General features: G+C 59.6%; 50 protein-coding genes and 1 pseudogene. 33 read left to right on the top strand and 18 right to left on the bottom strand.

What is annotated here, in order from left to right:
• Positions 1–160: 160 nt before the first annotated feature.
• The 5 genes from DW661_RS00250 to yihA all read left to right on the top strand — a co-directional run bounded on the left by DW661_RS00250 (position 161) and on the right by yihA (position 3708).
• The gene (locus DW661_RS00250; protein ID WP_117736115.1) at positions 161–1015 is read left to right on the top strand and encodes a DegV family protein; all 855 of its coding nucleotides are present in this window, start codon (positions 161–163) and stop codon (positions 1013–1015) included.
• A gap of 175 nt (positions 1016–1190) precedes the next feature.
• On the top strand, positions 1191–2009 hold the full coding sequence (pflA, locus tag DW661_RS00245) for a pyruvate formate-lyase-activating protein (RefSeq protein WP_118934080.1): 819 nt from the start codon (positions 1191–1193) through the stop codon (positions 2007–2009).
• 29 nt (positions 2010–2038) lie between these two features.
• A complete protein-coding gene (locus DW661_RS00240) occupies positions 2039–2260 on the top strand; it encodes a hypothetical protein (RefSeq protein WP_118934078.1) in 222 nt (73 codons plus the stop codon).
• 78 nt (positions 2261–2338) lie between these two features.
• Positions 2339–3079, top strand: coding sequence for a 5'-methylthioadenosine/S-adenosylhomocysteine nucleosidase (mtnN, locus tag DW661_RS00235; RefSeq protein ID WP_118387268.1), 741 nt, complete (start codon positions 2339–2341; stop codon positions 3077–3079).
• Between the two features lie 38 nt (positions 3080–3117).
• Positions 3118–3708: a ribosome biogenesis GTP-binding protein YihA/YsxC gene (yihA, locus tag DW661_RS00230; RefSeq protein ID WP_118206629.1), complete on the top strand. Its 591-nt coding sequence runs from the start codon at positions 3118–3120 to the stop codon at positions 3706–3708.
• A gap of 257 nt (positions 3709–3965) precedes the next feature.
• On the opposite strand, the gene thrB is transcribed toward yihA, so the two are convergent.
• The gene (gene thrB / locus DW661_RS00225) at positions 3966–4847 is read right to left on the bottom strand and encodes a homoserine kinase (protein ID WP_118934076.1); all 882 of its coding nucleotides are present in this window, start codon (positions 4845–4847) and stop codon (positions 3966–3968) included.
• 205 nt (positions 4848–5052) lie between these two features.
• Complete coding sequence (thrC, locus tag DW661_RS00220; RefSeq protein WP_118934074.1) at positions 5053–6570, bottom strand: threonine synthase; 1518 nt, start codon at positions 6568–6570, stop codon at positions 5053–5055.
• 103 nt (positions 6571–6673) lie between these two features.
• Between thrC and DW661_RS00215 the strand changes: the two genes are divergently transcribed.
• The 5 genes from DW661_RS00215 to DW661_RS00195 all read left to right on the top strand — a co-directional run bounded on the left by DW661_RS00215 (position 6674) and on the right by DW661_RS00195 (position 12003).
• A complete protein-coding gene (locus tag DW661_RS00215; protein ID WP_118405160.1) occupies positions 6674–8062 on the top strand; it encodes an aspartate kinase in 1389 nt (462 codons plus the stop codon).
• Between the two features lie 173 nt (positions 8063–8235).
• Positions 8236–9261 carry an aspartate-semialdehyde dehydrogenase gene (locus DW661_RS00210; protein ID WP_089572346.1) on the top strand — a complete coding sequence of 342 codons (1026 nt, stop codon included), beginning with the start codon at positions 8236–8238 and terminating at the stop codon, positions 9259–9261.
• A 646-nt stretch (positions 9262–9907) separates the two neighbouring features.
• On the top strand, positions 9908–10483 hold the full coding sequence (locus DW661_RS00205) for a methylated-DNA--[protein]-cysteine S-methyltransferase (RefSeq protein ID WP_233505710.1): 576 nt from the start codon (positions 9908–9910) through the stop codon (positions 10481–10483).
• Between the two features lie 196 nt (positions 10484–10679).
• The gene (locus DW661_RS00200) at positions 10680–11180 is read left to right on the top strand and encodes a cell wall metabolism sensor histidine kinase WalK (protein ID WP_117637629.1); all 501 of its coding nucleotides are present in this window, start codon (positions 10680–10682) and stop codon (positions 11178–11180) included.
• A 148-nt stretch (positions 11181–11328) separates the two neighbouring features.
• Positions 11329–12003, top strand: coding sequence for a TIGR00266 family protein (locus tag DW661_RS00195; protein ID WP_117629922.1), 675 nt, complete (start codon positions 11329–11331; stop codon positions 12001–12003).
• Between the two features lie 162 nt (positions 12004–12165).
• Here DW661_RS00195 and DW661_RS10465 read toward each other — a convergent pair.
• Positions 12166–12306, bottom strand: a pseudogene (locus DW661_RS10465) (hypothetical protein); the annotation flags it as partial.
• A gap of 109 nt (positions 12307–12415) precedes the next feature.
• On the opposite strand from DW661_RS10465, the gene DW661_RS00185 reads away from it, so the two are divergent.
• Entirely contained in the window at positions 12416–13117 is a 702-nt protein-coding gene (locus DW661_RS00185) for an ABC transporter ATP-binding protein (RefSeq protein WP_117774146.1), read from the top strand.
• A gap of 5 nt (positions 13118–13122) precedes the next feature.
• Positions 13123–15888, top strand: a complete 2766-nt coding sequence (locus tag DW661_RS00180) for an FtsX-like permease family protein (RefSeq protein ID WP_233508859.1) — start codon at positions 13123–13125, stop codon at positions 15886–15888.
• Between the two features lie 116 nt (positions 15889–16004).
• Here the strand turns inward: DW661_RS00180 and DW661_RS00175 are convergent, their stop codons facing one another.
• From DW661_RS00175 to DW661_RS00160, 4 genes are all read right to left on the bottom strand, one after another.
• Positions 16005–16325: a multidrug transporter gene (locus DW661_RS00175; protein WP_117635687.1), complete on the bottom strand. Its 321-nt coding sequence runs from the start codon at positions 16323–16325 to the stop codon at positions 16005–16007.
• A gap of 444 nt (positions 16326–16769) precedes the next feature.
• Entirely contained in the window at positions 16770–17708 is a 939-nt protein-coding gene (locus DW661_RS00170) for a helix-turn-helix domain-containing protein (protein WP_117637632.1), read from the bottom strand.
• A 393-nt stretch (positions 17709–18101) separates the two neighbouring features.
• Positions 18102–19181, bottom strand: a complete 1080-nt coding sequence (locus DW661_RS00165; RefSeq protein ID WP_117716958.1) for a 6-phosphofructokinase — start codon at positions 19179–19181, stop codon at positions 18102–18104.
• 140 nt (positions 19182–19321) lie between these two features.
• Complete coding sequence (locus tag DW661_RS00160; protein WP_117716959.1) at positions 19322–20407, bottom strand: linear amide C-N hydrolase; 1086 nt, start codon at positions 20405–20407, stop codon at positions 19322–19324.
• Positions 20408–20568: 161 nt separating this feature from the next.
• Here DW661_RS00160 and DW661_RS00155 point away from each other — a divergent pair, with 161 nt between their 5' ends.
• Positions 20569–21954, top strand: a complete 1386-nt coding sequence (locus DW661_RS00155) for a M18 family aminopeptidase (protein ID WP_187364998.1) — start codon at positions 20569–20571, stop codon at positions 21952–21954.
• Between the two features lie 448 nt (positions 21955–22402).
• Here the strand turns inward: DW661_RS00155 and DW661_RS00150 are convergent, their stop codons facing one another.
• The 3 genes from DW661_RS00150 to DW661_RS00140 form a co-directional block, all read right to left on the bottom strand.
• Positions 22403–23338, bottom strand: a complete 936-nt coding sequence (locus DW661_RS00150; protein ID WP_118934072.1) for a D-2-hydroxyacid dehydrogenase — start codon at positions 23336–23338, stop codon at positions 22403–22405.
• A 133-nt stretch (positions 23339–23471) separates the two neighbouring features.
• On the bottom strand, positions 23472–24359 hold the full coding sequence (gene map / locus DW661_RS00145; protein ID WP_117584149.1) for a type I methionyl aminopeptidase: 888 nt from the start codon (positions 24357–24359) through the stop codon (positions 23472–23474).
• Between the two features lie 160 nt (positions 24360–24519).
• The gene (locus DW661_RS00140) at positions 24520–25296 is read right to left on the bottom strand and encodes a radical SAM protein (RefSeq protein ID WP_118934070.1); all 777 of its coding nucleotides are present in this window, start codon (positions 25294–25296) and stop codon (positions 24520–24522) included.
• A 225-nt stretch (positions 25297–25521) separates the two neighbouring features.
• Here DW661_RS00140 and DW661_RS00135 point away from each other — a divergent pair, with 225 nt between their 5' ends.
• The 8 genes from DW661_RS00135 to DW661_RS00100 all read left to right on the top strand — a co-directional run bounded on the left by DW661_RS00135 (position 25522) and on the right by DW661_RS00100 (position 32449).
• The gene (locus DW661_RS00135; protein ID WP_118934068.1) at positions 25522–26319 is read left to right on the top strand and encodes an alpha/beta fold hydrolase; all 798 of its coding nucleotides are present in this window, start codon (positions 25522–25524) and stop codon (positions 26317–26319) included.
• Positions 26320–26530: 211 nt separating this feature from the next.
• Complete coding sequence (locus DW661_RS00130; protein ID WP_118934066.1) at positions 26531–28411, top strand: diguanylate cyclase; 1881 nt, start codon at positions 26531–26533, stop codon at positions 28409–28411.
• 23 nt (positions 28412–28434) lie between these two features.
• Positions 28435–28791, top strand: coding sequence for an Hpt domain-containing protein (locus DW661_RS00125; protein ID WP_199579107.1), 357 nt, complete (start codon positions 28435–28437; stop codon positions 28789–28791).
• A 230-nt stretch (positions 28792–29021) separates the two neighbouring features.
• On the top strand, positions 29022–29582 hold the full coding sequence (locus DW661_RS00120) for a hypothetical protein (RefSeq protein ID WP_118934064.1): 561 nt from the start codon (positions 29022–29024) through the stop codon (positions 29580–29582).
• An 8-nt stretch (positions 29583–29590) separates the two neighbouring features.
• A complete protein-coding gene (locus DW661_RS00115; RefSeq protein WP_089572320.1) occupies positions 29591–29920 on the top strand; it encodes a helix-turn-helix transcriptional regulator in 330 nt (109 codons plus the stop codon).
• 144 nt (positions 29921–30064) lie between these two features.
• The gene (locus DW661_RS00110; RefSeq protein WP_117584143.1) at positions 30065–30826 is read left to right on the top strand and encodes an ABC transporter ATP-binding protein; all 762 of its coding nucleotides are present in this window, start codon (positions 30065–30067) and stop codon (positions 30824–30826) included.
• A complete protein-coding gene (locus DW661_RS00105; protein WP_117584142.1) occupies positions 30823–31647 on the top strand; it encodes a hypothetical protein in 825 nt (274 codons plus the stop codon). The genes DW661_RS00110 and DW661_RS00105 overlap by 4 nt, the downstream gene beginning before the upstream one ends.
• A complete protein-coding gene (locus DW661_RS00100; RefSeq protein WP_118934062.1) occupies positions 31631–32449 on the top strand; it encodes a hypothetical protein in 819 nt (272 codons plus the stop codon). Before DW661_RS00105 ends, DW661_RS00100 begins: the two co-directional genes overlap by 17 nt.
• A 112-nt stretch (positions 32450–32561) precedes the next feature.
• On the opposite strand, the gene DW661_RS00095 is transcribed toward DW661_RS00100, so the two are convergent.
• The 6 genes from DW661_RS00095 to DW661_RS00070 all read right to left on the bottom strand — a co-directional run bounded on the left by DW661_RS00095 (position 32562) and on the right by DW661_RS00070 (position 39085).
• Positions 32562–33371, bottom strand: a complete 810-nt coding sequence (locus DW661_RS00095) for a gamma-glutamyl-gamma-aminobutyrate hydrolase family protein (protein ID WP_117637640.1) — start codon at positions 33369–33371, stop codon at positions 32562–32564.
• Positions 33372–33423: 52 nt separating this feature from the next.
• Positions 33424–34188, bottom strand: coding sequence for an amino acid ABC transporter ATP-binding protein (locus DW661_RS00090; RefSeq protein WP_117736130.1), 765 nt, complete (start codon positions 34186–34188; stop codon positions 33424–33426).
• 36 nt (positions 34189–34224) lie between these two features.
• Positions 34225–35058 carry an amino acid ABC transporter permease gene (locus tag DW661_RS00085; protein ID WP_117637641.1) on the bottom strand — a complete coding sequence of 278 codons (834 nt, stop codon included), beginning with the start codon at positions 35056–35058 and terminating at the stop codon, positions 34225–34227.
• A complete protein-coding gene (locus tag DW661_RS00080; protein ID WP_022094657.1) occupies positions 35055–35714 on the bottom strand; it encodes an amino acid ABC transporter permease in 660 nt (219 codons plus the stop codon). The genes DW661_RS00085 and DW661_RS00080 overlap by 4 nt, the downstream gene beginning before the upstream one ends.
• 138 nt (positions 35715–35852) lie before the next feature.
• Entirely contained in the window at positions 35853–36848 is a 996-nt protein-coding gene (locus tag DW661_RS00075) for a glutamate ABC transporter substrate-binding protein (protein ID WP_117637642.1), read from the bottom strand.
• 455 nt (positions 36849–37303) lie between these two features.
• A complete protein-coding gene (locus DW661_RS00070) occupies positions 37304–39085 on the bottom strand; it encodes a 1-deoxy-D-xylulose-5-phosphate synthase (RefSeq protein WP_117584136.1) in 1782 nt (593 codons plus the stop codon).
• Between the two features lie 228 nt (positions 39086–39313).
• Here DW661_RS00070 and DW661_RS00065 point away from each other — a divergent pair, with 228 nt between their 5' ends.
• The 12 genes from DW661_RS00065 (at position 39314) to DW661_RS00015 (ending at position 54150) form a co-directional block, all read left to right on the top strand.
• Complete coding sequence (locus DW661_RS00065; protein ID WP_117584135.1) at positions 39314–39871, top strand: HD domain-containing protein; 558 nt, start codon at positions 39314–39316, stop codon at positions 39869–39871.
• 3 nt (positions 39872–39874) lie between these two features.
• Positions 39875–40894, top strand: coding sequence for a putative ABC transporter permease (locus tag DW661_RS00060; protein WP_233547422.1), 1020 nt, complete (start codon positions 39875–39877; stop codon positions 40892–40894).
• A 198-nt stretch (positions 40895–41092) separates the two neighbouring features.
• Entirely contained in the window at positions 41093–42370 is a 1278-nt protein-coding gene (locus DW661_RS00055; RefSeq protein WP_117765207.1) for an ammonium transporter, read from the top strand.
• 213 nt (positions 42371–42583) lie between these two features.
• Positions 42584–42922: a P-II family nitrogen regulator gene (locus DW661_RS00050; RefSeq protein ID WP_117629936.1), complete on the top strand. Its 339-nt coding sequence runs from the start codon at positions 42584–42586 to the stop codon at positions 42920–42922.
• A 74-nt stretch (positions 42923–42996) separates the two neighbouring features.
• Entirely contained in the window at positions 42997–43659 is a 663-nt protein-coding gene (locus DW661_RS00045) for a TetR/AcrR family transcriptional regulator (RefSeq protein WP_158549320.1), read from the top strand.
• Between the two features lie 100 nt (positions 43660–43759).
• Positions 43760–45022, top strand: coding sequence for an MFS transporter (locus DW661_RS00040; protein ID WP_117584132.1), 1263 nt, complete (start codon positions 43760–43762; stop codon positions 45020–45022).
• 115 nt (positions 45023–45137) lie between these two features.
• Positions 45138–45995 (top strand): HAD-IIB family hydrolase, encoded by an 858-nt coding sequence (locus DW661_RS00035; RefSeq protein ID WP_118934164.1) that lies wholly within the window; start codon positions 45138–45140, stop codon positions 45993–45995.
• Between the two features lie 154 nt (positions 45996–46149).
• Positions 46150–46275 carry a hypothetical protein gene (locus DW661_RS10415; protein WP_255413571.1) on the top strand — a complete coding sequence of 42 codons (126 nt, stop codon included), beginning with the start codon at positions 46150–46152 and terminating at the stop codon, positions 46273–46275.
• A gap of 275 nt (positions 46276–46550) precedes the next feature.
• Positions 46551–47261: a TetR/AcrR family transcriptional regulator gene (locus tag DW661_RS00030; RefSeq protein ID WP_040358972.1), complete on the top strand. Its 711-nt coding sequence runs from the start codon at positions 46551–46553 to the stop codon at positions 47259–47261.
• Positions 47262–47273: 12 nt separating this feature from the next.
• Positions 47274–52055: a 2-hydroxyacyl-CoA dehydratase gene (locus DW661_RS00025; RefSeq protein ID WP_233503058.1), complete on the top strand. Its 4782-nt coding sequence runs from the start codon at positions 47274–47276 to the stop codon at positions 52053–52055.
• A gap of 415 nt (positions 52056–52470) precedes the next feature.
• Positions 52471–53430, top strand: a complete 960-nt coding sequence (locus tag DW661_RS00020; RefSeq protein WP_118934060.1) for a 3-hydroxyacyl-CoA dehydrogenase — start codon at positions 52471–52473, stop codon at positions 53428–53430.
• Positions 53431–53700: 270 nt separating this feature from the next.
• Positions 53701–54150 carry a hypothetical protein gene (locus DW661_RS00015; RefSeq protein WP_147326482.1) on the top strand — a complete coding sequence of 150 codons (450 nt, stop codon included), beginning with the start codon at positions 53701–53703 and terminating at the stop codon, positions 54148–54150.
• Between the two features lie 125 nt (positions 54151–54275).
• Here the strand turns inward: DW661_RS00015 and DW661_RS00010 are convergent, their stop codons facing one another.
• The gene (locus DW661_RS00010; protein ID WP_117635701.1) at positions 54276–55415 is read right to left on the bottom strand and encodes a DUF389 domain-containing protein; all 1140 of its coding nucleotides are present in this window, start codon (positions 55413–55415) and stop codon (positions 54276–54278) included.
• A gap of 215 nt (positions 55416–55630) precedes the next feature.
• Complete coding sequence (locus tag DW661_RS00005; protein WP_118934058.1) at positions 55631–57334, bottom strand: OPT/YSL family transporter; 1704 nt, start codon at positions 57332–57334, stop codon at positions 55631–55633.
• Positions 57335–57546: the final 212 nt, after the last annotated feature.

Raw genomic sequence — 57546 nt, 5'->3', positions numbered from 1 at the left:
CCGTGTAGAATCTCATGCAAGCACGGAGTATTTCAGGGAGACGCTGTCCTTTGTTGTGGCGAAGGGCGGCGTCTCTCTGGTGCTTGGGAGTCGTTGTTCAATTGGGCGACGGGCGTGCGCGCGTAATAAATAACCAACGTCGAGATGGGTCGTGATGATAATGGGCAAGTACGTAATCGTGGTTGAGTCTGGTTCGGATGTGACACCGGAGCTCTGCGAACGCTATGGCATCGTGCGTGTGCCCATGCATGTCACGATTGGTGACGAGACCGTCGAGGACGGCTCGATCGATCCGCTTGAGATTTATTCGCGCTGCAACGAGTTTGGCGTGATGCCCAAGACCAGTGGCTGCGCGCCTGCGGATTTTGCTCACGTGTACGACCGCATCCATGCCGAGCAGCCCGACGCGACCATTTTGCATCTCGCATATTCCGAGGCCACGACCTGCTCGCATCAGTCCTCCAAGATTGCAGCTAAGGGCCGCGACTACGTCTTCTCTATGGACACGCGTTTTGTTTCGGTTGGCCAGTCGCTCGTTGCCGTCGAGACCGCCAAATACATCGAGGCTCACCCCGATGCCACCGTCGATGAGATTTTTGCTTTTACGAACTCCGTCATGGACCGCGTGCTGCTGGGCTTTGTTCCTACCGACCTTGCCTTCCTTAAGGCGGGCGGTCGCTTGTCTAACGCCGCGTTCCTGGGCGCTCATCTGCTCAAGATTAAGCCCTGCATTGAGGTGACGGGTGGCAAGTTCGTGGCGACCAAGAAGCTCCGCGGCTCCATGCTCAAATGCGCCCGTGCCTTTATTGACCACATGGTTGCCAAGGGCGATATTGATTACTCGCACATTGGCTTGGCGTATTCGGTGGGCCTTTCCCAGGAGCTGCGCGACGACATGGAAGTCTATGCGCACGACCTGGGCTTTGAGGACGTTACCTGGACGCAGGTTGGCGGCGTCATCTCGAGCCATTGCGGCCCGACCGCCTTCGGCGCGGTGCTCACGCTTAAGGCGTAAAGGCCGCAGGCGAGCGTTCTCCAGCCTGACATCTCGACGTAGCCCCCCAGCCATGGTGATGGGGGATAGATTAAAACGTGCCGTTCTAGTCCGAGACGTTTAAACGCAAACGCATGGGCTAGAATGGCTCTGGCATTTTAATTGGTTGCATCCAAGGAGAGGCAAGGTAGCGCGAATGGCAGAAATGACGCTTGAGGGTGTGGACGCTCGTCCCGAGGACTCTGCGTATGCCCTGGGTCGCGTGCATTCGATCGAGACGATGGGAACGGTCGACGGACCCGGCATCCGCTTTGTGGTGTTTGTTCAGGGCTGTCCCATGCGCTGCGCGTATTGCCACAATCCCGATACCTGGTCTGTTAACGGCGGCACGATGGTGACCGTCGAGCATCTCATGGACGAGTTCCAGAGCAACCATGAGTTCTACCGTAGCGGCGGCATTACCGTTTCGGGTGGCGAACCGCTCCTGCAGCCCGAGTTTTTGGCCGACCTGTTCCGTGCAATGCACAACAATCCCGATGGCCGTGTGCATACCTGCCTAGATAGCTGTGGCTATGCATTTGATCCCAAGCATCCGGAGAAGTTCGATGCTGTTCTCAACGAGACCGATATGGTGCTGCTCGACATCAAGCATGCCGATCCGGTTGAGCATAAAAAGCTGACCGGTTGCGATCCTGCGCGCATCCTGGCGTTTGGCGATGAGCTTGCCCATCGCAAGATTAAGGTTGTTATTCGCCATGTGGTGGTGCCGGGTATCACCGACACGGCGGAGGAATGCGAGAAGCTCGGTCGCCTGATCGCTCCATGGCACAACGTGGTGGGCCTGGAAATGCTGCCGTATCACACGATGGGTGTCGTCAAGTACGAGCAACTGGGGATTCCCTATAAGCTCGAGGGCGTGCCCCAGATGGATACCGCGCGCATGCCCGAGCTGCGCAACGCCGTCATGGCCGGCATGAAAAAGCGCCGCGCCGAACTCAAAAACGCCATCGGCTAGCGGCACTCATTGGGGACAGACTTAAATGAGTGCGCGATGGCATTGCGGACGAGCAGGTTTTGGTGCGCAACAAGGCAGGCTGGATTAGCGAGGATGGTTACTATTCGACATGCGATGCGGGCCTTATCGACATCGATGGCCGTACCTATGTCATGAGCATCATGACATCGATGCCATGGAGCGACCATTCGAGTGAGGTTGTGACTGCCATCGCCAAGGCGCTCTATGATACCCGCGCTACGCTGGCTTAGCGTGTTCGTTTGGCGAGGTCAAACAAAATGCTGGTACCATACCGTGGTTGAGAATTTCGTATAGGTTTGGGGAATGGTATGGCTACCATCGCGATTATCGGTGCGCTCGAAAAAGAGATCATGCAGATTAAGGAAGAGCTGAGCGACGTTTGCGAGGCACGGGAGGCAGGCTTGACCGTTGTGAGCGGCGAGCTCGATGGCCTGACAGTTGTCGCCACAACGGCGGGCATGGGCACGGTGAACGCCGCCGCTGCAACACAGCACCTCATTAGCAAGTATGCTCCGCAGGCTGTTGTGTTTTCGGGCATTGCGGGCGGTTTGAACCCCAAGCTCCATATCGACGACGTGGTCATTGGCAAACGCCTGCGCTATCTGGATACCGATACCGCGCTTATCGCCGAGTCCGCACCGGGGCTTGAGGAGTTTGGTTCGACGCCCGCGCTGGTCGATATTGCCGTCGACGTGCTTGCTGAGCGTGGGTTCGTTGACGCTTCGACAAATGCAGTCGCTTCGAACGAGGGCACCAAACAGTTCTTGGTCGGCACGATTGCCACGGGTAACCGCTTTGTGACGGGCGCCGCCATGCGTAGCGACGCTATCGAAGCGACACATGCCGATTGTGTCGGCATGGAGGGCGCGGCGATTGCTCATGTCGCAACCAAAAATGGTGTCGATTGCCTGGTGTTGCGCGCTATCAGCGATAATTGTGACGAGGCGTACGATGCAATTTGCGACCGAGAGTTCGATCTGTTCGAGTACGCGCGTGTCGCAAGTAACATCACGCTCGATATCGTCCGCCGCATTGCCGCCGCGCAATAGCGCGCTCTTTTGTAAGAACCTACGACCAAGGAGTGTCCATGGCCGATTCCATTAACTACCAGCTTGCCAAGTTCGTCGCCAGCTACGGCAAGGTTTCGCAGATTCCCGAGTCCACCTGCCCCGAAGTGAGCTTTGTCGGCCGCTCCAATGTGGGCAAGTCGTCGATTATGAACAAGCTCTTTGGCCGCAAGAACCTGGTCAAGGTTTCGAGCACACCGGGCAAGACAAGCAACATCAATTTCTTCGAGGCCGATGACGTGCACTTCGTCGACCTGCCGGGCTATGGTTTCGCCCGTCGTTCTAAGGCCGAGCGTGACCGCTGGGCCGAGCTTATCGGCGACTTCTTCGACTCCGAGCGCAGCTTTAACTTGGTCGTCTCGCTGGTGGACATTCGTCACGACCCCAGCAAGCTCGACCACGACATGATCGACTACCTACAGGGCAACGAGTTCAACTTTATCGTCTGCCTCACCAAAGCCGACAAGCTCAGCCGCACCCAGCAGGCCCGCCAGGCAGCAGTCATCAAAAAGCAGCTCAACGTCCCTGCCGAAAACGTAATCATCACAAGCTCCCAAACCGGTGTGGGCATCGACGAACTCAAAAAGCGCATCGCCGAAGCCTGCCTCTAGTAAGGGTCCCATCCCAGTAAGGGCCCCACCAATAAAAAGCCAAACCATCAGCCCGGCGCCCCTTCAAAGCGTGGGTTCCTATAGACATCGTCGACCACGTTGCTGTAGGGCCGCCCAAGGGTATCCCCTTAAAAACATTCCGCAGCACGAGGCCCGCTTATCCGTAGCTCCGAAGGAGCAGGAGAAGCGGGCCTCAAGTGCGAGGACGTTTTTAAGGGGATACCCTTGGGCGGCCCGAAAGGATTAACCAGCGATGTCTACAGGTACTCGATTTGAGCGCCCTCGGTGTCGCACGTCAGAATATGCGTATCACACTTAGGGAACTGCTCGCGCAGCTTGACCTGCAAGAACTTTGCCACGATGGTGTCGTCGGTCACAGCCATGAGGGTCGAGCCCGAACCACTGATCCAGATGGTCTTGGCGCCGCCGTTAAGGCAGGTGTCGCGCACGGCGTTGTAGTCGGGAATCAGGCGACGGCGATACGGCTCTTGGATGCGGTCGTCATTGGCGGCGGCAATCAGATCCAGGTCGCCGGTCTCCAGGCCGCGCGTCATGCCGGCGATGCGGCCCATTTGCCATACGACGGTGGGGAGCGGAATCTCCTGCGGCACGACCTTGCGCGCCTCGCTCGTATGCACCTCGTAGGGCGGAATCACGGTAATAAAACGCAAGCGATCGCTCACCTCGTAGCGCAGGCACTGGGGGAGCGAACCGGTCGGCGTAAAAGAGCAGACTGCGCCGCCCAGGATGGCGGGGGCGACGTTGTCGGGATGTCCCTCGACCTCGGTGGCGGTGCGGACGAGCTCGGCGCGGTCGACGGTGTGGCCCGTCAGCGCGGCGGCTGCCATGATGCCAGCGACGACGCAGGTGGAGCTGGAGCCCAGGCCGCGAGCGACGGGTACATCGGTCTGAATGTCGATGGCAACGGGAAAAGCCGGCTCGCCCCATGCGGCCAGCGCATCCACAAAGCTCACGTAGACTAGGTTGTTCTCGTTTTGGAACTCCTCGGGGCAACCCGTGATGGTGAGCTTGTCGGCGCGCTCAAAGGTGAAGTGTGAGTAGAGGCTGACGGCCATGCCGAGGGTGTCGTAGCCAATGCCCAAGTTGGCGCTGGTTGCTGGGACGGTGATCTTGATCATGTGAGTCCTCCTGGCGTGCCTGGCTGTTTAGTTCGCTGCTCGGGCAGTCCTGCGCAAGACGGAAAGCACATTAAGTGCTTTCCTTTGCGTGCGGAACTCGCGACGAACTAAACAGCCAGGCACGCTGTGCGCGTTCGTCATCATCCCGGGGGTTATCTGATAAAAGAAGGTGCGCCGGCTTTCGCCGGCGCCTTATAAGGGGTTTTTAGTTGGTAGTCATCTTTTTTGCTGCAGACTCGACGTAACTGTCCATCTCATCGACGTCGCAGACGTCTTCGAAGCGGACGGGTTTGGATTCGAGTTCGGCGAGCTGGGTCGGGGCGACCGTGTTGGTTGCCTGCTCGAGCACGCGCATGGCCTCAAAGTCGTCCTCGGGAACGTTGAGCCCCAGGGCGTCGCAGCAGGCGCGCGGGAACTTGTAGGGGCTGGCGGTCGAAAGCAGCACGCGGGCCTTGGCGCCCTCGGCGGGAGCGACCTGCTCAAAGACGTGATAGCCGCAAGCGGTGTGCGGGTCAATCACGTAGCCGTTCGCGTCCCAGCAGCTCTTGATGGCAGCGCGGACCTCGTCCTCGCTGGCCCAACTGCAGCCAAAGACGCTCTGGATCTTGGCCAGCAGCTCGGCGGGAACTTCATAGCGACCAGTCTGTGCCAGCTGCTCCATAAGGCCGGCAACAAGCTCGCAGTCGCCATCGGACAGGAAGTACAGCATGCGCTCCAGGTTGGAGCTGATGAGGATGTCCATCGACGGCGAGATGGTCGTGTAGAACGGGCGGTTACGGTCGTAAACGCCGGTGGTCAGGAAGTCGGCCAGCACGTTGTTCTTGTCGCTCGCCACGACGAGCTTGGCGACGGGCAGACCCATGCGCTTGGCGTAGTAGCCGGCCAAGATATCGCCAAAGTTGCCGGTGGGCACGCAGAACTCTACGGCGTCGCCAGCCTCGATAGCGCCGGCGCGCAGCAGCTGCGCATAGGCGGCAAAGTAGTAGACGACCTGCGGCACCAGGCGGCCGACATTGATGGAGTTGGCACTCGAAAGCACGGTGCCAGCGGCCTCCAGGCGCTCGGCAAGCTCCTTATCGGCAAAGATGCGCTTGACGGCGCTCTGGGCGTCGTCAAAGTTGCCGCGGATGCCGCAGACGGCGACGTTGTCGCCCTCCTGCGTGGACATCTGCAGGTTCTGGACGCGGCTGACCTTGCCCTCGGGATAAAAGACGGTGATGCCCGTGCCCGGGGCGTCGGCAAAGCCGGCGAGTGCGGCCTTGCCGGTGTCGCCCGACGTGGCGGTGACGATCATGATGCGCTCGGCGCCGCCGTCCTTGGCGGAGGTGCGGGCCATGAGGCGGGGGAGCATCTGCAGGGCGACGTCCTTAAAGGCGCTTGTGGGGCCGCCAAAGAGTTCCATCACATAGGTCTGAGGGGCATCGGCGCCCGGTGCGGCGTCGAGTTTGACGAGCGGCGTGACCTCTTCGCTCGCAAACGTGCTGCGGTAAGCCTCGTCGACACACGCCGAAATTTCTTCGGCCGTGTAATCATTCAGTAACATTCCCAACACATCTTGAGCGATTTCAAAGTACGATTTATCTGCAAGCGAGCTGATATCGACCTGCTGGGTGCCGAGCTCGTCCGAGACAAACAAACCCCCGTCGGGAGCGATGCCGGTACGGATTGCCACCTTACTTGAGCACGATAAAGTGCGTCCTCGTGTACTATGATAAGTTCCCATATAACACTGCTCCTCGGATGCCTTGGTCCCAATCGGTGAACCCATGGTATCAGAGCGCGCAAAACAGGTTTGCAGAGGCTTTTAGAAAGGTAACCTCCACGCCATGATAAAAATTGCCAAGTTTGGCGGCTCGTCGGTCGCCGACGCCGAACACTTTAAGAAGATCAAGGCCATCGTCGATGCCGACCCGGCCCGCCGTTTTGTGGTGGTTTCTGCCTGCGGTCGCCGCTTTAAGGGCGACACCAAGGTGACCGACCTGCTCTACCTGGTTAACGCGCACGTTAAGTACCACGTGTCGTGCGAGGAGCTGCTCGAGGACATTGGGCAGCGCTATTTTGATATCGCTGACGAGCTGGAGCTCACCTATCCCATCCGCGAGGAGTTCGCGGCCTTTGCCGAGCGTGCCCGCTCGGGTGGCTACTCCACCGAGGAGCTCGTGAGCCGTGGCGAGTACTTCACCGCTCGCCTGATGGCCGAGTACCTGGGCCTGCCGTTCCTGGACGCCGCGACGGTCGTTGCGTTCCATCACGACGGTACGCTCAGCATGAACCGCACCTCCGAGCTGGTGCAGGAGTACGGTCAGCAGGGTGGCTTTGTCATGCCCGGTTTCTACGGCGCGACGCGTGAGGGCCAGATCAAGCTGCTCGACCGTGGTGGCGGCGATATTTCCGGCTCGATTCTGGCCAAGTGCCTGGGCGCCGACCTTTACGAGAACTGGACCGACGTCTCGGGCTTCTACTCTGCCGACCCGCGCATCGTACCCGAGGCTCAGCCCATTGCGCGCGTTACCTACGAGGAGCTGCGCGAGCTTTCGTACATGGGTGCAAGCGTCCTGCACGAGGAGGCCGTGTTCCCCGTGCGCGAGGCCGGTATTCCGCTAGTCATCAAGAACACCAATGCGCCGCAGGACCCCGGCACCATCATTAGCGAGACGGCCGACGAGGGCGAGGCGGAGCCCATCATTACCGGCGTGACCGGCAAGCGCGGCTTTGTCGCCATCAACGTGGCCCGCGACCGCACCAAGCCCCGTGTCGGCTTTATGCGCCGCGCGCTTTCGGTCTTCGAGCGCTATGACGTCTCCGTCGAGCACATGCCCACCGGTGTCGACCGCTTTGGCGCCGTGGTGCAGGAGCAGGACGTGCACGATTCGCTGTACTCGCTCGTGGGCGACATTCAGCAGGAGGTCGAGCCGCTCGAGATCGAGGTTGTCGAGGGCCTGGCGCTTATCGCTACCGTTGGCCGCAACCTGCGCGGTCGCGCCGGCATCTCTGGCCACCTGTTTGGCATGCTTGGCCAGGCGGGCGTGAGCGTGCGTATGATTTCGCAGAGCTGCGACGAGATCAACATCATCATCGGCGTGGAGGAGAAGGACTTCGATCTGGCGATCCAGACCATTTACCGTGCCTTCTCCGATGAAAACGGCATTGTGAAGGTCTCCGACCTGGAGGCTCCCGCGCCGGCCGATCCCGCCCCGGCCGCGCTCCACAAGTAGCTGCTATCCCAGTAGATTTTTGGGACTTGCCTCAAAAACTACGGCGGGGCGTTTCGTTTCGGTTTCGTTTCGACGGGGCGGGTTTCGTGCCCGCCCTGTTCTTGTATACACTGGCAACAATAATCGGCCTGCTCGGCGTGCGGGCAAAAGCCACAGCCTTTAAAGGGGGAAGCATGAAACAGTACACGGTTGCTATTTTGGGCGCGACGGGAGCCGTGGGCACCCAGATGCTCGAGTGCCTCAACGAGCAGGAGTTTCCGGTCGGCAAGCTCAAGCTGCTAGCGAGCGCGCGCTCTGCGGGCAAGACCGTCGAGTTCCGCGGCGAGCAGGTTGTGATTGAGGAGGCTTGCCCCGAGGCCTTTGAGGGCTGCGACATCGTGCTCGGCGCCGCCGGCGACGATATTGCGAAGGAGCTACTGCCCGAGGCCGTCAAGCGCGGCGCCGTCGTGGTCGACAACAGCCACGCCTTCCGCATGGATCCCGAGGTGCCGCTGGTCGTGCCCGAGATCAATGCTGACGACATCAAGTGGCATCACGGCCTTATCGCCAATCCCAACTGCGCGACCATCATCGGCCTGGTTCCCACGTGGCCGCTGCACCAGCTTGCTGGCGTGAAGCGTATGATCGTGTCCACGTATCAGGCAGCTTCGGGCGCTGGCGCTCCCGGTATGGCCGAGCTCGAGGCTCAGCTTGCCGCCCTGGGCCGTGGCGAGGAGATTCCCGAGCCGCGCGCGTTTGCCGCCCAGCTGGCGAGCAACCTGATTCCGCAGATCGGCGGTGTCAAGGAGGAAGGCTTTACCTCCGAGGAGATGAAGCTGCAAAACGAGGGCCGCAAGATCATGCATCTGCCCGAGCTGCGCGTGAACTGCACCTGCGTGCGCGTGCCCGTGCTGCGTTCGCACTCCGAGAGCATTACGCTCGAGTTTGAGCGCGACATTACGGTTGAGGAGGCCCGTGCTGCGCTGGCTGCCGCTCCGGGCGTGAAGCTGGTTGACGACATGAGCGCCGAGGATGCGCATGATCGCTTCCCCATGCCGATGGATACGTCCGACCAGGACCTGATCTGGGTCGGTCGTGTGCGTCGCGACATCTCGAACCCCGAGGCCGCGCGTGGCATCACCTTCTGGTGCTGCGGCGACCAAATCCGTAAGGGCGCGGCAACCAACGCCGTCCAGATCGCTAAGCTGCTCTGCGAGTAGCGGTGGACCTGTCCGGCGGGGGCCGGGCTTAGTTTTCAGAACGTCCTCGACCATGTGTGGCGCCTTGTCCTGCTCCTTCGGAGCCGCGGACAAGGCGCCACACTGGTCTGCGGAGTGTTCTGAAAACTAAGCCCGGCCCCCGCCTGCGGTGACGCTGCTGCGAGTGGCCTGCGATGGGGTCGTTGTTGGTTGGGGCCGCTGGGCTGATGTGGGGGCACGTGGTTGTTGCGGGCCCTGGTCCCGGCGGCGGCCTCGGCGCTTCGCGCCTGCTGCCTGGGGTGACTTTGGGCTTGGTGCGAATTGAGGTCTAATACTTTTCCCGTGAAGTGAACGACCTTATTTGGACCCCCGAAGCATTGGCATTTTTTGATTGCTATGTCCTGCGGTTTTGCAGCGCGAATCCTGCGGTTTTGCGGTCTAAAGGTGTGGATGCTCCGGGACTTCGTTTTTACTCGTTCACTTCTCGGGAAAAGTATTAGAGCTCAGCTGGCGGGGGTACCGCCCTGGCGTCGAAGCCCCGCGTCTTCTTCGCTTGATTGGGAAAAACAGCCTCGCTGAAGTAATTGCGAGCCCGCCCGGACGTATCTGCGGGGGTTGTCTGCACAGTTCGCGGTATTATGTTGCGGAGTTTTGAAAGGAGCCGCTGGTGGTCACGACGACGTTTGCTTCGCCTTTGGGCGAAATCCTGCTTGCCGCTGATGGCCGCGGTCTGACGGGGCTTTGGTTTGAGGGGCAGGAGCACTTTGGCTCCACGCTTCTCCGTGAAGACTCCGAACATGTTGAAGGCGTCGATGCGGTTTCCGGTACTGGTGGCATGTCGTCGGTGAGTCCGGCAAATGGTGCGGCCTCTTCGGTGCTTGAGCGTTCCTGGGCTTGGCTGAATGCTTATTTTGCAGGGCAGGAACCTCGGTTTACGCCGCCGTTGCATATGATCGGCACGGCGTTTCAGCGTGAGGTTTGGTTTGAGCTGCTTTCGATCCCGCGTGGCGAGGTCGCTACGTATGGCGAGATCGCCCAGCGTGTTGCCGCTCGACATCGTGTACCGGGAAATGAAGCGCCCGTTGTATCTCCTCGCGCGGTGGGGGCTGCGGTCGCTCGCAACCCTATTTCGATTATCGTGCCGTGCCATCGCGTGGTCGCGGCCGACGGATCGCTCAACGGATACGCCGGTGGACTGGATCGCAAGGAGTGGCTGCTGCGCCTCGAGGGTGCCTATCTATAAGCTGCAGGCGGCCGCAACGCCCATGCGGCAAGCGCGCTCGCTGTACGGGCGTTGTTTGCAGGGCGAGATGTGAAGCCGCCCGTTCCTTAAGTCCGACTAAGCTATAACCTTGCTTTTTTAAATATGCTCATCGACCTGCTAAGGCAGCACTAAGGCGAGTGCGGGTGCGCTATTATCGGCGCTCACGGAGCGCTTGGTGTTCTTGGCACGCATGGACGAGGGCTCGGCGGGCTTTACCATGGCGTCGATCGATCTTTCGGAGGCGGTGAACAAGGCGGCGGCGCCGTTTAAGTCGGTGGCGGTCTCAGGCGGTAAACGCCTGTCGACGTCGATTGCGACCGGCGTGCGGACCCATGCCGATGCCGCGGCGGTGGCGCAGGTGGTTGAGTTGCTACTGGACAACGCCACGCGCTATGCGAGCGAGGGCAGCGTGATTGAGCTGAGCCTGTGCGCCGTTTCGCACGGCAAAGGCAAGGGCGCCGCCGAGCTTGTCGTATCGAACGCCGTGGACGAGCTGCCCGAGGGCGACCTGGACCGATTGTTCGATCGCTTCTATCGTGCGGATGCGTCGCGCAGCTCCAAGACGGGTGGCTCGGGCGTGGGCCTGTCCGTGGTGCGTGCCATCGCCGAGGCCCATGGAGGCGCCGCCACCGTATCCGGTCACGGCAACCAGATCACCTTCACCGTTTGCCTTTAAAACCTGCCAAAAAGGAACAGGTTTATTTTGGCAGGTTTTATCTGGGGAAACGTCCGCAGGAGAGGGCATGGGCGGTGTGAACATATGCATCTCTACCTGCTAAAATATAGGCATCGTTATTCGGCTCCTGAGTGGAAAGGAGACGGTCATGCAGTACGAGATCGGCGGAGGGGCTTTCCCGGTTGTTACGTGCAACCTTAGCGATGGCGAATCCATGATCACCGAAAGCGGCGCCATGGCTTGGATGACCCCCAACATGGAAATGTCTACCTCGGGCGGTGGCATCGGCAAGATGTTCTCCAAGGCTTTTTCGGGTGAGGCATTGTTCCAAAACATTTGGACCGCGCGTGGCGATGGCATGATCGCGTTTGGCTCCTGCTTCCCCGGCCGCATCGTGCCAATCGAGATCGGTCCGGGCAAGAGCTGGATTTTGCAGAAGCGTTCGTTCCTTGCCGCGGAAAGTGGCGTCGAGTTGAGCATTCACTTTAACAAGAAGGCAAAGGCCGGCGTCTTTGGCGGCGAGGGCTTTATCATGCAGAAGCTCACGGGCTCGGGTGTTGCTTTTGCCGAGATCGACGGCGACCTGGTTGAGTACGAGCTCGCTGCTGGCCAGCAGATGATTGTGGATACCGGCAACGTGGCCGGCTTTGAGGAGACCGTGAGCATTGACGCTCAAATGGTCAAGGGCGTCAAAAACATCATGTTTGGTGGCGAGGGCGTGTTCAACACCGTGCTCACCGGTCCCGGTCGCATCTGGTTGCAGACGATGCCCATTTCCAATCTTGCGGCAGCAGTGGCCTCGATGACCAACAACAATAACTAGTCCGCATAGGATAGCGCGCGGCGGGCTTACCCTGTCGCGCGCTTTTTTGCTGGCAAACGCCTCGCTTATAGAGTGTGGCTGCGCTGCTACAGCGAGCGTCGTCATCTCGTCACCCTGATAGCTTGCGGCAAGCGTGGCAATGAGGAGTGAGAATTTGAGTGCTCAGTCCCAAGGCATAATGGCGGCCATGCCAACAAGCAAAAACGAGTTGCCGGTGTCACGGAAAGGCAGGCGTCGGTCGATTCCACGTGAGACGGCTGTGCCGATCTGCACGGCCGCCCCTGCGCGTCCCGCGCTGCCCCCAAAGAGGTACGTTTCCCCATATAAAACCTGCCAAAATAAACCTGTCTCTTTTTGATAGGTGCGAAATGGGTAATACTAAAGAGTTATCCGACCAGATGGGAACCGATCGATGGCCTATATCGAATTTAAAGACGTCATCAAAGCATACGGCGAGGGCGATGCCCGCATTCACGCGCTCGACGGCGCGAGCTTTACCGTTGAGCGTGGCGAGCTTGCCATTATCCTGGGCGCTTCGGGCGCCGGTAAAACCACGGCGCTCAACATTCTGGGTGGCATGGATACGGCGACTTCCGGCACCGTGACGGTGGACGGGCGCGATGTGAGCTCCGCTAACGAGGCGCAGCTCGTGGAATACCGCCGCGCCGACGTCGGCTTTGTCTTCCAGTTCTACAATCTGGTCCCCAACCTGACGGCGCTCGAAAACGTCGAGCTCGCGGCGCAAATCTGCCCCGATTCACTCGATGCCGAGCAAACGCTTTGCCAGGTTGGCCTGGGCGAGCGCCTCGCCAACTTCCCCGCGCAGCTATCGGGCGGCGAGCAGCAGCGCGTGTCCATTGCCCGCGCGCTGGCCAAGAACCCCAAGCTGCTTTTGTGCGACGAGCCCACGGGTGCACTCGACTACAAAACCGGCAAGCAGATTTTGCAGTTGCTGCAGGACACCTGCCGCAAGCAGGGCATCACGGTCATTATCATCACCCATAACTCCGCGCTGGCGCCCATGGCCGATCGCCTGATCCGCTTTAAGAGCGGCCGCGTGGAGAGCGAGACGGTCCAGCAAAATCCCGTGTCTATCGAGACAATCGAGTGGTAGCGCCCATGGACCAGGACCGCCAAAACAGCCAAAACCACGATACGGAGCACGCGGGCCGCGACCGGGAGTTCGCGACCTACCGTACCGCCCAAAGCTCAAACGATATGGTGCCGACGGTATTTCGCCGTGGCATCTACCGCACAATCCGCGGCAGTCTTAAGCGCTTCCTATCTATCGTGGTCATCACCGCGCTCGGCGTGAGCGTGATGTGCGGCCTCAAGGCGGGTTGCGAGGATCTGTGCGATTCGGTCGACGCCTACTTCGACCAGCAAAATGTCTATGACATTAACGTGCAGTCGACCTATGGCCTGACTGACGATGATCTCGACGCCATCCAAGAGGTCGATGGCGTCGAAACGGCCGAGGGCATCTACGCCGAGACCGCCTACACCGCCGTGGGCACAACGCGCGAGCGCGTGGTCGTGCAAAGTCTCTCCAAGGAGAACATCGATCAGCCGGTGCTCGTGAACGGCGATTTGCCCGAGAGCGCCGATGAAGTCGCGGTGACTTCGAAGTTCCTGAAGGCTTCGGGCAAAAAGCTCGGCGATACGGTGAGTTTTGCCGCCAATGACGCGAGCTCGTCGAACCAAAGCGCCAAGGATCAGTTTGCCGCGGGCGATTACACCATTACGGCCGAGGTCCTCGATCCCACTGATGTGAGCTCCGACTCGACAGTCAACGCCTTTCGCGCTGCTTCGGCGGCGGACTATAAGTTCTATGTGAGCGAGGACGCCGCGACGTCGTCGTCCTATTCCGCAGTCCACGTAGTCGTCGAAGGAGCCAAGAGCCTCAACTCCTATTCGGATGCCTACGCGGCAAAGATCAACAAGGTCAAGGGCAATATAGAGAAGATCCGCGAGGAGCGTGAGAAGGCGCGCGCTCAGGAGCTGACAGTCGACACGCCGGCAAGCTTGGATGCGGCCGAGCGCCAGGCGAATATGCTCTTTGGGATTGAGCAGGACAACATCAATCGCATGGCCCAGGGCAGCGAGGAACGCGTCCAGGCTCAGGCCGACCTGGATCAGCGCCGCGCCGCCGCCGACCAGCAGTTTGCCGATGCCCGCGCCGAGCTTTCCGATTTGGGTGAATGCACGTGGTACATCCAGGACCGCGACAATATCGCAAGCTACTCAAGCGTGGAGAGCGATAGCTCGTCAATTGAGGCTATTGCGACGGTGTTCCCGTTCATCTTCTTTATCGTCGCCGTGCTCATCAGCCTCACCACCGCCACGCGTATGGTCGAGGAGGAGCGCACGCTCATTGGCCTGTACAAGGCGCTCGGCTACTCGCGCGAGCGCATCCTGTCCAAATACGTGGACTATGCGCTGTGGGCGTGCCTGATTGGCGGCGTGCTCGGCAATATCATCGGCTTTGTGGGCCTGCCGCTGTTCCTGTTTACGGTGTTCGACGACATGTACTCGCTGCCCCAGATGCTGCTTTCGTACGACATCGTGTCCTCGATCGTCTCGGTGGCGCTGTTTGCCGTGGGCGTGGTGGGCGCCACAATTATCGCCTGCCGCCACGAGATGGCCGAGACCCCGGCCTCGCTCATGCGCCCCAAGGCCCCGCGCGCCGGCTCGCGCATCCTACTTGAGCGCATCGGCTTTATCTGGCGCCGCATGGGCTTTTTGAACAAGGTGGCTGCGCGCAACCTGTTCCGTTACAAAAAGCGTGCCTTTATGACCATCTTTGGCATCGCGGGTTGCACCGCGCTTGTGATCTGCGGTATGGGTATTCGCGATACGTCGGTGGCGCTTTCGCCCAAACAGTACGGGCATATCACGCGTTATGACTTGCTGGCGGTCGCCAACCCCGATGACTTTACGCAGACGTGCGCGGCGTTGGATGAGCGCAGCGCGGCCAATGATTCCAACGTGACCGTGACTTCGACGCTGCCGATTATGACCGACAACGTCACCTTTACGTTTGGCGGCAAGAGCGAGACCGTGCAGCTGATCGTGGTGCCCGATGACCGCACGAACGACCTGGACGACTATGTGCGCCTCGAGGACGAGTCCAAAGAGCCGCTGTCTTTGCGTGACGGAGACGTGTATCTGAGTAAGAGTTCACAGCTGGTGCTGGGGATTCAGCCGGGCGATACGGCATACGTCCAGGATTCGTCGCTCAATGTTGCCAAGGTCAAAGTCAGTGACATTTCGCTTAACTATCTTGGCAACACGCTTTACATGACGCAGGGCACCTATGAGCGCGCGTTCGGTCGAAGCGCACGCCTCAACGGCGTCTTTGTGCTGCTTAAGGGCTCGTCGGCCGACCAGATTGCGTTTAGCAAGAAGCTTAAGAGCGACGGTTGGCTCACCATCTCGAGCACGGCCGAACATTGGCAGAACTACGAGGCGAACTTTGCGATCATCAATTCGGTCGTGGTGCTCGTGACTTTTATGGCGGCATGCCTGTCGTTTGTGGTGGTGTTTACGCTGTCCAACACGAATATCTCCGAGCGCGAACGCGAGCTGGCGACCATCAAGGTGCTGGGCTTCCGCCGTGGCGAGGTGCACCATTACGTCAACAAGGAGACGTTGATCCTCACGGCAATTGGCGCCGCGCTGGGCGTGCCACTGGGCGGCTTGCTGGCCGAGAGTTTTACGTACATTTTGCAGATGCCGTCGCTGTACTTTGACGTCGAAGTCGAGCCGCTAAGCTACGTGCTCGCCGTGGTGCTTTCCTTTGGCTTTACGTTTATCGTCAACCTAGCCACCAATCGTACCCTCAACAAGATCGACATGGTCGGCGCCCTCAAGAGCGCCGAGTGACCTGCCAAAAAGGGACAGGTTTATTTTGGCAGGTTTTATCTGCGCAAACGCCGGACAACCATTAGGTGGCCCGGCGTTTGCCCCGTTTTGCTGGGGATGTCTGTCGTTCAGTGCTCTTACTGGCCAATCCAGTGTTGCGCATAGCTCTTAATGTCCTCGGTAAAACCGTCAAGATCGTCAAGGGTGATCACGCTGTCGATAAGCAAATTGGCTATCTCGCGGTGCATTGTGCTGCGGCGAATGTCGTTTGCAATTACGCCTGAGGACAGCTTGTCTCTATTGAGGCGCTCTTCTAGTGCCCAAAATCTACTGGACGCTTCACTGTCGCCGTTCAGTATCTCAACATACTGGCCGATGAGCTTTTCCATATAACGTTCTTGCCATTGAGGAAGCATTTTCTTAAACAGCTTCCAGTCGCTTTCGGCTACGTCGCGCATATGTCCTCCGCTCGTTAAACGGGCTTTTCCATTTGCCTTTCATTCTATTTGGTTTTCGCTCACAGGCGTGGATGAAGGGCTTTCTCCAGCCTTCGAGATTGGGCTTGAATGGGTCGTATGCCGCAAAACGGGCCTATCTACTACGTTTGCTACCACACCCTCGACCATGACAAAGATTATGAAATTAAAACCGCAGGTAGAGGGCTTGCAAATATTCGGAAAAGGCGGGTATGGTCGGCCCTCTCGAGTTAAACGTAGTAAATAGGCCCTTTTCTTGGCGCGTGGTCAGCTCAATGCTAATCTCCGTGCCGGAACTGACCCAGTTGTTTGTAGGTTGCGGTGATATACGGACTGTTTGGCGCTTTGGAGCTTCAAAACAGTCCCTATCTCACCGCAACTTAGGAGAAGGGCGGGGGTGGTTGGGTGCTGGTGGGTCGGAGCGTGTTAGGCCTGTTGGCGGTGCTTCCATTGTTTGAGGCACCAGCGCATGAGCGCTTTGATGACGGGAATCGTGATGAGGATGATCCATGCAGGATGGGGCTGTCCCAAACAGAGCCACATGTAGAGGAACCAAGCGATGGCGGCTGCCGGGTAGATGACCTCGATCAGCTTAGATAAGTGGCGTTGGTCGATAAAGTCGCCAAGCGCGTAATAGACGGGAATCAGAAAGACGAGGAAGAGTCCCGTAGCCCATGTGCCGTAGACAATGCCGAGCACCAGATAGGCGAGGGCGACAAGCACAGGGAAGGGGAATTTGTTCCATGCACGTCCGACCTTGGTGTGGAAATGCTTGCCGTGATGGTCGAGCTTGTCGTGTGCTTCCTTCCAGCTGGAAAACGTCTCGCCGTCGATGGTGACGGTGCCGTCGTCATTGGTATGCACACTATGTCCATCGTCCTCAAGCGTATCGATATGCAATCCGCCTGGCCCCACATGGACCTCTTCACCCTTGCGCTCGTTAGCCACATGGATGCCATTCCAGCCAACATGAACCTCTTCGCCTTTGTTGGGGTCAATAACGTGGATGCCGCGCGCGAGGGAAATATCGACAAGTGGCTTATCGCTGCAATCAGCGTGTTCAGTAGAAGCCTCAGCCTCCTCAGCCTTATCTGAAGCTTTGGTGCCGGCGTTGCTGTTCTGCGCCTCATCATCAGCCTGCGAGTCGTCAGTGCTATCCACCGCCTCCCCATACAGCAGCTCATCCAGCGACACGCCATACAGCGCGGCGAGCGCAATAAGGTTATCGGTATCGGGAGAGGATTCGCTGCGCTCCCATTTACTGACAGCCTGACGACTCACACCCAGCTGGGCGGCAAGCGCCTCCTGAGAAAGCCCAGCAGCCTTGCGGCGATCGACGAGCCGCTGTGCCATCGCAAGATCCATGACAGTTCCTTTCATGTGGTGACCGTAATCGAATGAGCCGAGTATGCCGAGAACAACCGGTAGCGACCACCATTTCTAGTTAGAATCTGCCCCAACCCTACCGCAACTACCGGTAGCAACCCCTAACGACCAGCCATTTCAGGACAAATGTCAGTGCTACTCTCAGCTAAGAGCCTGCAACATCCCAAAATCTCAGCCCACGCACTTGCAGCAAGAAGACGAATAGCCTCGGCCTCCCTAGTTACCGCAGGAGGCCCCAGGGCTTTCCTCCCAAATCTTTCCGCAGGACGGAAGGACCCCGCCGCGCGAAGCGCGCAGCGGGGTCCTGACATGTCCGAGGACGATTTGGGAGGAAAGCCCTAGGGCCTCCGATGAGAGCAGTTCCAGCCGAGGCTATTCGTCGCCGAAGCTGATGCCCAGCGCTTTGGCCTCGCGCACCAGGTCGCTCTGGGGGTCGACAAACTTGAGCTTGCCGGCGACCTCCTCGAGCGGCATGTGGCACATCTTGCCGTCACGCAGGGCAATCATGTAGCCAAACTCGCCGCGTAGGCACCCCAGTGCCGCCTCGACGCCGCACTGGGTCGCAAAGATGCGGTCCTGGGCGTCGGGTTGGCCGCCGCGCTGCGTGTGGCCGGGGATGGCGACGCGGGTCTCGCGACCAGTCTTGGCCTCGATCTCCTTGGCGATGTCGTAGACGATCGACGGACTCGTGCGCTCGGCGAGCTTTTTCTTGTACTCCTTCTTGGGCAGCGCTGCGTCCTCCTTGGAGATAGCGCCCTCGGCGACGGCCACGATGGTAAAGCGGCTGCCGGTCTCCATGCGATGCTCGATGGTCTTGATGACGTTGTCCATGTCGTAGGGGATCTCGGGAATCAAGATGACGTCCGCGCCGCCCGCGACGCCGGCATACAGCGGAATCCAACCGACCTTGTGGCCCATGATCTCGATGACAAACACGCGGCCGTGACTCGAGGCAGTGGTGTGGATGTCGTCGATGCACTTGGTGGCGACGTCGATGGCGCTCGTAAAGCCAAACGTCAACTCGGTGCCCCAGGTGTCGTTATCGATGGTCTTGGGCAGGGCGATAACGTTGAGGCCTTCTTCGCGCAGGCGGTTGGCGGTCTTGGTGGATCCGTTGCCGCCCAGCATAAACAGGCAGTCGAGCTGCAGTTTATGATAGGTGTGGACCATTGCGGGCACCTTCTCGACGCCGTCGGCCTCGGGAATGTCCAGGCGCTTGAACGGCGTGCGGCTCGTGCCCAGGATGGTGCCGCCGCGGGTGAGGATGCCGCTAAAGTCTGCCGGCGTCATCACGCGAAAACGGCTGTAGATGAGGCCCTGGTAGCCGTCCTCAAAACCATAGATCTCGATAGGCTCTTCGCTATTGGTCATGAGCGTTTTGACGATGCCGCGCATGGTGGCATTGAGCGCCTGGCAGTCGCCGCCACTGGTAAGAAGACCGATCCTGAGCATGATGAATCCTTCCGGGCAAGTTATAACATGCGCATAAGTTTACCCCCGCACACTGTTGATGCGGAGGTAAAACGTGTTAGCTCAAATGTATAGAAATGTAAGCAACGTCAGGCGAGCGTAAGGACGACGGTGCCAGCTCCTTACAGCGCGAAGGCGTCGACGTCGCCCCAGTGGCGGCGCAGCGTGATGGCGGCAGCGGGCTCGGTATTGTCAAAGACGACCGACCACTGCGTGTTGCTGGTGATGTCTTCCGGATTGGGCTCTTGCGCCGCAGCGCGCAGGGCCTTCCAAGCGACTGCCTCGTCTTGGGCACCGACATGGGCGTCGAGGACATCGGCGATGGCGATGGCGCGTTCCTTGCCATGGCCCAGTTCGCCGTTCTTTTGGTTGGGTAGCACTTCGGCACCATAGCAGGCGTAGAAGTTCGTAACCTGGCGCACGGGCGTCGCCTTGCATGCGCGGTCGGGGTCGCGCGGATCCCACTCCACCACCCGCGCGTCACCGGCGGCGTCGTTGATAAAGAAGTGGTAATCGCGTCCTGCCATGGCGTGCATGTCGTAGGCAGAAAGCAGGTCGACGGCCTCCTGCGTGGTAGCCGCGCGGTCGAGCACCAGGCGGATGGCGAGCGAAGTGTTGATGACGGGGCGCTGCGTGTCCTGGTCACAGGGTTTGGAATCCAGGGTGAGTACGGCAATGGACACGCCACATTCGTTAACACCATCGAGCTGGGCAAACGAGCCCATGAGTGCGGCGGCGCGTCCGGCGACGGAGTCAAGCGGAGTGTTATCGCCCAGGTTATTGAGGGCGGCAAACCCGATGGAGGCATAGCCGTCGCGCGGGTGATTGCGCACCAGCAGCGCTGAGGTGTCGTCCTTAAAGTCGTAATTGCGACCGGTGCGCACGCGGCCTTCGGCATCCACGGCGACAAAAGCGCTGCAGGCAAACTGGGGCGCCTGGACATGTGCCGGCACGCCGGGGAGCGCCTGCGCCACCACGGCATCGATGTAGGCCTGGTCGTCGCGCACGCCAGCGGCGATGATGCGATCAAGATCGTAGTCGTAGACGATGTCGATTACGTACAGGTCATAGCCATCCGCGTAGCCGGTCAAGCGTTTGAGCGACGCGGCGGACTTGATTTGCTTGTGATAAACGATACCGGTGGCAGCGGCAAGGCCGACGGCGACTCCCGCGGTACCGCAGGCGATGGCAATGTTACGTGGCTTCATGACGGCTCCTCTCGTCCTGTTGGTGCAATTGTCGCAAAAGGAGCGCGGGCATGATGACTCAACTTGGTGAGCGGCGCGGAACTAAGCATGGAATGAAGAGTGCGACGCTGGCGTGGCGGGGTATGCTGGAGGGGACCATCAACCCAGCGAAAGGGGAGAGCATGACGGATCAGGAAACGCCCGAGCGCGCGCACGTGACGGCCGACGATATCGAGGCTGCCAACGACCTTATCGACTTTATCGAGGCATGCCCCAGCATGTTCCATACGGCAGCGACCATTATGGCCGAGCTCGACGAGGCGGGCTTTACCTACCTGCCCGAGAATGCGGCGTGGGACATCGAGCCGGGCGGGCGTTATTACACGCAGCGCAACACCTCGAGCGTCGTTGCCTTTAAGGTGGGCGAGGACCTGGCCGCGACATGGGGCGAGGACGGCGTTGCCGGCGACTACCATTTTCAGCTCACGGCGTCGCACAGCGATTCGCCGACGTTTAAGGTCAAGGCCGTGCCCGAGCTCGACGGCGCGGGCGAGACGCTGCGCCTGAACACCGAGGCCTACGGCGGCATGATCGACTACACCTGGTTCGATCGTCCGCTGGCACTCGCGGGCCGCGTGTTGGTACGCGAGGGCGACCGTATCGAGAGTCGTCTGCTTGCCACCGAGCGCGAGGTCGCTATTATCCCGAGCCTTGCTATCCATATGAACCGCGGCGTTAACGAGGGCTTTGCTCCCAATCGCGCCGTCGACCTGTGCCCGCTCATCAGCGCCGGTGACCTTAAGCAGGGAGATTTTGACGCCCTGATCGCCGACGAACTGGACGTTGAGCCCGAGCAAATTTTGGGCCGCGATCTGTTCCTGGTCAATCGTCAGGATGCGCGCATTTGGGGCTGGGCCGACGAGTTTATCTCGACGCCCAAGCTCGACGACCTGGCCTGCGCCTACACCTCGCTGCAGGCATTTTTGGGTGCCGAGAACGCGCACGACGTTTCGGTCTTCTGCTGCTTTGATAATGAGGAGGTTGGCTCCGAGACCAAGCAGGGCGCCATGTCGACGTTCTTGGCCGATGCACTGCGCCGCATTAACGGCTCGCTGGGCTTTGACGACGAGTCGTACCACCGTGCGCTTGCCGCTTCGATGCTCGTGAGCTGCGACAACGCGCATGCCGTGCACCCCAACCACGCCGAGAAGTGCGACGCCCGCAACCAGGTTGTGCTCAACGGCGGCATCGTCATCAAGGAGGCCGCCAACCAGCACTACTGCACCGATGCCTTTAGTCGCGCGGTGTTCCAGGCCATCTGCGATGACGCCGACGTGCCCACGCAGGCCTTCGCAAACAAGAGCGATATGGCGGGTGGCTCCACGCTCGGCAACCTGTCGAACATGCAGGCGAGCATGCATGCCGTGGACGTGGGCCTGCCGCAGCTTGCCATGCACTCGAGCTACGAGACCGGCGGCGTGCGCGACGTGATGTACGCCATCCGCGCCCTCACCGCCTTCTACGAGCGCAACCTAACCATCAACGGCGCCGAAAGCGTGGAGCTCTAAAACCTATCAAGAAGGGACATGTTTAGGGATTCAGGTTCTGAGGTGCTGCCGACGCGTCCGCAATCGGATATATGCATAAACCGACCCGCCGATTGCATATTTCGGTGGGTCGGTCGCTTTCCGCCCACAGGTACCCCTGGGGGCGCCGTGCAAATTCCGGAATATTCAGCATCCGGGGCCCACAGGCGCAAGAACGGGCGCGCGAAACCGCGCCGAATGTCCCGATTTCGCACCCCCAACGCCCCGAGGACCGCTCATTTTCCACAGGTTGCTGCCCGCGGCGCCTGCCTTTCGCCCAGAATCCGGTATGCAGCCCCCTCGGGCACTGAATATTCCCAAAAATGCACGCCGAACCCCGCCCCAGGCACCCGCAGCAAGAAGACGGATAGCCCCGGCCTCCCCAGTCGCAGCGTCGGCTCATTACGCCGTTTGTAAAACGGCGTAATTCTTAGTGTTCGATCCAGCAGCGCAGGGTCTCGCCGGCCTGCAGGTGACGCAGATTCTCCGCGGCGATGTCGACGACGTTGTTGAGCGTGGCTGCCAGGTGGAACCAGCCGGAGACGTGCGGCGTGATGAGCATGTTGGGCGCATCCCACAGGGGGCTTGTCGCGGGCAGCGGTTCGGGGTCGGTGACGTCGACCGCGGCGCCGGCGAGATGTCCCGACTCCAGAACGGCAACCAAGTCATCGGTGACCACAAGGTCGCCGCGGCCGCCGTTGGCAAAGAAGGTACCTGGTTTCATCGCGGCAAAGAACTCGGCGTTCGCCAGACCGCGGGTCTCGGGCGTGCTCGGCATAAAGGATGCGACGATGTCGGCCTCTGCCAGGCGCTCAGGTAGGGCGTCCATGCCGTCCATGTCCTCAAACACAATGGGGTAGACGAGTGGATGGCGCTTGATGCCGCGGACGTGCGCGCCCATGCCGCGGCAGAGCGTGGCAAAGTGACCGCCGATATCGCCCGCGCCCAGCACCAGCACGTTGGCGTTTTTGAGCGAGGTAACTGGCCCCAAATCCTCCCAGCGATGTTCGCGCTGCAAGTCGTGATAGCCGGGCAGGCGCTTCATCATGGAAAGGACCATGGCAAACATGTGCTCGCTCACGGCCTGGCCGTAGGCGCCCACCGAGCAAGACAGTTTGGCGTCGGCTGGCACGGTGCCGGCGGCAAGGTAGTCGTCATAGCCGGCGGTCTGCAATTGCAGCAGCTGGAGATGCTCGCATGCCGTGAGCATGTCAGAGTCGATGTTGCCCAAGATCACGTCGGCGTTGGCGACTTGTTCGCGCGTGATAGCGTCGGCGCTCGTGTAGATAAAGTCCTCGCCCGGAGCGCTCGACTCAAGAATTGCGCGATGGTGGTCGTTGACGGGCAGCAAAACCAAGATGTTCACAAGTAGTCCTTTCCGCTTGACCCGCCAAAAAGGGACAGGTTTATTTTGGCGGGTTTTATCAGGCAAAACGCTATAAAAACGCCGGGCTTCGCGATGGTTAACATATCCATCGTGAAGCCCGGCGCATCCACGGCTACCAGCTCAGCAGCTCGTAGCCGTCCTCGGTCACCACGAGCTGTACCTCGCACTGGGCCGAATCGCTGCCGTCCTTGGTGCGCACGCACCAGCCGTCGCCCTTGCTGATCTTGATGTCGGGCGCTCCGGCGTTGACCATGGGCTCGATGGTAAAGACCATGCCCGGCACCATGATGGTGTCCACATCGGGCGCCTCGGTGGTAAAGCCCACAAACGGGTCCTCGTGGAACTCCTTACCGATGCCGTGTCCGCCGTACTCGCGCACCACGCTAAAGCCGGCGTCCTCGACGGTCTTTTGTACTGCCTCGGCCATAACGGAGAGCGGTAGCCATGGCTTGACGGCTGCCAGACCCGCCTCCACGCTGGCACGGGTGACGTCGACCAGGCGCTGGCGCTCGGCCGAGACCTCGCCGATGCAGAACATGCGGCTCGAATCACTAAAGTAACCGTCCAAGATCGTGGAGCAGTCTACGTTGATGATGTCGCCCTCGTGCAGCACGTCCGTATCGCAGGGAATGCCGTGGCAGACCACATCATTGATCGAGGTGCACACGCTCTTGGGGTAGCCCTCGTAGTTGAGGTCGGCCGGCGTGCCACCGTGCTCGACGGTGTAGTCGTAGATCATCTGGTCGATCTGGTTGGTGGTCATGCCTGCGGCGATATGCTCGCCCACATAATCGAGCACGCCCACGTTGATGGCTGCCGAGCGCTTGATGCCCTCGATATCGGCGGGAGTCTTGTAGAGCGTGCGAGGCAGAACCTCCCAGCCTTCTTCCCACAAGCGCTCGAGGCGCTCATCAAAGGCGCTATGGCATTTCTTGTATTTCTTGCCGCTGCCGCACCAGCAAGCGTCGTTGCGGCCGGGCACGGGTCCTTTGTCATACATGGCTAACTTCCTTTCATTCGCAGCTAGTATAGCCCACCCACGCGGCCATAAAAGTTGCGGTGATATAGTTCCGATTTAAGCGGTTTAACAGCACAAATAGGAACTATATCACCGCAACTGATGGGGCGGGATGGCGGGCACTAGCTGCTGCGTGGTTTTGCTAGTAGCTCACCTGGCAGGGAATACCGAGGGCGCGCACGCGCGCGGCAATGGCGTCGAGCACCTCGGGCGCTGCTTTGGCAAGGCCGGCGACTGGTGTCTCGCGCGCGACCGTGTAGATGGTCGCCTCCTGCGGACGAATGCGCTCAAGCACCGCGAGCCAGGGGGCGACGTACTCCTCGCCGGTGTTGTCGATGGGCTTGCCCTGATACTCACCGGTCAAAAAGATCGTCTGGATAATAACGTGACCGTCAAAGCTTGCGAACGTCTCGATCTGGTGCTCGACGTCGTAGGGGCCAACGGGCTGGTCGAGCAGCTGGATAAATGCCGGGTCGACGGTATCGAGCTTAAGAATGTTGTCATCGACCATCATGAGCGCGTCGTGCACCTCGGGGCGGTCGGCGCGCGTGCCGTTGGAGAGCACGGCGATCTTGGAGTTTGGGGCAAGCTCGTCGCGCAGCGCGACGGCGCCGGCGATGGCCTGCGGAAACTCCGGTGCGGCGGTGGGCTCGCCGTTGCCTGCGAAGGTGATCACATCGGGGAGCTCGCCCTCGGCTGCCATCTCGCGCAGCTTTGCCTCGAGCGCGTCGAGTACCACGGCAGCTGTGTTGTACGGCTCATGGCAGGGGCGCTCGGCGTTGAGGCCGTTTTCGCAGTAAATGCAGTCGAACGTGCAGATTTTGCCGCTGGCCGGCATCATGTTGACGCCGAGCGAGAGACCAAGGCGACGGCTGCGAACGGGCCCAAAGATGGGGCTGGCATTCAAAAACGTAGACATAGGCATATGCTCCTCAAGACAATTGTGCCTAAGCATAGCATCGGCTCCAAAGCAAGGTGCGGGCTCTTGCTTTACAAGTTTCGTTTTTTCACGTCGCCCATTATGCCGCGCCATGAAAAGCCTCGGGTCGGGTAAAGTTAATCTGTTAACAAGGTGTAAGGCAATGTGGGTCCATCCAACCGCGCTGACGTGCAACTGGATGAGCATTGATGATGGGGGCACAACATGAATTTTACGGTCGAGAATGCGGGCACCACGATTGCCTGTCGCGAATATGCCGGCCCAGATGTGTCGCCTGATGCTCCTGCCTTGGTGTGCGTGCACGGCGCTTGTGTCGACGGCACATTTTTCGACGGTATCGCTTGTGAGCTCAGCCGCAACTACCGCGTAATTGCCTACGACCGCCGCGGCTGCGGTGGCAGCAGCGATGCGGCAGACGGCAGCTATGATCTTGCCGCTCAGGCCGCCGACCTGCAAGCCGTGATCGAACACGTTGGCGCTCCGACAAATGTGCTTGCGCATAGCGCCGGTACGTTGGTGGCGCTGGAGCTTCTTCGCGCCGAACCCCATCTCGTCGCCCGTGCGATTCTGCATGAGCCGGCTGTGTCGGCCGAAGGCGTCGGCATGGGCGCAGCTCCGGTTTTGCTCGATATGATTGCGGCTGGAAAGGTTTCAAGGGCGCTCCGGCTTTTCTTGGGAGCCCTCGGCGACTTGGACCCCGAAGCTCCCGGGACGACCGAAGCGGAAGCCAAACATGCCCTGCGCAATGGTCGTTGCTTTATGGCTAATGAATACGGAACAAATATGACATATGCTCCCGACTGGGAGCGCGTCCGCGCGTCAAAGGCGGTGTCGGCCGTGTTTTTGGGCGAGCTTTCGGTCGATACACCCCGCGAGGCTGGCACGCGAGCGGCTGCCGAATATCTCGATTGCCCCCTTGTGACAATCCCGGGCGCGCACAACGGCCTGCGCGATCGCCCGGCAGCGGCTGCCCAGACTGTCCGTAGCATCCTGGAGCTCTAACAGCCGTAAAAATCAAAACAGTCTTCACTCGCAAACGTTTCGGCCGTGTTAACAAATGTGCTCAAAACCTCACGTCTGCGGCTTCAATCGCGCCGCCTGCCAACTCATAAAAATGTAACAGCATTCACGTGCTTGCCTGCATCGGCAAGGTGTTACCCTTGTAACATTTGGAACCCACCGCTACCATGCGAAACTATCGAAAGGGCCCCATATGCTCAATAATCACGAGGTCAATCTAACCGACGAGGAGGCTGCCGCCGAGGTCGCCCGCGTCGCGAAGACCTACCCCGTGGTGCGTTTGTTGTCGGCCGATCAGATTAAGAGCGAGCCTAACTGCTTGCTCGCCGGCGATCGCTGCCCTTGTCTGCGTCAGTCGAGTCTTGAGGCCTTGGCAGGTTCCGATGATGTATCGGAGCAGCTGCTCAATGATGGTACCGAGTACCGCGCTCGCCTGCGCCCTCTAAAGGTCGAGGGCGAGCCTCACGTCCTGCTGATGGTGCGTCCGATCGATGAGCAAGAGGCTGCAGAAGAGGACCTCGTCTACACCGACGTGCTGACGAGTGTGCGCAATCGCCGATATTACGAGGAAAAGCTCCGTAGCGCCCGCATGAATGCCGGCGTTGCGGTGATCGACCTTGATGATTTTAGGGTCTTCAACGATACGTGTGGCCGTCATGCCGGCGACCTTGCGCTCGGTGCTGTGGCGACAGCCATACGCAGCGGAATTCGTTCGACTGACGAGCTTGTACGCTATGGCTGCGACAAGTTTGTGGTCGTCATGCCCAATATTCCCTCCGATGACTTCACCCGTCGCCTGCATCAGGTGTCCGATGCCGTTCATGCCACGATTGTTCCGGGCCATGAGTACGTGAGCTTGACGGCATGTGTTGGCGGTGTTCGCATTCATGGCGAGACGGTCGATGAAGGAGTTGGCCGCGCTGTCCAGTTATTGAGCCGCGCTAAGGCAAAAGCCGGTACGGTCGTGACCGATGCCGATTCCATCGAAGCCTTCCAAAGCGAAAAGCCTTTGGTGCTTATTGTCGATGACTCCGAGATGAACCGAGCCATTCTCAACGAGATGCTCAAGGACGAGTATTGCATCCTCGAGGCCGACAACGGTCGTACGGCGCTCGACATGGTCGACCGCTATGGCGATGAGTTGTCGCTCGTGCTGCTGGATATTGTCATGCCGGGCATAAGCGGCTTTGAGGTGCTGGCCGATCTGTCGCGCCGATCGGGTATCGACAATCTGCCTTTCATCATGATTTCGAGCGAAGATTCCGATGATATGGTTCTGCGCGCGTACGAGCTGGGCGCCTCGGACTATATCAACCGCCCGTTTGACTCCCGTGTCGTGCGCCGGCGTGTAAGCAACACCATCCGCCTATACGCCAAACAGCGCCGCCTGACGAGTTTGCTGTCCCAGCAGTACAACGAGCGCGTCAAGAACAGTCGCATGCTCATCGACATCATGGCCGGCGTTATGGAGCTTCGCAATGGCGAGAGCGGCAGGCACGTTACGAACATCGAGAAGCTGACCGAGCTGCTGCTTGGCTGTCTGGTCCAGCGTAGCGGCACGATCTCCCTCGACAATGAGGAACGCTCTACGATTGCCCTGGCTTCGGCGCTGCACGATATCGGCAAGATGTCGATTGACGATGCAATTCTCAACAAACCCGGGCGCCTTACGCCCGAGGAGTTCGAGATTATGAAGACGCATACCACGATGGGCGCCGACATGTTGCTTGAGCTGGGCCGCCATCACGTCGGCAATGCGCTTATGGAATATGCGTACCAGATTGCGCGTTGGCATCACGAGCGCTGGGACGGCAAGGGTTATCCCGATGGCCTCAAGGGCGACGATATCCCCATCGCCGCGCAGGTGGTTTCGGTGGCTGACGTGTACGATGCTCTGACGAGTGTGCGTGTGTACAAGGACGCTATCCCGCACAAGGAGGCGATCCAGATGATCCTGGACGGTAAGTGCGGCACCTTTAACCCGCTGCTGCTCGATTGCCTGCTCGAGGTGCAAGACCAAATTGCCGAGACGTTGGCACGCCCCGCCGACGTCGTTGCGTTTCCCACGATTTAGTTTGACCAAAGGAGTTTTAATCCATGATTTCCATGCGTGAGGCGTATGAGAAGATCGGTGCCAATTATGATGACGCTTGCGCTCGGCTGATGGGCGAGGAAATGCTTGCCCGCTTTGCCCTCAAGTTTTTGGATGACGAGAGCATGGGCAAGCTGGAGGCCGCCATGGCGGCAGGAGACGCCGAAGGTGCGTTTATGGCAGCGCACACGCTCAAGGGCGTGAGCCAGAACCTGGGATTCGATAATCTGTACGAGCCGGCGGTTGTGGTGACCGAAGCGCTGCGCGGCGCCGATGCCGTTGACGGCGCTCGCGAGGGAATGCATGCGCTGCAGCAGCAATATGCGGCAACGATGTCGGCCTTGCGCGAGGCGGCCGAGTAAGAGCTCGCGAGCTTTGATGACTATGAGAGTTGATAATCTCCCGTTTTAGGCCCGGTGGCGGCCTCAAAGTGGGAGATTGTCCACTCTCGTTCGATACATGTCCAAAAATCCACTCTCACCCCTTCTGATTAGTGAATGGCCCATGCGCACTGGCGGGGCTTTCCGCATGCAATCCATATCGTTGTTCGATAAACTGTTCGAATAACGATAGAGTCGATGAGGGTGAGTGTATGTCCAACAGCGTTCAGCGTATGGCCAAGGCGGGCGAGACTGTAAGGAAGCTTGGCTTTTGCATGGCGGTCGTTTTTGCGGGAATGCTCGTCGCTTTTGCCGCGTTGGCTGTTTACGTGATCTGGTATGCGGTTGCAAACGTTGTTTCTGTCGATTCTTTCGGTGTCGTGACGCTTCTCGATGGCGGGAGCATCGTTATCCCAAGCGGGCTGTGCCTGGCACTCGTCGTGGGTGTTTCGCTTGTCGTTCTGTGCGGAATCAGCCATAACATCTCTCGGGGCGTCTCGCCCTTTACCAAGGCGCATGTGCGGCTTATCCGTGTTCTTGCACTTGCCTTTGCTGTTAACGCCGTGGTTTCGTTTGTTGGTGCCTATGAATCGGTCAATCTCACCATTGGCGGACTGGAGCTTTACATCGTGCCTCATTCCTTCGTTATTGAGATTTGCCAAGGCATTGCCTTTGATGCGGGGTCGCTTATCGGCGCGGTTGTCTGTCTGTTTATCTCGGCGATCTGGAGTTATGCCTCGCTGCTCCAAGAGCAGTCTGACGAGCTTGTGTAGGAGGAAACATGAGCTATCTCATCATCGAGCTTGAGACGCAGCTGCTTAAGACCGGAAAGACCAGCGCTGATCTGATTCGCGCCACGGGGCATACTCCGGCTAATATTTCAAAGCTTAGAAACGGAAAGATAAAAGCTATTCGCCTAAAGACGCTCCTCGATATCTGTGATGAGCTTGATTGTCAACCGGGAGATATTATTCAGCGCGTGAGTGAGAAAGAGCTTGAGGAGCTTATTGTTGAGCGTGCAAAAAACGTTGTGAGGCAGATGCGGGACGGCGGAGGCAATGAGGCGTCGCTTCCGACATCAGTCTTTGCTGTCGATTTGAGCGACGAGTAGCTTAAGGCGAACAACTAAAACGAAATATCAGCGTGAAGGGACCCGTGTCTAACACGGGTTCTTTCTTTTAGATTATCTTGGCAAATATGAGTTATCGAAAAACAATAACAACTATGGAAAACGATAAAGTAAAGAAGGAACGATATGAGCGGTTTTGCTATCAAGCGGAACGGGAGGCCAATGAACGCATCGACGATAAGGCTATCAAGGGTGTCAAAGCGCTATGGGAGGCGCCGCGTTTTGCATGACGTTTCCTTCGAGGTGGATCAGTCTGAGCTTTGCGCCCTTGTTGGTGCAAACGGGGCGGGCAAAAGCACGCTTATTAAAATAGTGCTGGGCCTCTGTGAGCCATCGTCGGGGAGCGTGGAGCTCTTTGGAGGCAAGTCGAAAAAAGAGCTGAGCTTGATGCGGACGCGTGTCGGCTATGTGCCAGATTCCTGCGGAGCATACCAATCCCTCAGTGCGGCTGAGAATCTTCGGATCCGATGTGCGGAATGGGGACTCGATGAGAAACGTGAGGTTCCTCGCGTCTTGGGCCTAGTCGGGCTGGACGTCGATGAGAAAAAGAGCGTGAGCAGTTTTTCTCTGGGAATGAAACGGCGACTGGATATAGCTACGGCTTTATTGGGCGACACCGACGTACTAATTTTCGATGAGCCGGCAAATGGATTGGATCCGTTGGGCATCGAGAGTATATGGGCCCTTATCGGTCGATTGAATCGGGAGCAGGGCAAAACCATGCTTATCTCTAGCCACGACTTGGATGAGCTGGCATCGGTTGCAACAAGCTGCCTGTTTCTTCATGACGGTGAACTGCTAAAAAAGGAATCGATGGACGTCATAAGGGATGAGGCGCCATCCCTAAAAGAGTATTACAGGCGCTTGATGAAGGCGGTCTCGCTATGAAGCGGGCGATCCATCCCATAAAGGCAGATATGATGCGTTTGCACAGGATATTTCCGGCGAAGTTTGGTCTTGCGCTTATGCTGGCGTTCGGCCTTCTCTTCGGCATCTTTCTAAAAAACGGAACAACGTTGCTCGCCTTTGGCTATGGCGTTTGTGGGGAGGATATTGGTTTCCTCTGGAATGCAATCGATCCTTCTGCGCCTGATGAGTCCCTTGCGCGCAGCGCTTTTGCCGGTACATCCCTGTTCGTTCCACTCATCGTTTGTTTGGTGCTTTTACAGGAGCATGGCTATAAAGAGGGGCACCGAATTTCTTCGGCAAGAGGTCTCAACCGCTTTTATGGGGCTCTAGCCCATGCATTTTCGTCTGCTTTAATAATTGGCGCAGCGTATAGCGCGCTTTGCCTTCTTCTTTTTGCAATAGCCATAATACGTGGAGGGCATAACTACTCGCACAACATACTAACTGTATTTTTGCCTGCAATGATAGTCAACGCCGTATTGGTGATATCGGTTGCGCTGGAGACGGTGACCATCTATCGGATAACGGGCAGCGCTGTATTGAGTGGGGCCGTGGTGATAGTCGGATTTGTCATGAGCTTGACGCTCTACGGAGCCTTCCTTCAGGCACCTATACCATCCTTGCGATGGATCTTCTTCCTTCCGGGGCCGTACCTTGGAGTCGGATGTGCCCTTGGGTATAGCGATATGGGGCAGCTGACGCTTCTGGGATATGGCGTGGCAGCCAGCTGTCTATCGGTATTGATTTACGCTCTCTTGAGCTTTCGCGCTGGGGGTGTGCTCAATGGCTCGTCAGATTAAAAGACTTCTCCAGTTAGAATTGAAGCATGTGAGCAAATGGGCGTACGCCTTAATCCTGGTAATTTATGCGTACATGGTGATATTGCAGCTTAATTCTTTCCCGATGTGGTTCTGTAGCCTCCGTGAGAACAGTTTCTTGGGTTTTTTCCCAGACCCGACGCTTCGGCTATCGGCGGAGGATGTCCTTCTATTTGGCAATGCAGAGGTTTTTCGCGGTCTGCTGTTCAACGTAGCCCCGTTGGCCCATGCATTGTTCTTTCCGTTCATCGCGGCTTGCATTGTGCCGCGCTTTGTCAGTTCGGGCTTTGTCGAGGAACCGTGGGGGTTGTCGGAGGCTCGGGGAGGGAAGCGTGTGTGCGCTATCGTTGCGCGAGTGGTGCTATCTTCTTTTGCCCTTTTGGGCGCGTTTGTCCTGTCGAGTGTCGTTTTGTACTGTCTTAACTGCGCAATCGTTTCGGATGCTCAGCAGTATTTCAACCTGCATGTATTTTGCTATCGACTTCTTCTGGCGAGTGCCGTCTGTCTTGCATATGTGGTCTCTTGCGTGATCGCTGTTTCCTATTTTGGGGCCGGCTTCGGTCCGATTGGCATGCTGCTGCTTGTCAACGTCGTAGCGATCTACATACAGATCGGGGCCAATTCCATGCTTCCGCTTCCAGCCTCGATGCTCATGTGGATTTGCGGCGTGACCCCGTTGGGGAATGGTCAATGCATTTCGATTTTAATTGACTGTCTCATAAACGTAGCAAGCGTTGTTGCCATTTGCTTTACTGTCGACCGATTGCGGTCGAGATTTCTCTGATTGTTTGTGAGGGATAATCATACCGAGCATATCAAATACAGGGGGGGGCGGGCACCGTAGCTGGTGTCCGCCCCCCCTGGCATGGAAGGTTTAAGCCTGTGTGATTCGCGAGCTAGCGAGCCCGCTTAACCTTGGCCGCTGCCTCGACAAACGACTTCCACAGGTCAAAGTCGGTCTCGAGCGTCTTCCACGTGTACTCAGGGTGCCATTGCACGCCCAGGCAGAACGGCTGGCCTTCGACTTCGATGCACTCGGGCACGCCGTCGGTTGCCTTGGCGACCAAGCGCGTGCTTTTACCCAGACGATCGACGCAGCAGTGGTGTGCGGAGTTGGTCTGGATCAGCCTGTGCCCGCCAACCGCGCGCTCCAGCAGCGAGCCCGGCACGACCTCGACAGGATGCACAGGGTCGTTGAGCACGTGGGTATGGCGCCACTGCGTGCGGCCCTCGCGCGCGCCCAGGCTCGGCACGTCCATGCACAGGGTGCCGCCGGTGGCGACGTTGAGCAGCTGCGTGCCGCGGCAGGTGGTAAAGAGCGGCTTTTTGGCGCGGAGTACCTCGTCGACCAGCTTAAACTCAAAACTATCGCGGATTTCGCAGCAGAGGGTGGGGTCGTAGGGTCGATCATCGCCCCAACGTTTGGGATTGACATCGGGGCCGCCGGGGATGGCGATGCCGTCGGCGATGTCGACGTAATGACGGATGACCTCAATGTCCTCGGTGATGGACATCTGCAGCGGCAGGCCGCCGGCAGCAAGAATGGCATCGACAAAGACACTTGCGATTTCCTCGTTGGGGGAGAGTGTCTCGCTTAAAAACGGCTTTGCCTCTTCCCAGCGCGGCGCCACCAGGATGAGCGGACGGTCGGCGGGGTCGACGTTGACGTGCGGGGTGTATGACGATGAAGTGCGAGTTCCGATCATAGGTGTTGCTTTCGAGTTTGGATGGTCATGGCGAGCGGATATGGCAATTGGGCTAGTGGCCCTTGATGGAGTTGAGGAAGTCTTGGGCGCGCTTGGTCTGGGGATGGTCGAAGAACTCGTCGGGCGCGCCGGTTTCCACGATCTGGCCGTCGGCCATGAACACGACGCGGTCGGCAACGCGGCGGGCGAAGTTCATCTCGTGCGTAATGACGATCATCGTCATGCCCTGCTGGGCCAGGCGGACCATGACCTCGAGCACCTCGTTGATCATCTCGGGGTCAAGGGCACTCGTGGGCTCGTCGAAGAGCATGGCCTTGGGCTGCATGGCGAGCGAGCGGGCAATGGCCACGCGCTGCTGCTGGCCGCCCGAGAGCTGAGCGGGCACCTTGTCGGCCTGTTCGGCAACGCCCACGCGGCTCAGCAGGTCCATGGCGCGCTCACGAGCTTCCTCCTTGGACACGCCCAGCACGTCGACCGGCCCCAGCATGACGTTCTGCAGCACCGTCATATGCGCGAACAGGTTGAACTGCTGAAACACCATGCCCAGCTCGGCGCGCATGCGGGCAAGATCCTTGCCTTCCTGCGGCAGAGGCTCGCCCTCGATGAGGATCTCGCCCGAGTCGATGGTTTCCAGGCGGTTGATGGTTCGGCACATGGTCGACTTGCCCGAGCCCGAGGGGCCGATCACGACGACGACTTCGCCGCGGTCGACCGAGAGATTGATGTCGTTGAGGACGTGCAGATCGCCATAGTGCTTATCGACGTGCTTGAGCTCGATAAGCGGCTGGTTGCCAGAAGTAGAAGTGCTCTGTGCCATGGTGCTCGGCTCCTTATGACTGGAAATGGTAAAGCGTTAGCGGATGATGGTCGCGCCGGTCTTGTGCGAAACGTAGACAGCGGCCTTGTTGATCGCGACGTTGATGAGGATGTAGATGACCGCGATCACCAGATAGACCGATACGAGCGCGTCGTAGTTGGTGATGAGCACGCGGGCATTTTGCATGAGGTCGGGGTAGCTCACCACATAGGCGACGGTGGTGTCTTTGACTACGACCACGAGCTGCGAAATCAACGACGGAATGATAAACCGAATCGCCTGGGGCAATACGATTTTAAAGGTGATTTTGGCCTTGGAGAGACCGAGCGCCTGGGCTGCCTCGACCTGACCACGCGGCACGGCGTTGACGCCGGCGCGGAAGATCTCGGCAAGTACGCCGGCTGCAGCGAGCGCGACGGGAAGCGTGAGCATCCAAAACGACGGCAGTGAAATCTTGTACTGAGGCAGCACCAAAAAGAAGAAGTAGATGAACAGCAGGCTCGGCACGCCACGGAAGAAATCGGTGAGCACGCGGCAGACCAGCTGCAGCGGCTTGATGTCGCTGGTACGGCCGAGCATGAGGGCTAAGCCCAGTACCAGCGCGATGGCGCCGGCGGTGAGCGCGACCTTTACTGTGCCCTCAAAACCGGCAAGCAGGAACTTCCAGGTGGTGAGGTGCGTAAAGAAGTACCAGTAATGGACCGAAAGCTGGCCGGTCACATAAAAGCGCTGCAGTACCAGAGCGATGAGCGCGGCCACGGCAACAAGTGAGATGGCGGTGCCGACGCGAATCTTGGCGCGCATCTTGGGGCCGGGAGCCTCGTAGAGCGCATCGCGCATGGTGAGCGCGGAGGTGGAGCGCTTGCTCATCGGAGGATCCTCACCTTCTTATCGATATAGTTGCCAATGTGGCTCACCACAAAGGCCGTGCCCAGGTAGCCGAGCGCCGAGATAAAGAACGCGGCGACGCCGCCGAGCGAGCGCGTGTTGATGTAGCTCACCACGCCGGTGAGCTCCTGCGGTTTAAGCGGCACCTGACTGCCGAGCGCGGTGGTGAGCATGACGGCGATAAAGAGGTTGGTCATGGGCAGCACGCTCGAGCGCAGCGCCTGCGGAATCACGATCTTGGCGAGGATACGGCTGAAGCTCATGCCCAGCGAGCGGGCGGCTTCCACCTGGCCGACACCGACGGTGTTGATGCCGCTCATAAAGTTCTCGGAGCCAAAGGCAGAACCCAAGAGCACTGTGGCGACGATGACGCAGGTGCGGTAGGGCAGGACGACCTTGAGCGGGGGCAGCGCATAGACGACGATAATGAGCAGCGCGATGCCGGGGATGTTACGGAAGACCTGGACATACAGGTCGCCAAAGACGCGCAGCGGCTTGAGCGGCGACACGCGCATCACGGTGACGGCGACGGCCAGCACCATGGCGATGGCAAACGACTCAAGCGTCATGCCCCAGGTTGCTAGCAGCGCGTCGATATAGTTCTGGCCATAGAGCGACCAGAGCTCGGAGAGACTCATGCGGACCTCCCGCCGGTAAGGAAAGGGGCTCCCGTGTGTACGGAAGCCCCGACAACTCAGTGAGGAAACAGTTTAGCGCAATAAAGCGCATCGTGCGTTTCCGTATGGTTTCGTAGCGGCCGTTACTAGGCTCGCTGCCTAGGCGCCGATCTCGGGCAGCTCGGGAACATTGGTGTCGCCCGTACGGTCGCCAATGCAGATCTGCCACAGCTCGGTCCAGGTGCCATCGTCCTCGATCTTCTTAAGGAAGTCGTTGACAAAGGCGACACCGTCGGAATCGAGCGGCAGGCCGATGCCGTAGGGCTCCTTGCTGCCGAAGGGCTTGCCGGCAATCTTGTACTTGCCGGGCTCGCGGACCAGGGCGCTCTGCTGCATGTTGTTGTCGATGACGTAGGCGTCAACGCGGCCCTGCTGAAGTGCCTGGCGGGCCTCCTCGTCGGTCTTGAACTCCTGTTGGCTGGCCTTGGGGGAGAACTCCTCCAGGATGGCGGGGCCGTTGGAGCCGGACTGGACGGCGACGTTCTTGTCGGCCAGGTCGTCGACGCTCTTGATGTCGTCGTTGTCGGCGAGCACCAGGATAGCCTGCTGGGTGTAGTAGTAGGGACCGGCGAAGGAGACGAGCTTCTTGCGCTCGTCAGTGATGGTGTAGGTGGCAAAGACAGCGTCGACCTGGCCGTTCTGCAGGACGGACTCGCGCGTGTCCGAGGTCACCTGGGTGATCTCGACCTTGTTCTCGCCCAGAATGTAGTTGGACAGGAGCTGTGCGATACCGGCGTCGAAGCCGCGGGTCTGACCGTCTTTCTCGTTGAGGAGGGAGAAAAGTGTGGAGGTCTGAACGCCACCGATCTTAAAGACACCGGCGTCCTTGACGGCCGTGGCCCAGGTGCTGGCGGCGATGGCGTCGTCATCGGCCTTGGGGCCGTTGTCGACGAGTTTGTCGAATGCCTTGGCATCGAGTATGGTGGAAGCCTCGGTATCTTCGGAGCTCTTGGAGGAGCCGACGGCGGAACCCTTGTCGGCCTCGGCGCTGGTGTCGGAGCAGCCGGCAAGACCAAGGCCGGCAACGGTTGCGAAGGTGGCGGCAACGAAGCCGCGGCGGTCGAGAACGACCTGCTGGGAGAGGTTCTTGCTCATGGTAGAACACCTTTCTCAATAAAATCCCTAGCGGTTGAGTAGAGTTATACCCTATCCCGCTCAAATGGGTCAACACGAAATAACTCAGAAACATACTTACCTTATGGGTTATTCTACCTACCATAAAGGGACAGGCACCTTTGTGGTGGTTCTTGCAGATGTGGTGGCCTGTCTCGCTGCTTTGTCTCAATCTGTAACAGGTAGACGAGGAAATGGGTTCTAACTGTTACAGATTGAGATTTTCTCTTCAGGGGAATTCGAATGTCTCGATCTGTAACAGTTAGACGGCCAAAAGGTCTCTATCTGTTACAGATTGAGACAAAGGTCAGGGGCAAAGACGGTTTGTCTAGATCTGTAACAGTTAGACGGGAATTCGGGCCCTAGATGTTACAGATTGAGATAATCGCGCGCGAAAATAAAAACCTCCGCAGGGGTGCTTCCCTTGCGGAGGTTTTTTACTCGTTAAGTAGCCTAACGGCTTCGGCGGCCATGTTCTCGGCCGTCATGCCGTTCTGAGCGAGCAACTCGTTGGGGTCGTAGCGGTCGGGGAAGCCCTTGGCGATGCCAAAGGTGCGCGTGCGCACGGGCGTGCAGGCCAAGTAGCACGCGACGCGCTCGCCCCAGCCGCCGTCCAAGATGCCGTCTTCGAGGGTGACGACAACGCGATGCTTGGCGGCAAGGCTGTCGAGGAACTCGCGGTCGAGCTCGGTTGCATAGCGCGGGTTGACGAGCGTGGCCTCGATGCCGTACTCGGCAGTCAGACGGTTTGCCACGCGCTCGCCCAGCTCAAAGAAATCGCCAAGCGCGAGCACGGCCACGTCGCGACCCTGGCACACCACGTTGTAACGAACGGCGCCGTAATCGGCGTCCTCGGCAGGCGCAAGATCGGGGCGGCTTACCAAGCCAATGCCCGGCACGCGAATCGCCACGGGATGCTCGCGGTGGTCGAGCGACCAGCTCAGCATGGATAGGTATTCCTCCATGCAGGAAGGCGCCAGGTAACGCATATTGGGGAGAGCGCCCAGCATAGAAATATCAAAGAACGAAAGATGCGTCTCGGATGTGGTGCCAAAGATCGATGCGCCAAACACCAGGATGGTTGCGGGGACATCGTTGAGGCACAGGTCGTGCCACAGCTCGTCGTAGGCGCGCTGCAAAAACGTGCCGTACACACCAAAGACTGGCTTGGCACCCGAGCGCGCAAGCGCGGTGGCAAAGGTCACGGCGTGCTCCTCGGCAATGCCCACATCGACGAACTGTTTGCCGGCGGCGGCGCGAAGCTCGGGTGTAAAGCCCATGATGTAGGGCGTGGCGGCCGTGATGCCCACGACCTGCGGATCGTGCTCGATGGCGGCGCTGAGCGCCTCGCCCGTAATGTCGGCATAGGTGCGCGGCGCAGGCTCGCTCGGATGGCCCGGGCAGAGCTTGCGCCCAGTCGCCATGTCAAACGGACCCACATGATGCCAGCGCTCGGGGTCGCTCTGGGCTGGCTCAAAGCCCTTGCCCTTTGCGGTGGAGACGTGCAGCACGATGGGATGATCGATATCGCGCAGCTCCTGCAGCGTGTCGACCAGGGCCAACACATCGTTGCCGGTGTCCAGATAGCAGTAGTCGAGCCCCATCGCGCGGAAAACGTTGCGCTCACAGGTGCCGTTGCTGGCGCGTAGCTCGGCCAGATTGCGATACAGGCCACCGTGGTTTTCGGCGATGGACTGGTCGTTATCGTTGACGATGATGATCAGGTTGCTGTCGAGCTCGGCGGCATTGTTAAAGCCCTCAAACGCCAGACCGCCCGAAAGCGAACCGTCGCCAATGATGGTGATGACGTTGTACGCATCGCCCGCCAGGTCACGAGCGTGCGCCAAGCCGCAGCCCAGACTCACCGACGTGGAGGTGTGGCCCATGGCGAACAGGTCGTGCTCGGACTCGTCAGGATTGGCAAAACCAGAGGCCTCGCCGTAGCGTGCCGGGTCGATATAAGTGTACGCGCGCCCAGTCAGCGCCTTGTGGGCGTAGGTCTGGTGCGAAACATCAAAGACAATCTTGTCGATGGGGGAGTTAAACACGCGATGGAGCGCAACCGTAAGCTCAACGACGCCCAGGTTGGGGGCAACGTGCCCGCCGACGGCGGCGGAGCTTTCGAGGATGGCGTGGCGGATCTCGCCGCAGAGCAGCGGAAGCTCGGCGCGATCGAGAGCCTTGACGTCCTCGGGCGTTGTCGTTTGCGTAAGCAGCATCGTTGTGGGTTACTCCATGCGAATCGTGCGCCGGCACTCCCTCGGCCGGCACAATTGCACAAGACAGTCTCGCACATTTTGGCGTTTGATATGTGACGGCGGCGCGGTAATTCGCCAACTGGTGGGGCAAAACGTTTTGTCCGATGCCATACTGGTAAATTCGATGATGATTTTATTCATTGCGCGCAGGCCGCGGCTTGCCGCCGAGCGCCGCCGGAAGGAGGCCGCATGTCCGATACCGTTCGTGCCGAGAAAATCGCGCGCGAGGTCGACGATGCCGCCCGTCAGCTTGCCCAGGCGGGCCGCTTGGACCTGATGCATGAGTTTATCCAACATGGCGATGTGACGGTCTATACGCATGTGACCTCGGTAGCGCGGGCAAGTCTGTCCTTTGCCGAGCGCCTGGGCCGCGTCGGTATCTCCGTCGACCGCTTATCGCTGCTGCGCGGGGCCCTGCTGCACGATTACTTTCTCTATGACTGGCACGATCCCGACCCAAGCCATCGACTGCATGGCTTTCGTCACCCGTTTTTTGCCTTGGCGCGTGCGGAGGAAGATTTTGAGCTGACGCCGCGCGAGCGGAATATTATCGTACGGCATATGTTTCCGCTGGTACCGGTGCCGCCGACGTGTCGTGAGGCATGGATTGTGTGCCTGGCGGATAAATGGTGCGCACTGCGCGAGACGATTGCCGGCCGTCTGCCGCGCAAAGGCGGCGCGAACGATTTGAACGAGGGCCCGAGTGACGGCTCGAGCAAAGAATCGAACGAAAAGAGGAGTGGGTAGACGGTGGGAACCGCGATCGACATGGCATTTGACGGCGCGACGCTTGCCGCCTGTCCGCTCTCGGCGCTGGTACTCTCGTTTGCCTTCTACGGTTTTTGCGGCTGGGTATGGGAGTCGACAGTCTGCGCCATGCTCAACCACGGACGCTTTGCCAACAGCGGCTTTTTGCTAGGGCCGTGCTGTCCCATCTACGGTGCGGGCGGCATTGCGTGCTGGTTGCTGCTGCGTGGAATCCCAGACGCCTCGAGCCAGTTTGTCGCTGCCGCGCTCGTATGCAGCGTGATCGAATATAGCGTGGGCGTGCTGTTGGAAAAAACGACGGGTGCCCGGTTTTGGGATTACTCGCATCTGCCGTTTAACCTGCACGGACGCATCTGCCTGTACTGGGCCTGCGCGTTTGGCTTGGGTGCGTTGTGTATTTGCCGTTTAGTGGAGCCGGCATTGCTGGGGCTGCTTGGCCATCTGCCGGTGCTAATCGTGCGCTTGGCCGCCTTTATCGTCGCGGTCGCGATGATGGTCGATGCGGTGTGCTCGTTGGCGAGCTGGCGGCGTCTGTCCGATCAGCTGGAGCGTGTGCGTGCCGACCTTGCCGACCGCATCAATGAGTCGCTTGCCGATGCCTCCAACTCTATGCTCGAACGTATTCCCGATTCGGCGATCGACTCGGTGGCGCAGACGCATATCCGCGGTCGCGCCGTTAACGCTTGGCTGGCCGAGCTGGGCGACGCGGCGCTCGATGCCCTGCGCGAGAAGGCTTCGATGCCGACGTTTATTTCGGATGGTGCTCGCGGCCTGGCGCTCGCTGCCCGTCGCGTGGCCGATGCCGCGCCGAGCATGCCGCGTCCGTCGCTCGGTCGTCGCCTTGCCGGCAAGCGCATGAGCCGCCCGGTGCCGAGCGTGTCACTCAGCCGCCGCGACCTACGCTTCTTTAACGCCTTCCCGCGTCTGCGCATCAATCGTTACGAGGGCGTCATCCGAGCTACCGACCTCCGCGACCGAGCCCGCGAGCTGTTCCGGCGCTAGCCAAAGCGGAGCCAAGCGCGCCCTTCTCGTTCGCACGTTTCCCGTTCGTTTCGCGCCCGTTGCCGTGCCGTTTCCAAGATTGCGGCACCGTTTCCATTCGACAACGCAGCGTTTAACAACGCCGTATCTGGTCTACACCAGTTGGCCCTCGGCCGCATCATGAGCGCCGACAACGTTCATGCGACCAAGGGGGAGCGAATGTACGATACGGGATCGACAACGTTTATGCTCATCTGCACCATGCTCGTGTTTTTAATGACACCGGGTCTGGCGTTTTTCTATGGCGGCCTGTCCAGGCGCAAAAATGTCATCAACACCATGCTCATGTGCTTTGGCGCCATTGGCCTGGTCGGTGTGCTGTGGATTGTTGCCGGCTGGTCGCTGGCCTACGGCGGCGACGGCTCGAGTCCGTTTACTGGAGGCCTTGACCAGCTTCTGTGCCTGCCGGTGCTCAACCAGGTGCTGCAGGCGGCCGAGGGCAACGCCGCGGACGGCGCCGTCTACCCCCAGATCATCAACATCGCCTTTCAGATGGCGTTTGCCATGATCACGGCTGCTATCGTCACGGGCAGCCTGGCAGGCCGCGTTAAGTTTGGTGCCATGACGGCCTTCCTGGGCATTTGGCTGCTCGTGGTCTATGCGCCGCTCGCCCACATGGTCTGGGGTGGCGAGGGCTCCTTTATCGGCGACATCATCGGCGCGCTCGACTTTGCCGGCGGCGACGTGGTGCACATTTCGTCTGGTCTTACCGGCCTGATCCTCTGCTTAATGCTCGGCCGCCGTCGCGGTTTTGGCATGGTGAGCTACCGTCCGCATAACGTCCCGTTTGTGGCGCTGGGAGCCGGCCTGCTTTGGTTTGGCTGGTTTGGCTTTAACGGCGGCAGCGAGTTCAAGGCCGACGCCGTGGCCGCGCTTGCCATCCTCAACACCGTGACGGCCAGCGCGGCGGGCATGGTTTCGTGGCTTGTCGTTGAGCGCGTGCACACCGGTCGCCCCACGCTGGTGGGCGCCAGCACCGGTCTGGTCGCGGGCCTCGTGGTGGTCACGCCGGGCGCGGGCTTTGTCGAGCCGTGGGCGGCGCTGGTCATGGGCTTGATCGTATCGCCCGTCTGCTACCTGGCTATCAGCCATCTTAAGACCAAGTTTGGCTACGACGACGCGCTCGACGCGTTTGGCTGCCACGGCATTGGCGGCATCTTGGGCGGCGTGCTCACGGGCCTGTTCTGCGTGCCGGAGCTTTCGTGGACCGGTAAGGGCGGCCTGTTCTACACGGGCGACGTGTCGCTGCTCATCTCGCAGATTTTGGGCATTATGGTGACGGTCGTTATTGTGCTGGTGCTCGACTTGGTGATCGCCGCAGTGGTCAAGGCGCTGTTCCACGGCAACTTGCGCGTGGACGAGGCCGACGAGGCACTGGGCTTGGATGCGAGTCAACACGGCGAGAGCGCTTATCCCTCGTTCTCCGGACTCGATTAGCAGCTTCCCCAAGCACCGCACCTTGCCGTTCAATCGTCGCTCACGTACTTAAGTACGCTTCGCTCCTCTTTCACGGCAATCTGCGGCACTTGGGAAACCTGCTAAGACCAGTCAGTTGAATTTTTATGATCTCTGAGGTTGGTTTGCGGCACCTGGAAAACCCGTGCCATGTGAAGGTAAATCAATTTCTTTTATTGAAGAGAGGAATTCACTATGAAGAAGATTACAGCGATTGTTCGTGCCGAGAAGCTTGAGGTTCTCAAAGATGCGCTGTTTGCGGCTGATGTTCGCGGCATGACCATCAACCAGGTGCAGGGCTGCGGCGCGCAGCATGGCTGGAAGGAATACGTGCGCGGCAACGAGCTGCTCGTCAACACGATCCCCAAGGTGCAGTTCACCCTCATCTGCGCCGACGAGCATGTCGACGGTATCGTTGACATTATCTGCAACGCCGCTCGCACCGGTGCCGTCGGCGACGGCAAGATTTGGGTCGAGCCGGTCGAAGAAGTCATCCGCATTCGCACCGGCGAACACGGCCCGGCCGCGGTGTAGAATCGACCGTCTGCCATCCGCAACGTTAAAATGCTGCAATGAGGCACAAGACTTGCGTTGCGGATGGGCGGATTATGGGTCGCAATAAATATCCCGAGGAGACGGTCGCGAAGATTCTCGACGCGGCACTGGAGCTATTCTGCGCACAGGGTTATGAGGGGACGAGTATTCAAGATATCGTTGACCGTCTCGACGGCATGACCAAGGGCGCTGTCTATCATCACTTCAAGAGCAAAGAAGAGATTTTCAACGCCGCGTTTGATCGGGCGATGACTCCGATTGTTGAGCACCGCCGCTCGATGCTTGGCGTCGGTAATATGACCGGAGCCCAAAAGCTCAAGCGACTGTACGCTCCCGAGTCCGTTGTTCCACAAATTGAGCTATGGGCACGTATGCGTCCTGCAGCAGATCCGGTAAAAAGCTCGCGCCTACTGGCGATGCAGTACCAGGGCTCATTTGACGAGTCGGCCGATGGCTGTCTCTTGCCAGTGATCGAGGAGGGCATCGCCGACGGCTCCATTGCGTGCGAATGCCCGCGCGAAGCGGCGGAGGCCGTATCGTTGTTGGCGAATCTTTGGCTGCTGCCATTGTTCCGTCCGCTCGAGCCCAAGGAGCGAATGCTCGCTCGCGCACAATGTTTGGCGCAGATGGCTGCCGCGGTGGGGCTCGATTTGGGTAATGAAGTGCTTCAGACAACGGCGCAGATTTGGGACGTATGGGACCGCGCCGGGTGGTAATATAGATACCAACGGTATGTAATTGATTTGTGAGGGTAGCCACGGCTGCCCTTTTCAAGTCATTAAATACATACTAGTGGTATGTATAGGGGGTGGGCTTATGGCTGGGCTGAGAGACGTCGGCGTCTCGTTGAAATCAAAAACAGTGCGGTCAATCAGGCTCGCGGAACTTCTGGTTGCGCAGCTGTGCACGTATTCGATGCTGTCGGCGCTGTGCTTTGCGTATCCACTTTACTTGTTCGATCGCAGTGGATCGTCAACGTTATATGGCGTCGTCGCGGCGATAGCGTTCATACCCGGCGTACTTGCAACTCCGGTTGGCGGAATCTTGGCGGATAGGGGAAGACATCGCGAGGTCCTCGTGTCCCTCGGCATTGCTCTGATGACTGCATCACTGCTGTCTATCCCCATGAAGCGCTCATTGCCTCTTGCGGTCGTCGTAGTAGCGATACTTTGTGTTCAATATGGTGTTCAATCGCTGCTGAAGCCAATGCTCCAAATTGAGACGGTGCGCATGGCGGGTGAAGAGAAGGTTGAGCGGGCCACTGCATTGGTTTCGCAGATGACCATGGTGAGCAATATCTTGGGCCCTGCGGTCGGGACGGCAGTCTATGGGTGCTTTGGCATCGATACTCTTTGCACAACCGCGTCGGTGGCGTTTGCGATTTCAGCTTTCTTGTTTGGGGTCGCACTCAAGCAAAATGCCTCATCTGAAACAATGGGAGACGGCGTGACTCGCACGACATGCCGAAACGATTTTCGGGAGTCGATTCGGTATCTGTTGCAAAATGCATCATTGGCCGCTGTGATTTTGCTTGCGGCCGTTTTGAACCTTGCGTTGGTTGGGCTAACGATTGGCGCTCCCATTATTGTTACAAAGCATCTCGGCATGCAATCGTCCTGCGTTGGGATAGTTGAGGTTGCTATGGGCCTGGGTGGTCTTGCCGGCAGTGGCTTGGTCGGCATTTGGCCGCATCGCTTTTCTCTCAATGGCATATGTCGATATGTTGCGATGATCTGTTTTGGAGTCGTACCGATTATTGTTACGCTACTGTTCGGCGCAGATGTATGCGTGTTCACCGTGTTTGCGGTTGGTTCGGCATGGGTCATGGTGTGGGCAGCCATTGCGTCGGTTGAAATCATCGCGTTTGTTCAGCGGGCAGCGCCGACTGAGCTCTGCGGAAAAGTGCTTTCGGTCGTTTACACGGTTCTTTCCTGCGCAACGCCTATTGGCCAATTGGTTTACGGGCTCGCATACGATCGATGGACTCCGGCGATTGTATTCGCAGGCATGCTGGCGGTGCTGACGTTGACGACGGCGCTGTTTTATCGGCTGAAAAGTCGCTTGTGGCGATTGATTTAACGCGCTGGGGCACTGTGGCTTTGCGGGAGCGAATGTCCCGGCGCGTTGGAGCGCCCTTGCATGGGCGCGCTCATTCTCGTCTAAAATATCGTGCAGACGAAAGAGAGGCATGCCCATGATCAAGATGTTCGCGAGTGACTTAGACGGAACGCTGCTTAACGCCCTGCACGAGGCGGACGGGACTATCCGCCGTGCCATTCGCGAGCTGACTGAGGCTGGCCTGCACGTGGTTCCCGCGACTGGACGCTCGACGTTGCCGATCGGCGAGCATGGCTTTACGGGCTTGGCGCTTGACGCCTGCTGCTCCAATGGATCCATCGTGCGCGACAGCCATGGCGAGGTGCTCAAGACTTGGACCATCGATCCGCAGGTCACTGAGGAACTGCTCAAGGCGTTCCCGGACATTTGCTTTGATTGTTCCACGCCCGATGGCATGTACTCGAGCGGTTCGTTCGAGATGCATCAGGCGGGCTTTAAAAAGGACAGCCCCATCAAGCGTATTGTGATGCGCGGCATGCGTGCGCGTGGCGGCTATCACGAGGAACAGTATTTCGACCAGTCGATCGGCGATATCTTGCGTCACGATGTATGCAAGATCAATTGTCGCGTGACCTCGCCCGAGCTGGAGCGTGACCTTAAGTCGTATCTTGCCGAGCGATCGGACCGCGTGGTCAACGCGCCGTTCGATCCGGTGATGTTCGAGATCACGGACGTGGCGTGCAACAAGGGCGAGGGTGTGGCCTGGCTGGCGGGCTACTACGGTATTGCCGAGGACGAGGTCGCTGTCTACGGCGACGGCGGCAACGACATTGCCATGCTCAAGCGTTTCCGCCACAGCTACGCGACCAAAAACGGCAGCAATGCAGCTAAGGCCGCCGCGAGCGCAACTATCGGCAGTTGCATGGTCCACGCCGTTCCCAAACACATGCTCGCCACCATGCGCAAGCAAAACTCCCGCACCGTCATCGAATAATGTGACAAAGGGACAGCCCCTTTGTCACAGGGGCCTGTGTGCTTGGAATACGAACATATATTCGTATATATAACTAGGCTCTGGTAGAATCGGTATCGTTGACGGCAGTTCCATGTGCCGGGCAGCGCCCTCCATCTGATGGGAGGTGATGCCCATGACCGATCTGATTGATTTTGTGAGGCTCCTGACCGCCTTGGTCTCGCTCCTCACGACGCTCATCGGACTTTCCGAGGCACTTAAGCAACGTTCGAAGCAACGTAAAAGGGGTCGCCGCCGCTAAGGCGTTGACCCCTTAAACCAAGCAACGGCGCTGCCCAGCTAACCACAACTTGGGCTGCCGTCGACACTATTCTACCCACGAATGCCATTTTGAACAATCGGTAATACCGCTCCAAAAGCCAGGCACAACCGGCACAACCTAGGCGGTCACTGGATGCGACAAAGGGATAATCCCTCTGCCACATTCCAAATATTGCCTTTACGTGTTGATGCACACGGTGTGCAATAATACTCGCACTGTGCAATAGCGCACAGGCTGAGTAACAAGGAGGACGCTTGTCCCAGCTCGAGAAATGTGATCGCCGGTCCCTTCGCTCGCAGCGTGCCCTTCGCCAGGCACTTGCTAGCGAGCTTGCCGAAAGCGGCGACCTTTCGCGCATTAATGTCGCGTCGCTCACCGAGCGCGCTGGCCTTACGCGTCGCACGTTCTATTCGCACTACCGCGATATTCCCGACTTTATCAATCAAATCGAGGATGGCTTGCTGGCCGAGATCCGTGAGCGCATTGAGCTCATCACCGCAGCTCAGCTGCCTGATCTCTATCACAACATCGATGAGCTCGAGCCGGCGCCCGGTTCGGTTGAGCTGCTGCGTTATCTTGCGGCCAACCGCGACTTAATCGGTGCGCTGCTGGGTCCGGGCGGCGACCAGGCCTTCATTAAAAGGATTATCGACACCGCGCGTGAGGCTGTGGTGCCGCGTGCGCAGACGGGTATTTTGGGCCTGGCGCTGGGTACGTTCTTTGACTACTACGTCACCTACGTCGTGAGTGCCGAGGTCGGCATGATTCAGCGCTGGTTTGAGCGTGGGCTCACCGAATCGCCCGAGGCCATGGCGCGCATTATGACGGTGCTCGCTTTTGTGCGTCCCGGCGACCTGTATGGCCAACCCATTGATATCAACGTGCCGGAATACGGCATGAAGCTATTGAACTTGCAGCTCGAGGACGCGGCCGACACCGCCGCAACCGTCGAGTCCAACAACTAAGAGGAGAGACAGATGAGCAAACTCGTCGAGGGCATCAAGGATCGTATGGTTGCTGCCGCACGCGAGGCCGCGCCCGCCGTGGTGAACGCCGCGCAGAAGGCCGCGACCGCGGCAGCCGAGAAAGTTGTCGAGGCTGTTGCCGATGCCAAGAACGCGGCAGGGGAGACGTCCATCGCTAGCGAGCCCGCCACCGCCGCTGAGCCCGTAGCCGCCGCCCACGCCCCCGAAGGCGCGATCTTCAACCCCGAGGCCGCCCGCGGCAACCTGCACCTGGGCATCGACGTAGGCTCCACCACCGTTAAGCTCGCCGTGCTCAACGACGACAACCAGATCGTCTACGCCAAGTACCAGCGTCACCACACCGACGTCCGTGCCTGCGCCCGCGACCTGTTCGAGGGCGCTGCGACCGTGCTGCCGACGGCCCAGATGACCTGCGCCATTACCGGCTCGGGCGGCCTGCTGCTGTCCCAGTGGCTCGACCTGGAGTTTGTCCAGGAGGTCATCGCCAGCAAGCGTGCCGTCGAGACCCTCATCCCGGCCACCGATGTCGCCATCGAGCTGGGCGGCGAGGACGCCAAGATCATCTACTTCGACAACGGCATTGAGCAGCGCATGAACGGCACCTGCGCCGGCGGTACGGGCGCGTTCATCGACCAGATGGCAACCCTGCTGCACACCGACGCGAGCGGCCTCAACGAGCTCGCGGCCAACGCGACCACCATCTATCCCATCGCCAGTCGCTGCGGCGTATTTGCCAAGACCGACGTGCAACCGCTGCTCAACGAGGGTGCCCGTCCCGAGGATGTGGCCGCCTCCATCTTCCAGGCCGTCGTGACCCAGACCATCTCGGGTCTGGCGTGCGGTCGCCCCATCCGCGGCAACGTCGCCTTCCTTGGCGGCCCGCTGCAGTACCTCTCCGAGCTGCGCCACCGCTTCTACCTCACGCTCAACCTGGACGAGGAGCACCGCATTGTGCCCCAAAACGCCCACCTGTTTGTGGCAAGCGGCGCCGCCATGGCGCACGAGTCCAACAAGCTCAGCACGTTCCCGCAGCTCATTGAGGCCATCGATGCCCTGGGTGACACACAGGGTGCCGAGGTCGAGCGCCTGGACCCGCTCTTTGCCACCGACGAGGACTTTGCCGAGTTCAAGACCCGCCACGACACCGAGGTCGTCCCCAAGGGCAAGCTCGACGGCTACACCGGCCGTGTGTTCATCGGCATCGACGCCGGTTCCACCACCATGAAGGCCGCGCTCGTGGGCGAGGACGGCCAGCTGCTGCACACCTGGTACGGCAACAACAACGGCGACATCCTGGGCACGGCCAAGGTCATCATGGCCGATTTCTACAACCACATCCCTGCGGGCTGCACCATCGGCCACGTGACCACCACGGGCTACGGCGAGGCGCTGCTCATCGAGGCCCTCAAGGCCGATTCCGGCGAGATCGAGACCGTCGCGCACCTGCGCGGCGCCAAGGCTTTCCTGCCCGGCGTCGAGTTCATCCTGGACATCGGCGGCCAGGACATGAAGTGTCTGCGCGTCAAGGACGGCGTCATCGAGCACATCATGCTCAACGAGGCCTGCTCGTCGGGCTGCGGCAGCTTTATCGAGAGTTTCGCCGTGTCTATGAACATGGACGTGCGCGCGTTTGCCGATGCCGCCATTCATGCCAAGGCCCCCGTCGACCTGGGCAGCCGCTGCACGGTCTTTATGAACTCGCGCGTTAAGCAGGCGCAAAAGGAAGGCGCCACGGTGGGCGACATCGCGGCCGGCCTGTCTTATTCCGTCATCAAGAATGCCCTGTTCAAGGTCATTAAGCTGCGCGACCCCAAGGAGATCGGCAGTCAGGTGATCGTCCAAGGCGGCACCTTTATGTCCGACGCCACGCTGCGTGCGTTTGAGCAGCTCACCGGTGTTCACGCCGTGCGCCCCGACATCGCCGGCTGTATGGGCGCCTACGGTGCGGCCCTGCTCGCCCGCGATCGCGCCGGCGCCGACGGCATCTCGACCATCCTTTCGGCCGAGGACATCGCGCACCTCACCGTGACGCAAAAGCACGTCCGCTGCGGCCGTTGCTCCAACAACTGCCAGCTTACCGTCAACGATTTTGGCGGCGGCAGGCGCTTTATCACCGGCAATCGCTGCGAGAAGGGTGCCGGCCACAAAAAGCAAAAGACCGAGGCCCCCAACCTCTTCAAAAAGAAAAACGAGCTGCTGTTTAACCGCGAGGTGCTGAGCCCCGACGAGGCCCCGCGCGGCACCGTCGGCATTCCCCGCGCCCTCAACATGTATGAGAACTACCCCTTCTGGCACGCGTTCTTTACTCGTCTGGGCTTTAGCGTGCAGCTGTCCGACCAGTCGAGCAAAAAGACCTATCAGGCGGGCATCGAGTCCATGCCGTCCGAGAGCGTGTGCTATCCGGCCAAGATGAGCCACGGCCACGTGATGAACCTTATCGACCGTGACGTCGACTTTATCTGGATGCCGTGCGTGCGCTGGGAGCGTAAAGAGGACCCGACGGCCGGTAACTGCTACAACTGCCCCATCGTCATGAGCTATCCCACGGCGTTGGCACTCAACATCGACGAGATCCGCGAGCAGAACATCGAGTTCCTGTACCCGTTTGTGCCCTATCATGACAAGACCGAGCTCAAGCGCCGTCTGTACCAGGTGCTCGCCGTCGACCGTGTGGCCGATGCGCAAGCCGGTCGCGGTCGCGTGCGTGGGCCCAAGATCACGCGCTCCGAGGTCGATGCCGCTGTCAACGCTGCCTTTGAGGCCGATGCGCGTTTCCACGAGGACATCCAGACCATGGGCGAGGAGGCTCTTAAGTGGGTCGAGGACCACGGCGGTCACGGCATCGTGCTCGCCGGTCGTCCCTACCATAACGACCCCGAGATCAACCACGCCCTGCCCGAGCTTATCTCGAGCTTTGGCTTTGCGGTCTTTACCGAGGATTCGCTCGCGCATCTGGTAAAGCCCGAGCGTCCGATTCGCGTCGTCGACCAGTGGATGTACCACAGTCGCCTGTACGCCGTGGCCCGTTTTGTGACGATGCGCAACGACCTGGACCTGATCCAGCTCAATTCCTTCGGCTGCGGCCTCGATGCCCTGACCACCGATCAGGTACAGGAAATCCTGGAGGCCAGCGGCAAGATCTATACCGTGCTTAAGATCGACGAGGTGTCCAACCTGGGCGCCGCGCGCATTCGCATCCGCTCGCTCATGGCGGCACTCAAGGACCAGGAGGCCGAGCGCTTGGCCGAGGCCACGGCTGCGGGCGAGGTCTTTGAGCAGGGCGACGCTGCGCCGGTGGCGCCCTCCACGGATGCCCCCGCGTTCGCGAGCCGCAAGTACGCGTTCGAGGCACAGCGTGAGAGCGCCTCGACCGCATGGCCCAAGGTGCCCTTTACCGAGCAGATGCGCGACGAGGGCTATACCATCCTGTGCCCGCAGATGGCGCCGATCCACTTTGACCTGGTCAAAGAGGTGTTCCGCGGTGCCGGCTACAACTTGGAGCTGCTGCCCTCGACCGACCACGATGCCGTCGAGGCTGGCCTGCGCTATGTGAACAATGACATTTGCTACCCGTCGATTCTGGTGACGGGCCAGATTATGGAGGCCATCGAGAGCGGTCGGTACGACCTGTCCAAGACCGCCGTGGTCATCAGCCAGACCGGCGGCGGCTGCCGTGCCACCAACTACATCGCGCTCATCCGCAAGGCCCTGCGCGAGAGCGGCCACCCCGAGATCCCCGTGATCTCGCTTTCGGCCGTGGCGCTGGGCGAGGACAACCCCGGCTTTAAGCTGACGCCGGCGCTGCTTAAGCAGGCAGTCTACGCGGTGCTCTTTGGTGACGTGATGATGCAGATGCTCTACCGCTGCCGCCCGTACGAGGCCACGCCCGGTGCCGCCAACGCGCTCTACGAGGAGTACATGGCGCGTGCCCGCAAGCTGGCGCCCAAGTTTAACCGCCACAACTACACCAAGCTGTGCCGCGAGGCCATCCGCGCGTTCGACACCATGCCGCTCGTGGGCGAGGGCACCAAGCCGCGCGTGGGCGTGGTCGGTGAGATCTTGGTCAAGTTCCATCCCACGGCTAACAACCACGTGGTCGATGTCATTGAGCGCGAGGGCTGCGAGGCCGTGGTGCCGGGCCTGCTCGACTTCTTCCTCTACTCCATGAGCAACGCCGAGCTGCAGAAAGACGAGCTGGGAAGCTCTGCTACTACACGCGCGGGCATGCAAGCGCTCATCAAGCTTGTGGACTGGATGCGCACGCCGGTGGAGGAGATGCTCGAGAAGTCCCGCCGCTTCGAGGCGCCCGAGCGCATCGGCACCATGGCCGACAAGGCCCGTACGGTACTTTCGGTGTGCAACAACATGGGCGAGGGCTGGCTGCTCACGGCCGAGATGCTCGACCTGATCGACCATGGTGCGCCCAACATCATCTGCACGCAGCCCTTTGCGTGCCTGCCCAACCACGTGGTGGGCAAGGCCGTGATCAAGGAGCTGCGCCGCCAGCATCCTGAGAGCAACATTGTCGCGGTGGACTACGACCCCGGTGCGTCCGAGGTCAACCAGCTCAACCGCATTAAGCTCATGATCAGCGTGGCCAAGGAAAACATGCGCGCCGGCAAGGGCTTTAAGCTCGAGAAGGTGGCGCCGCTCGCGATGGACGAGGTCACCGGTCAGATGCGTGCCCATGACGGCTGCGTGAGCTGCGGGCCGGCCAGCGAGGAGGCCGTCACATCGGTCGCCAAGCGTCTGGGACGCGGCATTAAGAAGTAGCTTGCCCGCTATGGGCTAGATATGAGACAAACGGGTGGCAGCCGTGCCGGCTACCACCCGTTTTTGCTGGACATATGTTGCGTAAACGCCCCAACTATCACCCTTTGCGAACTTAGATTTCGGAAGTATGCGGCAAAATCTGAATAGGCCGAGCACACCGGATATGTCAAAGCTGTGTACCTGCGGTTTTATTGGCGAAAATCAGGACGTGCTCAAGAGTTTCGGAATTTGCCGCATACTTCCGAAAACGACGTCTCGGTGGCACCAAAAACTGCCCTCGGAACCCTGAGATAATGAACATATGTAGCCGTTTGCCGCGAAATACCGCCCGTTTATAGAACCCACCCCCAACGCGCGTCATCCTTACGGTTGAATAAATACACATCAATGGAATTACGTAAGAGAGGACCGTCCCATGAGCTACAAGACCGTTTGTGTTGCCGGCGGCGGCGTGTTGGGAAGCCAGATTGCCTTTCAGGCTGCCTGCTGCGGCTTTGATGTAACGATTTGGCTGCGCAACGAGGGCAGCATCGGCCGCACCCAGCCCAAGATCGATCACGTGCGCAAGGAGTACATCGCGGCAATCGAGGGCATGGAGGACGGTACGGGCGAGTGGTGCGCCGGTATCGCCGATGGCACCCAGCCCTTCGACAAGGAAGCGGCGCTCGCCGCCGTCGAGCGTGCCTACTCCACACTCAAGCTGGAGCTCGATCTTGCCAAGGCCGTGGCCGACGCCGACCTGGTCATCGAGTCTATGGCCGAGGACACCCAGGCAAAGATCGACTTCTACAAGAAGCTCGCCCCGGTTCTGCCGCAAAAGACCGTCATCGTGACCAACTCATCCACGCTGCTGCCGAGCACCTTTGCCAAGTACACCGGCCGTCCCGAGAAGTACCTGTCGCTGCACTTTGCCAACTCTATCTGGAAGAACAACATGACCGAGGTCATGGCACAGGACCAAACCGACAAGCGCTACTTCGACGAGCTCGTCGACTTTGCCAACGACATCCGCATGCTTGCCCTGCCCGTCAACAAGGAAAAGAACGGCTACCTGCTCAATTCCATGTTGGTGCCGTGGCTGCTTTCGGGCCTTGACCTGTATGTCTCGGGTGTGAGTGACCCCAAGAGCGTCGACCTCGCGTGGACGCGCGGCACCGGCGCTCCCAAGGGGCCGTTCCGCGTGTTCGACACCGTGGGCATCCAGACGGCGTACAACATCGTCATGCAGTACCAAAAGGTCCCGGGCTTGGTGAGCCCGCTGCTCAAAAAGATGATGATGCCCTACAACTTTAAGGCCATGGCCTCCGTCCTCAAGAAAATGCTCGACGAAGGTAAGCTGGGCGAAAGCTCGGGCGAGGGCTTCTTTACGTACTAAAAATGATCTCTTGGGGGTGGAAGCGTTGGGGATCTACGGTAGTATGCGACAAGATCTGAATAGGTCGAGCAAGAGCTGTAGTGCGCGTTGACGTTTGGCCAATGAAGCGCAAAAACGCACCGTTCGCCGATACGCCTCTCGCGAGTGGTTGCCATATGGTTTGATGTTGGAAACATATGATTGCCGGCAGGCCGTAGGTGGCGTTTGCGCTGATATCGGAGGTTCCAAGTATGTTTCGTGCTCCGCTAAACAAGTACCGGGCTGGCTAACATGAGCCGCCGTTTTGTCTCGATAACCCTTGCGGTGGTTTGCCTGGCTGTGCTCCTGGGCGTTGCAGGGCAGTTTGCTATAAATCGAGAAACATCCTATATGCAGGAATGCGTTTCCGAAGGCTTTGCCATTGATGGTTACTATCGGGATGACAAAACAAGTCTGGAAACTCTGGCCTTTCTTGAGGAGGATAACCATCGGTGGCAACTGGTCGGCAAGGGCGGCAACTGCGTTGATGGACAGTTCGAGCGTATGGACGACCCCAACATTCTGGTGTTAAAGAATGAAAACGGCGAAGAATTCGGTACGGTCCACGTGGCGTATATTTCGCGCCGACGCGATCAGGGCTTGCTCTACCTATTTAGAGATACCAGGGTGACCCGTTTTTATCTGGTGAGTACCGGTCCGGCGTTTACAGTGGAGTCTGGCGATGTCGATGCGGACAGCTGATTCACGGCAATAAATCAGCGAGCGGAGCGCGGCCATGAACCGCGTCCCGCTATTTGCTCGTGGCCCGCGTCACGTCTGCGCCATGTCGTGACTCGCGGCTGCGCGCATCCATCCCACGTCGCGTATTACTGCACATCAAACTCCACGCGATCGAGCTCGGGCACATTGAGGTCGATGAGCTTGCGGGCTACACGGCGGTCGTGTGCCCCAAGCGCCTCGCTTGTCGTCACATGGGCGACAACCTCGCGCTCGACGATACCCTCCTCCTCGCCTTCGGTGGCCGAGGTCTCGACGGCAACGGTGTAATCCTTAAAGCCCGGCAGCACCGCGGCAAGCTCGCGCGTGGTTTCGGTGACGCCATAGCCGTCCTGCACGCCGGCCTGCGCCGAGCCAATGGATCCCGCGGTCATAACGATGCAGGGGATGGCAAAGATCACCGTGCCCACGATGATGCGGCGGCGCACCTTGTGTGACAGCTCATCGACCTCGGCATTTTCCTCGGCGGTCACAATGCCGTCGCCGTTGAGGTCGCGCTTGAGCGGCACGCGCAAAAGAAGCAGCACGGCTTCGGCAGCCAGTGCGATAAAGACCACGTTGATGCCAAACTCGTAGAGGGCCGAGAGAAACAGCGACCCGCTTGCGATGGCGATGCCATAGCCCGCCGCGCACAGGGGCGGCATGAGCGCGGTCGCCACGGCCACGCCGGCGATGAGCGTGGCGGGTTCCTGGTCGCGCGAGTTGCCCAGTCCGCCCGCAAAGCCGCCCGCGAGCGCGACGGCAAGGTCCCACACAGTCGGTGTCGAGTTGTCGATGATGGCGGCCGTGGTGGTGCCAAGGGGCGAGAGCTTAAAGTACAGCGTGGACGTGATTAGACAAAAGACCATCTGCAGCGCGAGGCCGGCAATTGCCTCGACGGCAATCTCGCGGTCGAGCGTGGCGATGCCGTATGCCATGGCAAGGACCGAGCCCATGAGCGGACAGATGAGCATGGCGCCCACGATGGCAATGTCCGAGTCGATATCGAGGCCGATGCTCGCGATCAACATGGCAATGATCAGGATGCATAAGTGCGAGCCAGTCAGGCGCGCCCCGTTTACAAAGCGCTTGCGAATCACGTGATAGGGCGCGCGTCCCTCGCGTATGTTGAACGCCTGCTTAAGGAAACGGGTGGCATTCTCCATGGCCTCGCTGTGTGCAGGGCGTATACCGTGACGACGATGATGACGCTCGCGCAGCCGCTTGATCTGTTGTTTGTCGAGTTCCATGCTTACCTCGTTTAGCTTCTGAGCCGCTTCTTGCGTCTGTCGTCTTTACTCTACACCGCGTTAGGCGAGGTGTCAGACAAGGTTTGTTGACCTGGAAGTCAGGACAATCGACATGGCTAAAACGCCGTGAGGATCATAAGAGTCAAATAGACAAAAAAGCGCGGGGCCGGTTTGATTCCGACCCCGCGCTCTGCGCTGGTGCGTTGTTGTTCGGCCTACCCCAGCAGGCTCAGACCAACAGAGACAAACGCCAGGATAACGCCGACGATGGACTCGCCGCCGAGCAGGCCGCTGGCGACGACCAGGCCCTGCTCCTGGAAGGCGGCATCCTTGGAGGCCTTCTCCTCGTCCGAAAGACCGGCAGCGGCGTCGCGGCGTGCGGCCCACTTGTCGTAGGCGAGCTTGACGCAGGAGCCCAAGAAAGCCGTGAGCGACATATAGAACGGTAGGTACACGCCCAGGCCGATCATCATGGCCGGAATGCCGAGCCAGTACATGACGATGCCGGCGATAAAGCCGCCTGCGAACCACGGCACGCTCGGGATGCCCGAGACCATGGTGGCGACCACACTTGCCTGCGCGGCCACAAAGCTCTTGTCGGGGCCGAAAGCATCCGGACCATAGGCGGTGACGAGCGCGACCATGACGGCAGCGGCGACCAGGGCGCCCACGATGCCGCCGATGGCCTGGCCGATCCACTGCGCACGCGGGTCGGTGCCCAGCACGGCGCCGGCCTTAAAGTCGTTCATGACGTCGCCCGCAAGGCCGCATGCCACGGCCACGATGCCGGCGATAAAGAACAGCTTGACCTGGGCGATCTGTGCGAAGGCAGCCACGATGAGCATGACGATGAGGCCGAAGATCTCCATGGGGTCGATGCCCGTCTGGCCGCAGCTCTGCGCGCTCATGATAGTGGTGACAAAGGTGAACAGCGTGACGATGACGGCCGGGACGGGGCCAAGGTCGAGCGCGATGGCGACGATCACGGCTATGGCGGCAGTACCCAGGCCGATGATGCCGGCGTCGAGCTTAAGCGAGCCCGAGATGAGCGACTGCTCGTCGGTGTCGCTGGAGCTGTCGGCGGCGAGGCCGCGGGCGATGCCGGCGACCTGCGGCAGGATGTCCTTGAGGACGACGGCGACGCCAAAGCCCATCATGAGGCCCATGCCGAGCGATTTGACGATGCCCTGCGCAGTCACAACGTCGAATAGACCCGCAGCGGTGCCGCCCACGATGATGCCAAAGTTACCTAGCAGCGCGCCGGCAAACCAGAAGGCAACCGGGGCGAAGCCAACCAAAAAGCCGATGGAGAGCAGCATGGGCGAGTTATAGATGGCAAAGGTCACGCCGGGGATATTGAGCGTGCACAGCATGCTGGGCACCACGCCCAGAGCGTCGCGAAGCACGCTGTAGATGCCTGCGATGGCCATGGAGCCAAAGAGCTGCTTGCCGGTCTTGCCGCCGGCCTCGGTGGCGCGCAGTGTCTGAGCTGCGGCATTGCCGGTGGGAAACTCCAGCGCGGCGTCCATGATGAAGTGGCGGTGGATGAGCGCCGTTGCCAGCAGGCCCAAGATGGTGCCGGCGAGTGCCACGATAAACATGTCGAGCCAGCTGATCTGGTCGGCATAGCCCAGCATCCAGGCGCCCGGGATGGTAAACGCCAGGCCGCCGGCGACCATGGCGCCCGCGGACATGATGGTGTGGGTGACGTTGGCCTCGTTGAGGCTGGCGTTGCCCATGAGCTTCAGGAAGAACAGCGAGATGACGGCAGCGAAAATAATCGGCCAGGGGAGTGCACCCATCTTGAGGGCCGTGTAGGCCGAGCTTGCCGTGATGATCACGCAGCCAAGGACGCCGATGACGACGCCGCGCAGCGTGAGTTGCCCGCGCATCGAAGCGCGGTTCGAGGGATTGCTCATATAAAACTCCTTTGCGTATATCCGCTTCCCCCGGGAGCGCCGTTACGGATACGGCGCGGGAAGTCGGGTTACCAAGGGCCGCCGCGTGAGCTCGCAAACGACCGCGCACCAGTATAGCGGCACGGCAGCTAATTTGGGACTGGGCTTTTTTAGCTATCCCAAGCGAAGCCGAAGCCTTGATTCTCATCTTCATTGCAACAGCCTCAGGACTC

The sequence above is a fragment of the Collinsella sp. AM24-1 genome (assembly GCF_003470325.1).
GTDB lineage: Bacteria > Actinomycetota > Coriobacteriia > Coriobacteriales > Coriobacteriaceae > Collinsella.
This window is presented reverse-complemented; position numbering and strand designations above follow the sequence as displayed.

Excerpts from the sequence above, each read along its gene's own strand:
- DW661_RS00250 (WP_117736115.1), top strand. The coding sequence starts at position 161 with ATGGGCAAGTACGTAATCGTGGTTGAGTCTGGTTCGGATGTGACACCG.
- pflA (WP_118934080.1), top strand. The coding sequence starts at position 1,191 with ATGGCAGAAATGACGCTTGAGGGTGTGGACGCTCGTCCCGAGGACTCT.
- mtnN (WP_118387268.1), top strand. The coding sequence starts at position 2,339 with ATGGCTACCATCGCGATTATCGGTGCGCTCGAAAAAGAGATCATGCAG.
- yihA (WP_118206629.1), top strand. The coding sequence starts at position 3,118 with ATGGCCGATTCCATTAACTACCAGCTTGCCAAGTTCGTCGCCAGCTAC.
- thrB (WP_118934076.1), bottom strand. The coding sequence starts at position 4,847 with ATGATCAAGATCACCGTCCCAGCAACCAGCGCCAACTTGGGCATTGGC.
- thrC (WP_118934074.1), bottom strand. The coding sequence starts at position 6,570 with ATGGGAACTTATCATAGTACACGAGGACGCACTTTATCGTGCTCAAGT.
- DW661_RS00215 (WP_118405160.1), top strand. The coding sequence starts at position 6,674 with ATGATAAAAATTGCCAAGTTTGGCGGCTCGTCGGTCGCCGACGCCGAA.
- DW661_RS00210 (WP_089572346.1), top strand. The coding sequence starts at position 8,236 with ATGAAACAGTACACGGTTGCTATTTTGGGCGCGACGGGAGCCGTGGGC.
- DW661_RS00195 (WP_117629922.1), top strand. The coding sequence starts at position 11,329 with ATGCAGTACGAGATCGGCGGAGGGGCTTTCCCGGTTGTTACGTGCAAC.
- DW661_RS00185 (WP_117774146.1), top strand. The coding sequence starts at position 12,416 with ATGGCCTATATCGAATTTAAAGACGTCATCAAAGCATACGGCGAGGGC.
- DW661_RS00180 (WP_233508859.1), top strand. The coding sequence starts at position 13,123 with ATGGACCAGGACCGCCAAAACAGCCAAAACCACGATACGGAGCACGCG.
- DW661_RS00175 (WP_117635687.1), bottom strand. The coding sequence starts at position 16,325 with ATGCGCGACGTAGCCGAAAGCGACTGGAAGCTGTTTAAGAAAATGCTT.
- DW661_RS00170 (WP_117637632.1), bottom strand. The coding sequence starts at position 17,708 with ATGGATCTTGCGATGGCACAGCGGCTCGTCGATCGCCGCAAGGCTGCT.
- DW661_RS00165 (WP_117716958.1), bottom strand. The coding sequence starts at position 19,181 with ATGCTCAGGATCGGTCTTCTTACCAGTGGCGGCGACTGCCAGGCGCTC.
- DW661_RS00160 (WP_117716959.1), bottom strand. The coding sequence starts at position 20,407 with ATGAAGCCACGTAACATTGCCATCGCCTGCGGTACCGCGGGAGTCGCC.
- DW661_RS00155 (WP_187364998.1), top strand. The coding sequence starts at position 20,569 with ATGACGGATCAGGAAACGCCCGAGCGCGCGCACGTGACGGCCGACGAT.
- map (WP_117584149.1), bottom strand. The coding sequence starts at position 24,359 with ATGTATGACAAAGGACCCGTGCCCGGCCGCAACGACGCTTGCTGGTGC.
- DW661_RS00140 (WP_118934070.1), bottom strand. The coding sequence starts at position 25,296 with ATGTCTACGTTTTTGAATGCCAGCCCCATCTTTGGGCCCGTTCGCAGC.
- DW661_RS00135 (WP_118934068.1), top strand. The coding sequence starts at position 25,522 with ATGAATTTTACGGTCGAGAATGCGGGCACCACGATTGCCTGTCGCGAA.
- DW661_RS00130 (WP_118934066.1), top strand. The coding sequence starts at position 26,531 with ATGCTCAATAATCACGAGGTCAATCTAACCGACGAGGAGGCTGCCGCC.
- DW661_RS00125 (WP_199579107.1), top strand. The coding sequence starts at position 28,435 with ATGATTTCCATGCGTGAGGCGTATGAGAAGATCGGTGCCAATTATGAT.
- DW661_RS00120 (WP_118934064.1), top strand. The coding sequence starts at position 29,022 with ATGTCCAACAGCGTTCAGCGTATGGCCAAGGCGGGCGAGACTGTAAGG.
- DW661_RS00115 (WP_089572320.1), top strand. The coding sequence starts at position 29,591 with ATGAGCTATCTCATCATCGAGCTTGAGACGCAGCTGCTTAAGACCGGA.
- DW661_RS00110 (WP_117584143.1), top strand. The coding sequence starts at position 30,065 with ATGAGCGGTTTTGCTATCAAGCGGAACGGGAGGCCAATGAACGCATCG.
- DW661_RS00105 (WP_117584142.1), top strand. The coding sequence starts at position 30,823 with ATGAAGCGGGCGATCCATCCCATAAAGGCAGATATGATGCGTTTGCAC.
- DW661_RS00100 (WP_118934062.1), top strand. The coding sequence starts at position 31,631 with ATGGCTCGTCAGATTAAAAGACTTCTCCAGTTAGAATTGAAGCATGTG.
- DW661_RS00095 (WP_117637640.1), bottom strand. The coding sequence starts at position 33,371 with ATGATCGGAACTCGCACTTCATCGTCATACACCCCGCACGTCAACGTC.
- DW661_RS00090 (WP_117736130.1), bottom strand. The coding sequence starts at position 34,188 with ATGGCACAGAGCACTTCTACTTCTGGCAACCAGCCGCTTATCGAGCTC.
- DW661_RS00085 (WP_117637641.1), bottom strand. The coding sequence starts at position 35,058 with ATGAGCAAGCGCTCCACCTCCGCGCTCACCATGCGCGATGCGCTCTAC.
- DW661_RS00080 (WP_022094657.1), bottom strand. The coding sequence starts at position 35,714 with ATGAGTCTCTCCGAGCTCTGGTCGCTCTATGGCCAGAACTATATCGAC.
- DW661_RS00075 (WP_117637642.1), bottom strand. The coding sequence starts at position 36,848 with ATGAGCAAGAACCTCTCCCAGCAGGTCGTTCTCGACCGCCGCGGCTTC.
- DW661_RS00070 (WP_117584136.1), bottom strand. The coding sequence starts at position 39,085 with ATGCTGCTTACGCAAACGACAACGCCCGAGGACGTCAAGGCTCTCGAT.
- DW661_RS00065 (WP_117584135.1), top strand. The coding sequence starts at position 39,314 with ATGTCCGATACCGTTCGTGCCGAGAAAATCGCGCGCGAGGTCGACGAT.
- DW661_RS00055 (WP_117765207.1), top strand. The coding sequence starts at position 41,093 with ATGTACGATACGGGATCGACAACGTTTATGCTCATCTGCACCATGCTC.
- DW661_RS00050 (WP_117629936.1), top strand. The coding sequence starts at position 42,584 with ATGAAGAAGATTACAGCGATTGTTCGTGCCGAGAAGCTTGAGGTTCTC.
- DW661_RS00045 (WP_158549320.1), top strand. The coding sequence starts at position 42,997 with ATGGGTCGCAATAAATATCCCGAGGAGACGGTCGCGAAGATTCTCGAC.
- DW661_RS00040 (WP_117584132.1), top strand. The coding sequence starts at position 43,760 with ATGGCTGGGCTGAGAGACGTCGGCGTCTCGTTGAAATCAAAAACAGTG.
- DW661_RS00035 (WP_118934164.1), top strand. The coding sequence starts at position 45,138 with ATGATCAAGATGTTCGCGAGTGACTTAGACGGAACGCTGCTTAACGCC.
- DW661_RS10415 (WP_255413571.1), top strand. The coding sequence starts at position 46,150 with ATGACCGATCTGATTGATTTTGTGAGGCTCCTGACCGCCTTGGTCTCG.
- DW661_RS00025 (WP_233503058.1), top strand. The coding sequence starts at position 47,274 with ATGAGCAAACTCGTCGAGGGCATCAAGGATCGTATGGTTGCTGCCGCA.
- DW661_RS00020 (WP_118934060.1), top strand. The coding sequence starts at position 52,471 with ATGAGCTACAAGACCGTTTGTGTTGCCGGCGGCGGCGTGTTGGGAAGC.
- DW661_RS00015 (WP_147326482.1), top strand. The coding sequence starts at position 53,701 with ATGAGCCGCCGTTTTGTCTCGATAACCCTTGCGGTGGTTTGCCTGGCT.
- DW661_RS00010 (WP_117635701.1), bottom strand. The coding sequence starts at position 55,415 with ATGGAACTCGACAAACAACAGATCAAGCGGCTGCGCGAGCGTCATCAT.
- DW661_RS00005 (WP_118934058.1), bottom strand. The coding sequence starts at position 57,334 with ATGAGCAATCCCTCGAACCGCGCTTCGATGCGCGGGCAACTCACGCTG.